Origin of the sequence: Paenibacillus sp. FSL H7-0756, from assembly GCF_038006765.1 — a bacterium.
Taxonomy (GTDB): Bacteria; Bacillota; Bacilli; order Paenibacillales; family Paenibacillaceae; genus Paenibacillus_AQ.
Genome location: NZ_JBBOVT010000001.1, coordinates 3633300 through 3690970, shown reverse-complemented (window position 1 = coordinate 3690970; position 57671 = coordinate 3633300). Strand labels below are relative to the sequence as shown.

Below are 57671 nucleotides of genomic sequence, written 5' to 3'. Positions count from 1 at the left end.
GTGTAGCCGAGAATATGGCGTACTTATGGTCGGCAGGAACGATATATTCTTCCTGGACAGCCCGGGTAATCGCCGCAGCAATCACCTCCGGCGCTTCTTCTCCGATTAGCGTCAGCATCCCGTAATCGAACACACTGCCGGCCGCCGAGCTTAGCATCAGGATATGACGGACCTCCTCAGGCAGATGCTCCAGTTGTCCAACCAGGAAATCGACCACGCTGTCATGAACCGGCAGCGCCTCCAGCCGCTCCAGGCTCCAGCTCCATTCCCCGTTCTGCTTATCGAAATAGATAATCCTGCGCCGGTGAAGATCCTTCAGCATTTCCGTCAGGAAAAAGGAATTCCCCTTGGACCGCTTATATAACCGTCCGGTAATTCCTTCAACGCGTTCCATGCTGCTGTATAGCGTATCTGCCACAAGGCTTTGTACATCTGTCTCTTGCAGCGGCTGAAGATGAATACGTCCAACCTCACGGTTCTTGCCGATCTTGGCCATCGCGGCGAACAAGGGATGACCTTCATGGATCTCATTCTGCCGGAAGGAGCAGATCACAAGCATCCGCTGCAGATGATTATCCAGCACCAGCTTCTCCACCAGCTGCAGGCTGGAATAATCCGCCCACTGGACATCATCCAGGAAGAGGACCAGCGGCCGGTCCGGATGTATCACCCCCTGCACGAACTTGGCAAAGGTCAGGAAGAACCGGTTCGTCTCCTCGGCCGGACTCAGCAGCTCCGGCTCCGGCTGGGCTCCTATCCAGTCGGCCAGCTCAGGAATCAATCCCGTAATCACACCGCCATTCCCGCCAAGCAACCGGGTCAGCGAACGGGTGATCTCACGCTTATACGCCTCATCGGGGCTCTCCAGAAGCTGGCTGACCAGCCTGCGGAAGGCCTGAATGAGCGCACTGTACGGAATGTTCTTATTGTACTGGTCGAACTTCCCTTCCGCGAACAGCCCCTTCTCCCGGCTGATCGTCCGGTGCAGCTCATGGACCAGTGCCGTTTTGCCTGCACCTGCGTCACCGGAGACCAGCATGACCTGTGAACTCCCGCTCACGCTGCTGCGGAAGGCTGACTCCAGGGTGGACAGCTCCTGCTGTCTGCCCACTATCTTTTGCGGAATGCGGAAGGTGTTCAGGAGGTCCTCCGTTCCAATCACGAAATCCTCCTGACCGGCCAGGCATTTCTTCAGATCGGCCTTGATGCCGTGAGCGCTTCGGTACCGGTCCTCCGAAGACTTCTCCATCAGCTTCATAATAACGGCCGATAAGCCCCTGCTAACCTTGCCTCCGGTTGCATGGTAAGGGGAGACGGCTTCTTTCGCAATAATGGAATAGATCTGATCCAGCATCTCGGACGATGGATACGGCATAAGGCCGGTCATCATCTCATACAGGACCACACCCAGTGAATAGTAGTCGCTCCGGTAATCAATATTCCGGTTCATCCGGCCGGTCTGTTCCGGTGAGATGTACGGCAGACTGCCCTCCAGCACGCCGCTGTTCTGGAAATCCCGCCTCTCCTTGGACAGCTTCACTGCAAGGTCGAAATCAATCACCTGGACAATATCCCGTTCCCGGTTCCAGATGATATTCGACGGCTTGATATCCTTATGGATAACGTTCTGCTCATGAATGGAGCCCAGAATATCCGTAACCTTAACCGCCAGCTTCAGCAAGGCCTTCTCCCCCGGCTGTTCTTCCGACAGAATCCGCTTCAGCGAACGTCCGGCTATATCCTCAAGGACCATGACATACAGGCCGTTCTGCTCCTCAAGCCTCAGGGGACGGATAACCCCGTCTGTGCTAGTACTGAGCTCTGTAAGCAGCTTATATTCCTGCTTGAAGCGCATCACCGCTTCAGTGCCGGCATACTCCGATTTTAACACCTTGAGAATGACCGTTTCTGCAGAGGCAGCCTCGGTGCACCGGTACACTGCTTTTATGGGATTATCTGAAATGGTCTCCAGGACCTGATAATGGTCATTAGCAATCATTGTACTCCACCTTTAGCCTTGTTCTCCCGTAATCTCAATATCGGCATCGAATTTAAATACATAGGCAGCGATCAGCCAGATAATCCAGCAGTTTAGCCCAAAGAACAGATAACCGAAATAGCCCAGAACCGGCATCTCGGAGAAAATATGGAATTTGTCCAGATACGGCACCGAGTATTTCCAGTAATTCGGATTGGTAGGGGCATCGTCATGGAACCACTCACTGCCAAAGTTCCAGAACTCCCAGAAGAAGCCGTTGAACACCGTAGCCAGTCCCACCAGAATGACCTTGGACCAGTCTCCGTTCTTCACCGGGGTGAAGGGAGTCCAGTAACCGGCAAGCGCCATCGCTGCGGACAGCATCGGAACCAGCGCAACCCACAGCACCCAGAACAGCAGGTACGGATAATAGCCCATGCCGAAGGCCAGGATCAGCCCGAGAATATAATAGATGATCAGCCACATGCGTGATACGTTCAGCTTAGGCCCATGACTATAACGGTTGCGGAACAGACGGAAGGTCTTGAGGAGTAAGTACCATTCGAAGATGGCCGGAAGAACGGTGGTGTAGGATAAGGAGAACCAGAACACATTGCCGAAGTTAGAGAAGACTTCATTATTAGGATAATACCAATTCTCCAGCACGAAGAAATTCAGGTATTCAAAAGCAAACCAGCTGAAGCAGGACACCACTGCGAGCAGCTGCATTACATGGGGCTTGCGCGAGATGATTGAAGCTCCGTGATTTCTCCGGTAGACCAGCCCGTCCAGAATCAGAATAAAGGACCACCAGAGGGGAACAAACGTGTAATGCTCCAGAGAGATAAACAGCTTAACCCGTGCCCACATCAGGAACCAGCTAAGCGCAAGGACCGGCAGGCTCCACCAGAACCAGACCGGGAAAGGGGTGGCTTGCCCCGCCTTCCTGGGTGCCTCTTCCGTCTTCTTGAAGCCGAACCAGCGGGGGAATACCAGCACCAGTGTGATAACCAGGGCCACGACGCAGGCAAGCGAGAAATAGAGCAGGCTGAATCTGGGGTCTGCTTCAACCTTCTGGGCCGGGAAGTCCCCGTAACCCAGGGGCAGCCCCTTCCATTTTGCCAGACTGCCGAGTAACGGGAGCAGAAAGATCAGTCCGAAGGTAACGATCAAGAATGCTGTCTTTTTCCATGTTTTCATTGCGCAAACCCCCGCGTATGTATGTAGTTGAAAAGTCGAATTTTGTTGATATTCGCTAATATTCGATAACACTCCAGTTTATTCCTGCTGGCCGCACACAAAAAAATGCCCCACCGTCTACTTCTTTGACGTATGGGGCATCTGCGCAAGGCTGCGGGGCCCGCTATCCCTTCAAATCCAGCTTCATGCTCAGTGAACGTATCCCGTGCTCTTCTTCCTCTTCACCAAGCGATACGAATCCCTGGGAGGCATAGAAGCCAATAGAATTCGGAGAAGAGTTCACCGTGATCTGCTTGCTTCCTCCCGCTCTCATCCGGTCAACCGCATGCCACATCAACATCTTGCCGATTCCGGTTCCCTTATACGCATTCTTCACGAACAGCAGAGAGATATGCTGATGATTGCGCAGCTCTATGATTCCTGTAACCTCTTCCCCGCTAAGCGCGATGGAGATCTCGTGATCCTCCTGCATCCGCCTGACAATGGCGGCAAGCTCAATGTACCTGTAGAATTCTATAACACCCTGCGCCGAATAATTGGCGGCAATATGTATATCAAACGCTTCACGGATCAAGGGGGTGATCAGCTTCTCCTCACCCGGCTGCAACTGTCTGATCACTGTCATATGCATTTCTCCTTTAATGTGACTGGCCAGCGACAACTCTATAATAATAGCATAATTCAGGGAAATTTGCCCATTAGTAGTTGAATCCATAAAGTCTGCTTAAATGAATGATATGCCTAACACTACAACCAGTAAACAAGAATAGAGTGATTGTATCTTATATAAAAGGAGGGGTTATATTGTCACAGCCTAATCTGCCCAATATCACGCCAACGATCACTTTATCTCGAGATGACGTGCTCAACCTGTTATTTTCTTCCATTGCAATGGAAGAGTTGGGCTTAGCTCATATTATTAATGCCCAAGGGGAAAACATCCAATTTGCCTTGGGTACACTTCCGGGGATCACACCTGCTACGTTGGGTGAGGTTCTTCAGATAAACAGCAGTGCTCAGTCTATGCTCGATTCCGTATTCCGCACCGAAATGATGTTGGATTCAAAACTCAACTCCGCTTCTGAAATTCCTTCATTAATCGGACCCACAGGAGCCACGGGGGTAACCGGCGCTGCCGGTGCAGTAAGTAGCGTCAATGGATTGACGGGCGATGTTGTGTTGAGTACAGAGGCTGGTGTCTTTCCGATCAGTAACGATGAACCATCAACCCAAGATTTGAACCAATTAATCACTGCTGGGGTGTATAGCTCGGGAGATCCAAATGTAGGAGCGCCGCTTCATGGTCCATTAGGAGTTGACCATCCGCCGTCATGGACGATTTATGTCTCCCAGGTAGGGCCTTATATCCAGCAGTTGTACATTTCCAACCTGGCAATATATTACCGCAGCAGTCCAGACAGTGGCCTGAGTTGGTCAGATTGGCAAGAAATCGGTGCTCGTGGGCCAACCGGAACCACCGGGGACACTGGGGCCACCGGAGCCACTAGTGTCACCGGAGCTACCGGTGCTACCGGCATTACCGGCGCTACCGGTGAGACGGGGGCTACTGGCGTAACCGGGGCTACTGGTTTGACAGGGGCGACTGGCGTAACCGGGGAGACCGGGGTGACGGGGGCGACCGGCCTCACCGGAGCCACTGGCGTTACCGGAGCTACGGGCGTAACTGGCGCGACCGGTGACACTGGGGCTACCGGACTCACTGGGGCGACCGGCGTCACTGGGGAGACCGGGGTAACGGGGGCGACCGGCATTACTGGCGCTACCGGTGTCACTGGGGAGACCGGCGCCACTGGCGTCACCGGCCTCACTGGGGCTACTGGTTTGACAGGGGCTACCGGCCTCACCGGGGAGACCGGAGTGACGGGGGCTACCGGCCTCACCGGAGCCACTGGCGTCACCGGGGCTACTGGCGTCACCGGGGCTACTGGCGTCACCGGAGCTACTGGTTTGACAGGGGCCACTGGCGTCACTGGAGCTACCGGCGTTACGGGGGCTACCGGTGTCACCGGGCCTATTATTGTAACTAACAATGCGATGTTTGAGCCCGCAACGGCTACAGTACCTTCGACCTTAACACCTATTGTATTTCAAGAAATTTTTAATAATGGCAGCGGAATTCAACTTGGCGTGCCCGCAAGCAATATCATGGTGTTCCCAAACAGCTTATATTATGTTTCGTTTACCATAACTATTGCGCTCTCTGATGAAACAAACAATGTAACCAGTTCTGAAATTATAGTTAGATTGAACGGTAATGTGCAGCCTATAACGGTCACCGGACAAAAAAATGGCGGGGCCGGGGCTACTGTGTTTTTCTCTCTGGAAGGAAATGGTTTTCTTCAAACCGGCGCCACTGACAATACCATGACTCTCGAAGCTACTTATTCTCTAAGCGCCGGTACGGGAACTTATGTTACGGATCGGTCCAACCTGAGTATTATCAGGTTCCGTTAAACGAACAGATTCCGCTTTTTGCAGAGGATTAAGGGATGAACAAGGGGGCAAAAGCCCCCTGCCCATTTTGTAGTAAAGGAGGGGATCACTTGTCAAGTCCGAACCTGCCCAATATCACCCCAACGATATCCATATCGCGGGACGATGTGATCAGTCTTTTATTTTCCTCTATTGCCATGGAGGAATTAGGACTGGCGCATATTCTCAATGCTGAAGGAGAGAAGATTCAATTTGCAATCGGCACACTTCCGGGAACCACTCCCGCTACACTTGCCGAGTTAGGTCAGGTCAGTGACAGTACTCAAGCCATATTTAAAAAAATTATCCGCCATGAAATGTTGCTGGACTCCAAGCTGCAGACAGTTGCAGACATTCAACCGGTTGTTGGTCCTGCTGGATCTGTCGGAGCTCCTGGAGCAGAGGGTGGAGCACTTAGTGTCAATGGATTAACCGGAGACGTGGTGCTCGGTGTAACAGCCGGTGTTTTTCCAATCAGCAATGATGAACCATCGACCAACGATCTAAATGAATTTAGGACTGCTGGCGTATACAGCAGCTCGGGAACCCCCGCCGATCCGGCTGGCCCGGTGAATGGTCCTCTAGGAGTCGCACACCCTTCGGTATGGACGATTTACGTGTCACGTGTTGGTGATTATGTACAACAGCTGTATTTTTCCGATTCGGCTTTATACTATCGCAGCAGTCAGGACGGCGGGGTGACTTATCCCGCAGGGTGGATCCCAGTTGGGGTGCAAGGTGCAACCGGGGTGACTGGGCCTGGTGTAACCGGAGCAACAGGCGCCACTGGCAACACAGGAGTGACGGGTGCCATGGGCATGACGGGCGCAACCTTGGGCACAGGTGCCACGGGGATCACCGGCGCCACTGGCGTGACCGGTGCTACCGGCGTGACGGGTGCCACAGGAAACACTGGCGCTACCGGAGTGACCGGCGCGACGGGCGTCACCGGCGAGACCGGGCTTACTGGTGAGATCACAGGCATGACGGGCTTGACGGGTCTGACAGGTGCCACTGGCCTAACTGGCGCGACTGGGGGTACCGGTGAAGTCACGGGCATGACGGGCGCGACCGGGCTTACCGGTGAGGTGACAGGCATGACGGGCTTGACGGGTGTGACGGGTGCTACGGGTGTAACTGGCGCAACCGGGCTTACCGGTGAGGTCACGGGCATGACGGGCGCGACCGGGGTAACTGGCGCAACAGGCGTGACAGGCGCAACAGGTTCAACTGGTGAGGTCACGGGTATGACGGGCTTAACCGGGCTTACCGGCGTGACGGGCGTAACCGGCGCGACAGGCGTAACCGGTGAGACGGGCCCGACGGGCCCCGTGGCCAACAATGCCAATTTTCACCCTTCGGGTCCAGTAACAGCAACGCCTACAAATATTACATTTGTACAAAATTTTATTAATGGCTCAGGTATCTCCCTTGTGAACAGCGGCCAAGGTATTCAATTGCTACCCAATAGCTTCTACTTCGTTTCTTTTAATTTGAGAATTCGGATAAGCAATGGTAGTATCCCCGTTGTTGCTTCTCAAATATTGGTTTACCTCGACGGCGTTCAACAAAATATAAGTACTGGTACGCAGAGAAATGCAGGTGGCGGTGGTTTAGCTGCCTTCACCCAGGAATCCAGCGGTTTAATCCAGACTGGCGCCGGCCCTAATCCAACGTTAACCTTGACGGCTTCTATCACTCTTGCTTCAGGCACAGCCGAGTTTAATCCCCCTACTTGGTCAAACTTGAGCATTTATCAGGTCCTGTAATTCAATCGTAATGAGGCAGGAGCAATAAGAGCAGATGTCCTTAGGAAGCTCTCCTTTTCAAAAGCATCTCAGGATATGTTCGTTCTTCCTCTGGAAGGGCGGCATATCCTTTTTTGGTATGGCCTCGTAACCACAGCATAAACGCAGCATTTTAAAGTTGTAACCTGATTTTTGATGCGCTTACAAGCTGTTCTAGCATCCACCGGCTTCTCCAAGGTGATGATGGCACAGCCTGCCCCGAATATTTGTGAATGCACAGGCGCATGATACAATGGGACCGTAACGTCCTTGCCTTAATTTAACACTAGAGGAGTGACAGATGTGGCAATCAATGTGTATTTGAATTTCAATGGCAATACCCGCAAGGCTGTAGAATATTACGCTGAAGTGTTCGGGACCGAGCCTCCGCATATCATGACCTTCGGCGAGGCTCCGCCCGATCCGTCCCATCCTGTACCGGAAGAAGCCAAACATCTTGTCATGCACGCCAATCTGATGATTGCCGGCAGCCCGGTCATGTTCTCTGATGTATTCCCCGGCATGCCGTTCACGGAAGGGAATAATATCAGCCTAACGGTGAGCGATACCGATGAAGAGAAGATTCGTCTCTGGTTCAACAAGCTGAAAGAAGGCGGAACTGTACACATGGAGCTGCAGGAGACCTTCTGGAGCCAGGCCTACGGGAACCTGAAGGACAAGTTCGGCATTCACTGGCAGCTTAGCCATGATAACGGCCAGAACGCCTGACTCCCTTAGGTAGTTTACTTTTCACAAAAGCAGCTCAGGATATGACGGTTCTTCCCCTGGAAGGACAGCATATCCTTTTTTCTGTGGCCTCATCTCCGCAGCGTAAACGCAACATTTCAAAGTTGTAACCTGATTTTTAATGCGCTTACATCCTGTTCTATGTTTTAATTGTAATAACGTTATGTATTTCATCCTACTGTAAAGGAGACTAACTTATGGAAATATCCTCATTTTTGCTGCCCAAGGATCAGGTTGCATTCATCACCTCCTCGATCTCTATGCGGGAAGCGCTGGATCAGCTGGAGAATCATTATTATTCGGCCATTCCGATTATTGACGATGCCGGGAAATATGTTGGGACCTTGTCGGAGGGCGATCTGCTATGGAAGCTGAAGAATACCGATGGTCTGAGCTTCGCGAATATGAACGAGGTGACCGTTGGCTCCATTCAGCGTCATGTGCATAACGAGAGCGTAGAAATCCACGCGCAGATGGAGGATATGCTGACCCTGGCAGCAGACCAGAACTTCGTCCCGGTAGTGGACGACAGCGGAATCTTCCTCGGCATCATCCGCCGCAAGGATATCATCGAGTATTACACACGGAATATTACCGATTAACTCAGCTGCAGCTGCAGCAAAGGCAGGACTGTCCTCCATGGACGGCCCTGCCTTTGCTGCGTGATGCGGGTCTTTAACCCCTTAATTCTTCTATAGCTCTGTCAAAATAATCGTGCCCTGCGGGGTGACCGCCAGCGTATGCTCATACTGGGCCGACAAACCTCCGTCAATGGTGCGCGCAGTCCACCCGTCTGCATCCACCTTGGTCCGGTAGCTGCCGGTATTGAGCATAGGCTCGATGGTGAACACCATGCCTTCCTTAATCCGCGGGCCTTTGCCGGCCGGGCCGTAATGAGGCACTTCAGGTGCTTCGTGCATCTCGGAACCAATCCCGTGACCAATGAAGTCCCGGACGACGGAATAACCGTTAGATTCGGCATATACCTGAATAGCATGCGCTACGTCGCCTATGCGGTTGCCGGCTACCGCCTGCTCTATGCCTTTGAACAGGGATTCCTTGGTTGTCGCCAGCAGCTTCTCCGCCTGCTCACTAATTGTACCCACCCCGTAGGACCAGGCTGAATCCGCCAGCCAGCCGTTCAGGTTGACTACCATATCAATCGTTACAATATCTCCATCCTTCAGCTCCTCATGCTTCGGGAAGCCATGGCAGATGACATCATTCACAGATGCGCAGGTGGCATACGGATAACCGTGATAGCCTTTTTGCTCTGGGGTTGCTCCCTGGGAGAGGATGAACTTCTCGGCAAACTGGTCGATCTCCCAGGTCGTAATTCCCGGCTTGATCAACCCGGCAATCTGCCGGTGGCATTCCGCCAGGATTTTACCGGCTGCCCGCATTTTCTCAATCTCTTCCATCGATTTCATAATGATCATTCAATTCGCCTCTTCTGTACAGAATCCATTACTCACTATATATAATGGCTCTTAGTTATAATGGTGTATTGCTACTCTATATTATGAAAGAAAACCGCCGAAAATCCAAATAAACAAACAAAATAAACCTGTCTCCCGCAAAAACACCAGAAAACAGGCTCATGATTTGCATTCCCTTGATGGCTAATCTGTACAAGTTATTGTTAACTACGGCATATGCAGACCGCCAGGCATTAGCCGTCAGTCGTGGAAATTGAGACCCGAAGTAACGGCCTTGACATATCCGCTGCGGATCACATAATCGCCGAAGTGTTCACCAGCAGCGCGTTCCTTGGCATAACCATGAATAATCGGCTCTAGAGTGGCCAGAATCTCCTGCTCATCAATGTTCTCCTTGTACAGCTTGTTCAGCCGGTCTCCGGTAAAGCCTGCACCCAGGTACATATTATATCTGCCCGGACCTTTGCCGATAAAAGCAATCTCGCCCAGCGCCGGTCTGGCACAGCCGTTAGGGCAGCCGGTCATACGGATGATAATCTCTTCATTACGCAGCCCGGCTTCATCTATGATAACCTCCAGCTTATCCAGCAGATACGGCAGATAACGCTCCGCTTCCGCCATAGCCAGCCCGCAGGTCGGCAGTGCTACACAGGACATCGCACTTCTGCGCAGTGCAGAATGATGGGCCCCGTCCGTCAGCCCGTACTGCTTGGCAAGCTCTGTAATCTTGCGTTTCTTCGCCTGGGTCACTCCGCCGATGATCAGATTCTGGTTCGGGGTCAGCCGAAAGTCTCCGCTGTGAATTTTGGCAATCTCGCGCAGGCCGGTCATCAGCGGGTAGCCCTCCTGATCCTGAATCCGGCCGCTCTGGATATAGAGCGTCAGGTTCCATTTGCCGTCCATCCCCTTCACCCAGCCATATCGGTCGCCATTATGATCAAAGTGATAGTCGCGCGCCGGCTCCAGCGTCCAGCCCAACCGTTCGTGCAGCTCTCCCTTGAACCACTCCAGCCCGTGCCGGTCGATCGTGTACTTGAAGCGGGCGTTCTTGCGCACCGAACGGTTGCCGTAATCACGCTGGATCGTAACCGTCTTCTCGGCGAGATCAATCATCTGCTCCGGACGGCAGAAGCCGATAATCCGTCCCAATTGGGGATACGTATTCGTATCGCCATGCGTCATTCCCATACCGCCGCCGACTGATACGTTGAAGCCGGCCAGCTTGCCGTCCTCCAGAATGGCGATGAAGCCCAGATCCTGGGAGAATACATCCACATCATTGGACGGAGGCACCGCCAACCCAATCTTGAATTTGCGGGGCAGGTAGACCGGGCCGTAGATCGGCTCAACCACCTTACTGTCCACAACCTTTTCGCCGTCCAGCCAAATCTCATGATACGCACGGGTACGCGGGGCAAGATGATCGCTGATTTTGTTGGCCCACTCTTGAACCTCAGCATGAACCTCCGACTGATACGGGTTCGGGCCGCTCATCACATTACGGTTAACGTCTCCGCAGGCCGCAAGCGTGGTCATCAGGGTATCGTTGATCGTTCTAATCGTCTTCTTGAGGTTCCACTTCAGCACCCCATGCATCTGAAAAGCCTGCCGCGTCGTCAGGCGCAGTGTCCCATTGCCGTACTTGTGAGCCAGTTCATCCATGACCAGCCACTGTGCAGCAGACGCCACACCGCCGGGCGCTACTACCCGCAGCATGAACTGGAAAGCCGGCTCCAGCTTGGAGCGTTCCCGCTCACTTCGCAGATCGCGGTCATCCTGCATGTAGCTGCCGTGGAATTTCAGCAGCCGGTTGTCATCCTCCGGCAGCCCTCCTGTAATCGGATTGCTGAGGGTCTCGACAAGCGCTCCGCGCAGATAATTGCTCTCCAGCTTAATATGTTCAACATCACTCGGCGGACCGCCAATCGGCTTCACCACTGGTTCATTGTTTGCCATTGCTGATTCTCTCCTCTTCCGCTTAAGTCCCGCTTAATAGACATCCCGCTGATAACGCTGCTCCTGTTGAAGCTTCTCCAGATAGGCGGCAGCCGCTTCCGGGCTTAGTCCGCCTTCCTCCTGGATCACTGTAAGCAGTGCAGAATGCACATCGTGGGCCATATGCTTCTCATCGCCGCATACGTAGACATGCGCCCCTTCCTGCAGCCAGCGGTACAGCTCCTTGCTCTGCTCCAGAATACGGTGCTGTACATACACTTTCTCCTCAGTGTCGCGTGAGAAGGCCACATCCAGCCTGCTGAGGACACCGTCTTTCAGCATCCGCTGCCAATCCGTCTGGTAGAGGAAGTCTGTAACGAAATGACGGTCTCCATAGAACAGCCAGCTTGGACCCTCAGCGCCCTGCTCCTCGCGCTCCTCCAGGAAGGAACGGAACGGGGCAACGCCTGTGCCCGGACCGATCATAATTACCGGTACACTGGAATCAGCGGGCAGCTTGAAGTTCGGATTGTTCTGGATATATACCGGCAGGGTGGCACCCGGCTGTACACGCTCAGCACAGTGTACCGAGCAAACGCCATAACGCTCACGGCCATGTGACTCATACCGTACAGCCCGCACCGTGAAGTGTACTTCGTCCGGGTTGGCATTATAGCTGCTGGCAATGGAATACAACCGGGCCGGAAGCTTGCGCAGGATGGTCACGAAGATGCCGGCCGGAGCATTCCAGGGTCCAAAGTCTTGAATAAGATCCAGCAGATCACGGCCCTGTATATACTCCTTCAGCTCCTGCTGCCGCCCGGGGGTCAGAAGTTCCTTAAGGGCAGGTGCGGAGGTAAGCCCAGCAGCTTGTTCCAGGAGGGGCTTGGTCAGCACCGTAATTTCGTAATGCCGCAGCAACGCCTCCTGTAGCGTGCCTTCTTCCCCCTTCTTATTCAGCGGAACACGTTCATCCGCATCCCAGCCCATAGCGGCAATGATCTCTTCTACCAGCTGCGGGTGGTTCTCGGGATAGACGCCAAGCGAATCCCCCGGCTCAAAGGTAATATTCGATCCGGCAAGCGACAGCTCCAGATGGCGGGTCTCACGGTCTGAGCCACGGCCGTTCAGATTCAGATTCTCCAGTACTTCGGCATGGAAAGGATGATTTCGGGAATATTCGGATTCCAGCGACTCTGCGCTCTCAGCAGCCTGAACCGCTGCATCCGCAATTCCTGAAGCATTCTGTGCGCCGTTAAGTGCGCTGATGACCTGACCGAACCACTCGGCCACCGGTTCATCGTAATCGAGGTCGCAATCTACACGCGGGCTTAACCGCTGTGCACCCAGCTCCTCCAGCTTCTGATCGAAGTCTTTGCCCGTCTGGCAAAAGAATTCATAGGAGGTATCGCCTAACGCGAGTACTGAGAAGCGCAAGCCTGGAAGCTGCGGTGCTCTTTTGCTGTAGAGGAATTCATGGAAGGCACGGGCATTATCCGGCGGTTCCCCCTCGCCATGGGTGCTGACCAGCAGCAGCAGGTTCTCTGTCTTCTTCAGTCCATTCGGCTTGAAGCTGTTCATTGCCGACACTGTGACCTTAAATCCCTGCTCCTCCAGCTTGCGGGAGAGGCTCACCGCGAGCCGCTGGCAGTTGCCGGTCTGGGAGCCGAACAATACCGTCACTTCACGCGAGGCTTGCTGCGGAGCGGCTGTTGCCGACTCTGCTATTACTGCTGGAGCAGCGGATACTGCTTGGATGCTTGATCCCTGATTGCCCTGCAGCGACACGGCAGATAAATACCCGCTCAACCATACCTGCTGCGAAGGGGTCAGCGTGGGCAGCAGCTGGTTCAGCAGCTCTGCCTGGTTCTCATTAAAAGGACTGTTCGTAACTTGTAGTTGCAACAATATCGACCTCTCCTTAGCATGCAATCTTCTTTCCTCTTAATATCATGAACTCAGGCTAACACAATACCGGCAAACGATCAACGAATCTTATAACAGCCATCTTGTTCTTAAAAAGGTAAATAGTTGCATAAAATGCACAAAACCCGGCTAAATCACAGTAAAACGCTCTGATTTAGCCGGGTTCATTACTAATTATGATAAGTTGCATTAGATAAAATGATAGAACGGAGTGCTATGGAGCTGGAATTTATAACGGTCTGCGGGCTGCTGGTTGCCGGAAATGGTCTACAAGCAGGTACACCAGGATCAGAAGGCCTCCGGCATTGATCGCCAGATCGGCCAGATTCATAATCCCGCCCCTGTCCCCGAAGACCAGGAAATCTGTCACCTGGTGATAGAGTACCCGGTCGATGGCATTACCGATGGCCCCGCCTACCAGGAAACCGCTGGCGGCTTCGAGCAAAGGTCCGCGGATTTTGCCCTGGCGCCGGTAATAGAAGATGGCTGCTACAAAAATCACGGCAACAATCGCAAAATACTTGCCAAACCCCTGAAATGAGCTAAAGGCAGCGCCGCTGTTCTCATAGTATTCAAACCGCAAATGCGGCGTCCAGGAAGGAAGGATCTCCCCAAGCTCCATATGGGTACGCACTATCCATTTCGTTGCCTGATCAAGCATCAGCACGAGGACAGCTATCAGATAAAAAAGCATCGGCAGTTCCCCTATCTTCTCTAGTTGTTCAACTCACAGGATCAGTCTACCACATTTATCTGGATACTTACAAAAATATAGCCGGACCATCCCATCAGGGACAGTCCGGCCGTTATTGGTTAGATGATTCCGTATCATACAGCTGCTGCGGGATATGCCGGGTTCCAAACCCTGCTTACCATAGGTATGGTTAACAGTCGTTGACTTTGCTTACCAGGCATACGCTTCCGGTGCCGGCTTGCCCGGTCCAGGGAAGATCTCGTCCAGCTTCTTCAGCGTGGACTCATCCAGCGTGATCTCGGTCACCCGCAGGGAGTCCGCGAACTGCTCCATCGTACGCGGCCCGATAATTGGTGCGGTCACAGCCGGATTCGCCAGTACCCAGGCCAGAGCGACCTGATCTTCATGCTCACCCAGCTCTTTGCAGAGCGCGGAGAACTGCTCCAGCTGGCTGCGGTGCTGCTCCAGCTTGGCTGAACGGGCGCTGCGCACCCCGGTCTTGGCGAGTGCATTGCGGCCCAACAGGCCTCCGGCCAGCGGACTCCATGGAATGACACCCAGGCCCAGCTCCTGTGAGGCCGGCAGCACTTCCAGCTCCGGCGTCCGTTCCAGCAGGTTGTAGAGATGCTGTTCAGAGACAAGGCCGAGGAAATGGCGCTCCTTCGCCTTTGCCTGGGCAGCAGCAATATGCCAGCCCGCGAAGTTGCTGGAGCCGATATAGTCGGCTTTACCTTGAGACACGAGGATCTCGAATGCTCCCCACAGCTCGTCCCACGATACGTTCCGGTCGATATGATGCATCTGATATAGTTCAATATGATCGGTCTGCAGGCGCCGCAGCGAGCCTTCGAAATGCCGTCTGATCTTGTAGGCAGACAAGCCTGAGCCGGAATTGGGACCGTCCTGCTCGTCGAACATGTCATTGTAGACCTTGGTGGCCAGCACTACCTTCTCGCGCCGTCCGCCACCCTGCTGAAACCAGCGGCCGATAATTTCCTCTGTCCAGCCCCGCCGGTCCTGGCCGCCGTACACATTCGCCGTATCGAAGAAATTAATTCCCGCATCGAGGGCCGCATCCATAATTCTGAAGGCTTCCTTCTCCTCCGTCTCCGGTCCGAAATTCATCGTCCCCAGACACAACTGGCTGACCTTTAACCCCGATTTACCCAAATAACTGTACTTCATCGCAATTCCTCCCTTTCACTCCTGCTAGATTGGCTGCTTCATATTCACTATAAACCTTAGAGTCCACTCTAAAGCAAGTTTTCCTGGGATACGAACAAGTTCACGCTATGTAAATTGTACTTGTAAGTTTTTCGTACCGGGATGAGTGACTCCAAAGAATGTTTGGCCCTCCAGCCGCTGTTGTCCCCAGATTTCTTAATTTAAACCCCTATCTGCGGTAGAAATCCGGTGACTGCTTATGCTTCCGAAGCTAGCTTTCCTACGGAAAGCTTTCAGGCGGACGCTAACGCTCCTACAGTTCCAAAATTCTCTTCCGTCACGTTTTCCCTCTCTGTCCATTCCCCAAGTTCATTTTACATAACGCCACATAACGCCTAAATAAAATTCTACTTCTCACCGGCATATTGCTTATGTTCGGGTTTTTCGTTACTACTTAGTTCACTTCAAAACAGGGTTATCAGAAAAAGCAAGAGATAGAGAGGAGAGGAAAGGACTTGAAGTTGTTGTTTAATGTATGTGGATACTACGCTCCGTAATCGGGCAAACCAAAGCGCAACGCCTTCTGTTCGAAAGGAACGTAGACTTTCTGCTTCACCTTGACCATTCGGACATCACTATCGGCTTGGTTATTATCAATCGGAATGTGGGGATACCAAAGAAACGAGAGGATCGCCTTTTGTGAACTAAAAAAACGTTCTCCCAGGTTGAGAGGACACTGCAAAACTAGCCTTTCTTAGAAAAGAAATATATTCATCAAAATGACTACAAGGAACTTTCAAGGAAATTCTCATAAAAAAACAATAGGGAGCGAGGATTAACTACCCTCAGCTACAACAACGGACAGGTTTCTATGTTATTGAGGTTTGCGGGGTAATTTTACACTCGATCTGGTTAGGTGAGGTATCCTCATTCCAGCAACAATCAATTACGGAGACCCTGTATGCCGTTGTTACCTATAATAGAAACAATCAGGAAGTAGTTCAACAATTATTGTATATTACGAAGTACCTCTTCTCAATATCAGGATCAATTTGAACAAATGAAACACATAATTAAATCCAAAGTTTAAAGTGTTATACGTGTAAAATGTCATAGCATCCTAAAATTTTAACGATGAACTATTCTCCTAAAGTAAGTAATCAGTAAATAAACTTAATTAGCTAAAAATGAGGGGATGTCCCATAAGCCATGAAATGGCTGGGCCCCCCTTGTTTTGGAGCTGGATGGACGTTTGTGCTCGGTGAGGACGCTCCGCGAACGAAACGTTGTTACAATCGCTGTGCTCTCCAGATTTTTTTCATTCCCCTTAGCGGTGAAAATCCGAAGACCAAGGCGACCGCTATCGCTTTTCCACAATCATTCCGTTCTCTCCCCTGTTTAAGCGGGAAATGGACACAATATTTATAAAAACACAAAAAAAGAAACCCCTCTTTTGGTAAAATGGAGTTACCACACAACCATTTCAAAGGAGAGGTTTCTTTTGTACATTCAATATACCATGGACCAACTTTGCTTGCCAATGGATCTCGAAGAAGATATTCCAGAATATCACCTCGTTTGTGTCGTGAATGCCGCTGTCAATCGGCTGGACAACGCCATCTTTGACGCGGCCTACCCCGGTGGCGGCCGTGACAGCTACCACCCCAAAATGCTGACCAAAGTCATCATTTACGCCTACACCCAGCGAATTTATTCTTCTCGTCAAATCGCCAAATCCGTCCGGGAGAACATCCTCTTCATGTGGCTCGCCGGACGGCTGCGGCCAGACTTTCGTACTTTGAATCGTTTCCGTTCCCAGCGGATGAAGACCATTCTCGAAACTGTATTTACCGCCGTGCTCCAATTTCTGGCTGACGAAAAATACGTTTCACTGGAGCAGTACTTTGTGGACGGAACCAAAATGGAGGCGAACTCCAACCGCTATACGTTTGTGTGGGGCAAAGCGGTCAGCAAACACAAAGCCAAACTACAGGAAAAGGTGCAAGCCCTGTTCGCTGACATTGAAACGGCAGAAGAGCAGAAAGAACAGCAGAATCAAGGAAAAGATCTTGTTGAACTCGGTTCAGGTTCTGAAGTGAGCAGTAAGAAACTCGAACAAGCCGTGCAAAAGCTTGAAGCTGAGCTTGCCCTAAAACCGAAAGACAAGCCCCTAAAAAAGGCAGTACGGAAGTTACGCAAAGATTTGCTTCCCCGACTGCTGAAGTACGAACAGTACCAAAAGCTGTTTGGTGACCGAAATAGCTTCAGTAAAACAGATTCAGACGCGACCTTTATGCGAATGAAAGAAGACCACATGCGAAATGGCTAGCTAAAACCGGGCTACAATGTACAGATTGGGACCGAAAACCAGTTTATTTTAGCCTACAGTCTACATCAAAAACCGACCGACACGCGCTGTTTACAGCCGCACATGGAAAAAGCACAGATCCTTGGGAAACTTCCAAAGACCGTCATCGCGGATGCTGGCTACGGCAGCGAAGAAAACTACGCCTACCTAGAAAAGAAAGAGATTCAGGCGGTAGTGAAATACGGCAGCTACCACAAGGAAAAGAGCAAAGCCTGGAAAGCGAATGCCGGAAAGATTGAGAACTGGGCGTACGACGAAACCGAGGATCGCTGGACATGCCCGGCAGGACAAACGCTGTATTTCCGTAAAGAGAGCAAGGAAATCTTAGAGAGCGGATACGAAATTCGGAAGCTTCATTACCGAAGTGAAAACTGCGAAGGATGTCCGCTAAAAGAAAGCTGCACGAAGGCAAGCGGAAATCGGAAAGTTGTGGTGAGTTTGGAACGCTTTCGGTACCAAAATCAGGCTCGGGAAATACTGCGAAGCGAGGAAGGATACCTCTTAGCCGTTCACCGAATGACAGAGCCGGAAAGCGTATTTGGACAACTGAAGAATAACCGGGGCTTCCGGCGTTTTCTGCTTCGCGGTATCGAAAAAGTGACGCTCGAGGTCGGTTGGCTTTCACTTGCCCATGATGTATTAAAACAAGCTGCAAATGACCAAAAACGCAGAGCAGCGATTCTCCAATAACGGGAAAATCGCTGCTTTTTGAGTTTTAAGCTTTTGAAGATAAAGGCCTGGCTCAGCTAGGTTACTTTTGGGACAGCCTCTTCGTATTATTAGGTCAACCAGAGATTACTGGTTGGCCTTTTTTAATAACCGTTTTACGATGGAGGCAGCCGGGAGAACGTGACAGCCTCTGGGGATAAACCCCGTACTAAAAACAGTTCTCCCACCGCCCCCTTCTACCATGTTTGAGCTGGTTGAGGCCCTGACCTCGTATCACAAGCGAAGCTGTGGAGTAGGAACCATTGTGGGAATACCGGCGAATTCGAATGAGGAGGAGAAGATGAAACCTGTTATTGGCATGGATGTAGCCAAAGGAAAATCTGTTGCCCAAGCATTTGTTAAGCGGAACTATCCTTTTGGACGAGTCCAAGAAATTCTTCATACCCCTAAAGGGTTTGAAAAGCTAAAACAACTCTTGGAGGAATTAGAGCAGAAGACGACCCACAAGCCAGCCGTTATTTTAGAACCCACCGGACATTATCATCGTATCCTGGTGTTCTATTTGCAACAGGCTGGATATGAAGTCATTCTCGTCAATCCGTTGCAGGCACAGAGAGCAAGAAGAACTGGTTTGCGTAAAGTCAAAACGGACGCATCAGATGCCTGGCATTTAGGGGAGCTGTACTATCAGGAAGAAAACTGGTCTACCTATCCTGGACGGAAAGAAGCGTTGGTGGACTTACAGTTCTTAACCCGAGAGCATGAGTTTATCACAAGCTTGTACGTTCAAGCCAAACTGAACATGCGTACACTTGTAGATCAGATCTTTCCGAGTTACGAGGGTGTGTTTAAAGACTTATATTCCAAAACCTCCTTGAACTTGCTAGAAGCTTGTCTCACTTCAGAAGGGGTGAAGGCTCAGACTCCAGAAGCTTGGATGGGCATGGTGAAAGCGGCTACCCAGGCTTCACGCTCTGAAACTTGGATGAACCGCAAGGTAGAAGCACTACAGAACGCAATCGCGGATAATCCCGTGCAGCGCGTTCCTTATGGTCTGGAGATGGCGCTGCGAAGCCTGCTGGCTCTTGTTCGTGAATTTCAAAAGCAACTTACAGAACTCGAAAAAGTGATCCTTGAACTGTCACAAACTCTGAACGAAGTTCAGCTTCTGGAATCCATCCCTGGGGTCGGAACAAAGTTAGCCACGGCCATTGTTTCGGAAATCGGGGATGCTTCACAGTTTCGCCATCCCAAACAACTGGTGGCCTACGCCGGAATCGATCCAAGCGTCTTCAGTTCAGGGAAGTTTGTGGCTACGCAGAACAAGATCACGAAACGGGGTTCCAAGCGACTACGACGAGCGATGTATTTGGCGGTAACATGCGGATTACGACGAGGAATAAACCCTGGTCTCAGGGAGTATTACGACAGAAAAAAGAGTGAAGGAAAGCCCCACAAAGTAGCCGTGATCGCTTGCGCCAACAAGTTACTCCATCACGTGTACGCTATGCTTAAGAAAGGGCAACCCTACACTCTTTAATTGATTTCATCCATAAACTTCCATTTCGTGGAGGTTTATTTGATATGCTTTTTTACAGTATATCAAATGTACACGTTCTTCAAAAGCTCGACTTGACATACCATTAGCTGGTTTTAAACAGTAAAGTTTAACTTGGGAAATTAATATTTATTGAAGCATCATCTGCTGTTGTACTCCAGGTTACTTTTGCTCCAAGCGATTCAGATATAAATCTCAAATTCACATAAAAAATACTACTGGTTGGTTCTAGTGAAGGTGCTTGATTTAATTTTATCAATTTCCCATTTAAATAAGCGTCATATGAATTATCAGTCAATTTAATTGTAGTATCATCTTTTGTTGCAGTAACAGTTTTGCTACTATTATCCCACTTCACTGTCATTCCATATGCTTCGAAGATTGGACGCATAGGGACAAGCGTAGTACCAAGAGAAGTTACATTAGCATAAATATCCATTTTTTCGTTATTTATAAAAACACTCGGATGTTCTCGCGAAGCAAATACACTGCTTACCCCTGATACTAATAAAATAACCGTCGTAGATAATAATATTTTTTTCATTTTTCTCATAATGTGCCTCCAATTTAAAAATAATAGACAATGATCATCTTAATCCATTGCCTATTATTATAGTTGTTAAATATTGCTAGAGTCAATAAATACTACTATTTACAACAATTTGAACGGAAGAACTACTTGTTATATTAACATTTGATTGATCATTCTGAGGAGTTGTGATTGCCCCGCTTGGAAGTGGGGAACCATTAAATTGCAAACTTGAAAAAGTTGTTTGATTTTTCCCTGTATCATCATTACTAACAACAGTTGATAATAGTTTCCATCTGCTAATTGAAGGAATATTGTAACTACCGCTGGACTCTAATATGGTGATAAGATTTGTGTCCTGAAGACTGTATCCACCATATGTGGGTGAAATAGCCCATCCATCAACCTTCATTCTTGCTTTGCCATTATAATTATACCACCAGTAGATCAGTGGGCTTGTTCCAGGTTTATATCCATTCTTGTTCTGTACTTCACCATAACCCGCTGCAAACGAAGTACCATATTGATCCCAACCAGTATCAACATTAGGTATGGTTGCACGCAACTTCTTTTTCAAAATAATTACTGGCTTCCAACCATAGGAAGTTGAGCTTGGTCCTAAGTTATTATAAAGTTCAAGACCCATATCCGCTGCCCAAGAGCCGATACCATTCGCATTGGTAGAGGAATATTCAAACCCTCCATAGTTAAAAGCAACATGCGTCGGTCGGTCTAAACTTACAACACTTGAGTTAGCTTCTGGAAGACTCATAAGCCCCATAAGATAACTTCCAGCAGAACCAGTAGTTGTTACGTTAACCCTTCCTCCCACTCCATCTGTAATAAATCCTGTACTTGTAGCAGCGGTTTTAAAAGTGTTTTCTTCAGAATTGGAAATTAATAAATCTTCCACATTCGTTTCTGCTTTATCTACAACAATAAGTTGCGGCTCTTCATTAGCCGCCTCTTCATAAAAATACGTATATTGATCATCAAATGTAATGTAATCATAGGTTTTTTGATCAGAGGATCTTGCGAAACTAACTCCAGCACCTCTTTCTTCTGCAATTGCATCCTGTGCAACATCTAAAATACCCGCTAATTTGTCGACTGAAACCTCCTGAGTTTCTTGATGAACGACATTTACATCCGGCAACCCCAAATCTACTGGTGTTGAAGTATCCTCGGCAAATACCGAGGTTGGGATTGCTGTAAGACTTAAAATCAGAAGAGACATTAGCAACTTTTTCCTTCGATTCATAAAATTACCTCCTCGTTGGAATGAGATAATTCTATCATTCGTTATTTTCTAAATATAGTAAATTTATCATTGTTATTATTTTACAGCAAGCATATAATGAGATACTTTCTTACTCTAATATCGTTTAGGAAAGGGGGAGTCTTTAAAGTCATTCAGGCACTGTTCGTTTCCTTCCCGTCGTTTCGTTCTCCCGTGGTAAGGGTCACTGCCTTAATGATTCGCTCTTCACTCATCGCGATATGGGTCTTGTACGCAGAAAATGTGGAATTTGCGCTTTTGTGGCCCGCTTTGGCATCAGGATCGGTAGAAGTCTGCATATGTTTAACATCGTCCACAACGGTTTCATTCAGCAAATTAAAGGGTTCTTTCACCTTGGGGAGTCCTGTGAAACGTCCGTCCTTCTCAATCACCCCAATAAGATCTTGGAAGTATAGAATTTCATCTTCCAGTGCATTCGTAACGGGAGGTGTCCGCAGATTCGGAGGCTTGCGAAGCCCGTCACTGGATGGGGGTTTAATGCCGTTATGACTTTGCTGTCCGAGTTGTCGTTCCAACTAATGTACTCGTTTTTTCAGCATAAGAATCTCTTCGCTTGTGTGTCTACAAGTTTTTGAAGGTGTTGATTCTGTTCGGTTAAGGCCCGATTTTGGTCGAGGAGCATTTGGATGAAGCTTGAAATTTCAGGATCACCCTTACTTATCTGATGGACTTACTGTAGGCTAACATCCATACCTCATTCACCTCCCGAGTTTTGTCTTTTTTCTATCGACAGAGCGACCTAAGTAGTAACGGTTTTTCCGATACATTTGGCCCCTTTCCCACCAGAGAACCCCCAAATATATAAAAAACAAGCCCCCCGAAAGAGACTTGTTCCGCTATAACTTTAATCAATCCTATTATTGCACTACCCATGTACTCACTGAGCACTCACTATACGCTCACTCTAGCTCTCACTCAGCACTTACTCAGCACCCACTCTAACTCTCACCAAGCGCCGCTCCATGCCCGGCCTCACCGTTATCCGGGAACAGCACCTCGCCTGTCTTCAGCTGAATATCTACAATCTCCTGGAGCGTACCCGACAGCTCGCCTGGCGGATAGGGCTTGGTCAGATATTTCTGCACGTTATCCATCATGCTCTTATCGTCCTTATCCAGCGCCGAGGAGATTACAATCGGCACTTTCTCGGTCCGGGGATCGTCCTTGAGCATGCGGATCAGATCCCAGCCGTCAAGCTCATCGCCCAGCATCAGATCCACAACGATCGCTACGAAGGGCGTTTTGACGGCCTGGTCAAAAGCTTTTTGCGGATGATAGTGATGGGTGACCCGGAAGCCCTTGCCCTTCAGCTCCTCCGAGAGCAGCAGCGACAGGCTGTAATCATCCTCCACAATCATCACATCCGGCTTCTGCTCCTTGCCAGCGCCCCATCTAAGCGACGGCTCCTCCTCAAGGTGGCCGGTCTCGGCCTGCATCACCGGAAGACGGAACCATACCGTCGAACCTTCGCCTTCAACCGATTCAATCCCGATTGTTCCCTTCAGCTTCTCAATAATTTCCTTGCAGATCGCCAGGCCGAGCCCCGTACCGCCAATCCGCTTAGATGCACTATTGTCCACTCTGCGGAATTTCTGGAACAGCTGCCCGATCTGATTCTTCGGAATCCCGAGTCCATGGTCCTGAATCCGTACCATAATGCTGCCCGGTTCGTTATGAAGCATGACCTTCACTTCACTGGCACCCGGCGAGAACTTGATCGCATTGCTCAGCAGGTTGGTCAGCACCTGGATAATTTTATCCTTGTCTACCTCAACCCCGGGATTCAGCGCCTCATCCTCCAGCAGAATATGGTGGGTACCGCTCAGCTTGTACTGATCTATGACACTCAGGACGGTCTCGCTAAGGTTGACCTTTTCCACATTGTACAACTGTGTGCCGGACTCCATCCGCTGCAGGTCCAGGAAGTCGTTAATCAGGTCCGTCAGACGCTTGGCTTCCTTATGAATCGTCTCCAGATATTTCAGCTGCTTCTCCGGCTTCATCGTTTTGGACAGCAGCAGCTCCGTGAAGCCCAGTACACTCGACAGCGGCGTCCGCAGCTCATGGCTGACGGTGCTGACCAGCTCCGACTTCATCAGATCCAGCTCATACTCGCGGGTGATATCCCGGTGAACGAACAGCGTCCCCACCCGGACCTCCCGGCGGAAGACCGGTATGGCATAGGCATCCACATGCTTCATGTCTTCCTTACCGATGGAGTACTTCATCGCACTGGAGTCAACGTTATGCTCGGACATCGCTTTCAGGTAAAAGCGACCCAGCTCCTCCGATTCATTCACCCGGCGGGTGAAATGCTCCATCCAGCGCTCCTTGGGAATCAGCATGCCTTCCGTCCAGTCCTCATAGCTGAACAATTGGCTCAGCGCCTTGTTGATATGCTGAATGACGCCCTCCGTGTTGACGAATTGGATGCCTTCATTGACGTTGTTCACAATATCCCGGTTCAGCTCACGGCCATTCTCGATCTCCTCGTACATGAACAGCCGTTCAATGGCCAGGGCGACCCGGTTCATTATCCCCTGAATTTCACTGGTCTCTTCCTCTGTGAACGGATGCCCGATGCGGGTTCCGCAGAAGACCGCCAGAATCTCATCCTCCGCATTCACTACAGTCGTATAGTAATCGTAACAATACACCTCATTGGCGGAAATCCCCTGCTCTCTGACTGAGCCTACCCGCTTCACCACATACGACTTTTCCACGCTCAGGCGGTACAGAATCTCCTTGCTGCCCTCACCGATGTACCGCTCCACATTCTCCGGCGGAACCCCTTTGACCACCGCTATCTTATCCTTGACCAGCAGGAAAAGACTGGAGTCGAACGAGAACAGGCGGTTCATGAATTTGTTGAACTTGTCGGCGAATTCATGCTTGTCGAGCGTATAGGTAATTTCATGATTCAGCTGATTGTTAAGCTCCAGCATCATGGACGTCTGCTCCGTGCTTTTCAGCGTCTCCGCCAGCTCCTGCTGCACATTCTTCATTGAAGTAATATTATTGGCAATCAGGATATACTGGTAAATCTGGCCTTCATCGTTCAAGTAAGGCATGATTGTCAGCTGCAGCCAGAGCGGCGAACCTTCCTTCGCCGTAAGCTCTGCCTCCCCGCTCCACACGCCGCCGGTCGACAGCTTGCGGACCATTTGCTCTACCTGTGGTTCTGAAATATTATGCAGCTCAAACAGCCGGTAAGTGTATCCGATAATCTCGGAGCTCTTGTATCCCGTGTAGACGCTCAGATTATCGTTCACGTAGGTGAACACGCCTTTGTTCGACAGAATGCCGACGGCAGAGGTCTGATTCAGCGCCTTCATCATGCTCTCGATCTCACTGAGCGACCGCTCCAGCCTGAACTGCTGATCCTGAAGCTCGTCCTGCTGGGCATGCAGCTCTTCATTCTGCATCATCAGCTCTTCCTCTTTGTCCTGGATGCTATGGGCCATATTCAGGAAGGCGTCATAGAGCCGCCCGATCTCATCCTGCTTATGCAGCTTACCGAGCAGAACTGCATCCCCGGCAGCCAGCGAATTCGTTGCTTCCTCCAGCTTCACAATCGGATCGATGATAATTTTGAGCATCCGCCAGATCAGCAGGGTGAAGAACAGCAGCAGCAAGGTACTAAGCAGAAAAGCAATGAAGGTGAACGTATCCGCCTGCCTGATGGAGCGGGAGTTCAGCTCATTCAGCAGCGCATCCGAATTGGTTTCGAATTGCTTGGTATAGCCCAGGTATTCGTTCACAGCCTTGGTGCTGCCGCTCTGGGACAAGCTCCGGATTCCCACATAATCATTATTTTTCACCAGCCGCATCACTTCGGGCAAGGTCTGGCTTTTGTACTGTTCAAAGAACACCTTAAGGTCATCTCTGTACCGGATTTCTTCGGCTGACAGCTTCAGGGAAGAGTACTGCTCCAGAATACCGTCAAGCCTCTTAACCGCAGCGTTCAGCAGCGCAAGCTCATTGTCACTCTGGGTAGCCACATAACCTCTCGCCCGGAAAAAGACCTCGCTGAGCGTCACCGCCAGCTCGTTGATCGTTGCCGTCTTATGTTGCAGCACTTCACGCTTGTGATCCAGCTGTTCCTGCTGGACATTGATATAGAAGACCAGACCGATTCCTCCGGCCATGATGGCAACGAACAGGAGAAGAAGAATCCGGTAATATTTCGTTTTGATGCTCCGGTCAGCAAGCTTAAGATTTCTCACTCAGAATGTCCTCCACGAGCTGCAGCAGCTCCATCGGGCTGAACGGCTTCGGCATAAAATACCGGGCTCCCGCCTCTCTAGCCCGGTTACGGTCCATCTCCTGTGCCTTGGCGGTCAGCATCATAATCGGCGTCCGGTTCTTCAGCTCCCCGTCCAGCTCGTTCAACACTTCAATGCCGGTCATTACGGGCATCATGTAATCCAGAATCACCAGATCGTATGGTTCTGCCGCCAGCCTGGCGAGCGCCTCGCCCCCATTCTCAGCGGTATGGGTCTCCACATTATCAAGATCCTCCAGCGTATCCTCAATCAGCATGCGCAGAACCTCTTCATCATCTACAATCAATACCTTTTGCACCATAGCTCACTCTCACCTTTCAGTCATCCCTGCTTGGGATGCATTGCATTTAGAACAGAAACCGGTGGGCCAGACGCTCAATCCGGGTCAGCAGCTCCGGCAGATGGAACGGCTTAATGACATAATCATCCGCTCCCATCTGCAGCGCATGGATAATATCCCGCTGGTTATTGCGCCCGGTCAGCATAATCACGAGAATGTTCAGTTCAGGATAGCTGCTGCGGATCTTCTCCAATACCTCCAGCCCGTCAAGCCCCGGCATGACGCCGTCCAGCAGAATAATATACTTCTCTTCAGGAGCATACCAGTCCGACTCCAATAGAAGCGCGCCGTCCGCATAACTCGCAACCTTCACTCTGGCGTTCGTCCCAGGCTGCCAGGCAGCGAAATGGGTCGTCACAATTCTGCGGATCAGCGGATCATCGTCCACAATAATGACATTCAGCAGCGTCTCACGCTGGCTCAACAGCAGATCCTGGCTGTACAGGGTACTCTGGTTCCGGCCGTTATGCTTGCTGGCATATAGCGCCAGATCGGCTTCCTCAACTAATGTATCGGCATCCGGCACCTCTTCGGTGACCCCGGTCACCCCGCAGGAGAAGGTAACATGGAAGCTCTCGCGTTTGGCCTGAAATTCCCGGGCCGCAAAGGCCGCCTGAATCCGCTCCATCACCAGCAGCGCCTGCTCCGCAGGCGTATTGGGCATGAACAAGGCGAACTCCTCTCCGCCATAGCGGCAGAAGGTGTCCTCCGTACGGATCGACTGCTTCACCAGCTCCGAGAAGCTCTGCAATACCTCGTCCCCCATTAGATGCCCGTACGTATCGTTCACCTGCTTGAACAGATCCAGATCCAAGAGCGCGAGAGAGAAGGTCCGCCCGGTCCGCCTGAAATCGGAGATTAGCTGCTTCATCGTCTGGTTGAAGTACTTGCGGTTGAACGCCCCGGTCAGCTCGTCGACAATGATGGATTCCTGCCACTCCTTTTTCAGCTCGAAGCGGTTCTTGATCAGGACCAGGAACAAATCAATGTCCACCGGCTTCTGGATATAATCCATAACCCCCAGCGAATAGGCATACTTCTGAACTTCAATGGAATGCTCGCCGCTGATAATAATGATCGGAATCCGCTCTTTCTTGGCTTTGCCGATAATCTGCTTCAGCACATCAATCCCGCTGCGGTCCGGCAGCAGAATATCAAGGAGAATTAAATCAGGCTTGGTCTCATAAAAAAGCTTCAGTCCGCGTCCGGCCGACAGCGCAATGCTGACATAATAGGACTTACGCTCCAGCGATTCCCGCAAAAAAGCGACCAGCTCGACATCATCGTCGATGATCAGAATCTCGTACTGCTGGTGGACATTGCCGTGGGACAATGCAATACCCGGAGTCAGCGGGGGCACCGCGCCCTTACTGTCCGGCTCCCCGAACAGCTCCAGCAGCGGGTAGATATAATCGCCCCACTCGGCTTCCGTCCAGCTTCTATAGTTATCATCCGAGAAATAGAGCAGCGCATTGCCGGAGAAAGCCTCCACGGCATCGAGACCCACAGTGCCTGAGGTGCCCTTCAGATTATGCAGGAAACGGTAAATATCCTTTTCCTCGACTGCTGACTGTTCCGACCATTTCTGCAGAGTTTCTCTCGTGCGCTCTTCCACCAGCTCTTTATATTTTCTCGTTGTCATAATAGCTCCTTCAGTCCAGCTTATCCTACAAAACTCCAATAAATCATATTTCACATCAAGTGTCAATGTTATTATAACCTCAGGAAAATGCAAGCTCAAATCTCTGATCAGCCCGACACAAAAGCTTTGGTTGATAACCTATCCTTGATTTGACATAATAATTAAAATCGTTCATTCCGTTAATGCGGCAATGAGCGAAGATTATAGATTATGGATAACGGGAGGCTTTTCAATTGAAGGGGATTATTACTGTACTCGGGAAAGACAAGGTAGGCATTATCGCCAAAGTATGTACATACCTCGCAGAGCACAATCTGAACATTCTGGACATCTCCCAGACGATTGTGCAGGATTATTTCAACATGATGATGATCGTGGACATCTCTGCCCCCAGCAAGTCGTTCGAGGCGATTGTGGAGGAGCTTCAGCAGGTAGGGGAAGACATCGGTGTGGAAATCAAGCTGCAGCATGAGGATATCTTCAATATTATGCACCGGATTTAACCGGCGAGGAGAGGAGTGAGCACTAGTGATCTCGATTGTAGAAGTTCAGGAGACGAATAAAATGATCCGGGAAATGAACCTGGATGTCCGCACCATTACGATGGGTATCAGCCTGATGGACTGCGCCCATACCGACATGAAGGTGTTCAACCAGAAGGTGTACGACAAAATTACCCGCTCCGCTGAGAAGCTCGTGAAGACCGGGGAGGATCTGGAGCGCCAATTCGGAGTACCGATTGTCAACAAACGGATCTCTGTAACGCCGATTTCGATTGCTGCCGGCGCTGTACATACCGATACCTACGTGCCTGTCGCCCAGATTCTGGACAAGGCCGCCAAGGAGGTAGGCGTCAACTTCATCGGCGGGTATTCCGCGCTGGTGCAGAAGGGCTGCACCAAGGGCGACCGGATTCTGATTGACAGTATCCCGGAAGCGCTGGCGGTAACCGAGAGAGTCTGCTCCTCCGTCAACGTCGGCTCCTCGCGAAGCGGCATCAATATGGACGCCGTGAAGCTGATGGGCGACATCATTCTCCAGACGGCTGAGCGCACGAAGGACCGCGATTCCATCGGCTGTGCCAAGCTGGTCGTATTCTGTAATGCGGTCGAGGATAACCCGTTCATGGCCGGCGCCTTCCACGGGGTGGGCGAACGGGAGTGTGTGATTAACGTGGGCGTAAGCGGCCCGGGTGTGATCAAGCGGGCGCTGGAAGAGGTGAAGGGACAGGACTTCGAGACCCTGTGCGAGACGATCAAGCGCACAGCCTTCAAGGTCACCCGTGTCGGCCAGCTGGTCGCCCAGGAAGCCTCCAAGCGCCTGAACGTGCCCTTTGGCATCATCGACCTGTCGCTGGCCCCTACGCCCGAGATCGGCGATTCTATCGCAGAGATTTTCCAAGTCATGGGCTTGGAGGAAGCCGGTGCTCCCGGCACCACTGCTGCACTGGCCATCCTTAATGATAATGTCAAAAAAGGCGGAGTCATGGCCTCCTCCTATGTCGGCGGCTTAAGCGGCGCCTTCATCCCGGTTAGTGAAGACCATGGCATGATCCAGGCGGTCCAGCGCGGGGCGCTGACTCTGGAGAAGCTCGAAGCCATGACTTGTGTCTGCTCGGTAGGCCTTGACATGATTGCCATTCCCGGCAGCACCAGCAAGGAGACCCTCGCAGGCATCATTGCCGATGAAGCCGCCATCGGTATGGTCAACAACAAGACCACAGCGGTCCGCGTCATTCCGGTCATCGGCAAGGACGTCGGTGAGATGGTCGAATTCGGCGGCTTGCTCGGATACGCTCCAGTCATGGCCGTCAATCCGTTCAGTTGTGCGGGCTTCGTCAACCGCGGCGGACGGATTCCCGCGCCAATCCATAGCTTCAAGAACTAAGTGGGCGTGCAGGCTTAATTGCATTCTGTACATCTAAACCTTCTGATTTACTATCCCTGAATTTCGCTGGGAGCTGAAGACTTACATCGCGGATGATGTGATTTGTATTATTCTTCATATCACCCCTAACAACTAATAAGACACGTTGCCTTCCCGCTTAGGGAGAGTAACGTGTCTTATTAGTTGTTGCAGGACATCAGTGCTGCTGCGGCGGCTCAGGAGGTACGGTAATATGGGACAGCTTCGCAGGGTCCATCAGAAGATACAGATTCTGAATCCGTTCCCCGCTGGAATCCGTGCTCAGGCAGAGCACGCACTTCACGACTCCCTGATCGGTGAAGATCAGACCCGGTTCGCCGTTCAGCAGCCCGAAGGAATGCCTCCACTCCCGCAAATAGTGCATAACCCGCTTCGAGGTCAGCAGTGCAGTAACTCCCCGGCGGCCGGTCATCGGCCGGAGAATCGTATGCACTTCGCGGCCCCCGCCGTCGGCAACCAGGACCGGATGCTCGCCCAGCAGCTCCAGCATACCGCTCACATCATAAGAGGTGAACGCGGCAGTGAAGCGCACCAGCAGATTCTCGGTGACGGCTCCATATCGGAGCGAGGGTAACCGGGAAGCCGGCTCTGCCATCAGGATACGCTTGGCCCGGCTGAAGATCTGACGGCAGTTGCTGCCCGATTTGCCTACCATTCCGGCAATGGCTTCATAGTCGTATTCGAAGGCTTCCCGCAGTACGAATACCGCACGCTCCGTGGGAGACAGACGCTCCAGCAGCACCAGAAAAGCATACGACAGATTATCCTTGCGTTCTGCCACCGCTTCCGGGCCATCGTATCCCTCGCTTACCGGCTCAGGCAGCCACTCCCCGATATATGTCTCTCTGCGGCTGCGTGCCGAGTTCAGCATATTGAGGCAGCGGTTGGTCATGCCTTTGGCGACATAAGCTTTGATATTCTGAATGCTGCTCCGGTCCCGGTGCTGCAGCTCGGCGAACAGATCCTGCACCGCATCCTCCGCATCGGCAACCACGCCTAGCATCCGGTACGCAATGGAAAAGGCATAGCTTTTATAATTCTGGTACAGCTCCTCCATACCCGGATTCTCAGCTGCAGGTGTCTCGGCCTGTGCCGTTATTTTACCCCTGTCCACTTCACGCAGCTCTCCTTCCTTACATTCCTGTCCTTATCCTTAGCTGAAGCAGCCCGGGAACATCCCGGTCGTAATGGCAATCCGGTTCCAGCTGTTGATCGTATTGACCGCCATAATCCAGTCTACCAGTTCCTCTTCGCTAAAATGCGTAAGCATCTTATTGTACAGCTCCAGCGGAACGCCCGCTTCGCTGATCAGCGTGACCTGCTCGGCAAATTCCAGCAGCACACGTTCCTTCGCACTGAACAACGGCGCTTCGCGCCACACACTCAGCAGCAGAATATGATCGGCATAGTCGCCCAGCTTCATCAGATCCTTGCCATGCATATCCAGACAGAACGCACAGCCGTTGATCTGGGAGACCCGTATTTTAACCAGTTCATACAGCACTTTATCCTTGCTGCGGCTTCCTGCATGCTGCTCCAGCGCCATCATTGCCCGGAACGCCGGGCTGTTAACCTCACGATAATTCATTCGTAGACTCAAGTTAAGTCGCCTCCATTATGGTTGTATTGCTCTACATAACTGTAGACAAGATGGAGCCGGATGTTGTGACATAACATCCCTACAAAGTGAAGCTTTAGCTCGATGATGAATCAGGTACTTTGCGGGGACCCCAAAACTCTGATTTTTTCAAAAAAAGCAGAACAGCGAAATTCCGCAGCCCTGCTCTTGTGTACACTCTATATGCTCAGGCTCTTAGCCCTTCTCGAAGAGAATAGCCGCCAGCCGGTAAGCAGCGCCGATAACAGGCAGATCCCGGACGAAGTCAGGAAGACTACATGCATCCCCGAGAGGAACAGCTCCGGACGTCCTTCCACCAGCCCGGTTACCCGGTAGCCGGCCTTGCTGCTCATTACATTGAACAGGATCGAAGTCGCTACGGTAATGCCGACGACCATCCCCACATTACGGACCAGCGAATTCACGCTGCCTGCCGAGCCTAGCTGTGTTCGCGGCACCGTGGACATAATCAGCGAATTGTTCGGTGAGCCGAACATCCCGCTGCCGATACCGAGCATGGCGATCCAGACGCCGACCAGCATCACCGGACTGCCTTCATGCAGCCGGGCCAGCCCGAACTGGGCAATCACCATCACGATCAGCCCTGCAAAGGTGAGCAGCTCCGAACCGATCTTGTCAGACAACGCCCCGCTGAGCGGAGCGACAATCACCATACAGATCGGGTAGAGCATGAGCAGAAAGCCTGCGTCAAAGGGGGACATGTTCAGCATATTCTGCGCATAGAACGGTGCGATAATATTGAAGCAGAAGTTCGATACGAACACCAGAAAGGCGCAGAATATACTCAGTGAGAACAAGGGATTCTTGAACAGGCCCAGTTGAAGCAACGGCCCGGCGCTGCGCAGCTCCACGATCAGGAAGACGATGAAGGTAATAAACGCAGCAGTGAGGGCGGCAAGAATCCGCGTATCCCCGTAACCAAGCTGCTGGCCGAGCAGAAGTCCGGCGAACAGAGAAACAATGAAGACAGCAAACAGCAGGCTGCCGGGGACATCAATCGCTGACTTGATGCGTACCAGATCTTTCGGGAGCACCTTCCAGCCCAGCGCAATCGCCAGCATTCCAATCGGCACATTCACCCAGAAAATATATTCCCAGCCCATCGACGATACGATAATTCCGCCGAGACTGGGCCCCGCTATACTGCCGAGGGACACGAAGGTTCCGATCAAGCCAAGAGCCTTGCCGCGTTCCGTTGACGGGAAAATATCCGTAACAATACCCTGGCTGTTCGCCATGGTCATCGAAGCACCGACCGCCTGCACGACACGCGAAGCGATGAGCAGCGGCAGGCTGTGGCTTAATCCGCAGAGCAGAGAGCCGATAGTGAAGACGACCATGCCCAGCTTGAACATCTTGATTTTGCCGGCAATGTCACCCAGCTTCCCGAAGAACAGAATCACTGAACAGATTGCCATCAGATATCCGGTTGTCACCCACTCTACCTGGGCTACCGGCAGCCCCAGCTCCTTCACCAGCACCGGCAGCGCAATATTCACAATACTTCCATCCAGTGTAGACATAAAAGTAAACAAATTAAGAACGATCAGAATCAGCCAGCGCTTCTTCTGTATCCCGGCATCCTCCTGATAGGTCGCCTCTAAGCTGCTCATCCGCTAACACCCTCTTGTATCCAATGTAATCTAGTTGCATGCGCAACAAACTAATCCTTCACAGTGTACTGCAAATTAGTTGCGTGCGCAACAAAATTACGGTAAGATCTGAGGCAGACGGCATTCCTAAGGCAGGCTGCCGTTATAATCCTCAGCGAGGTGTCCATTGTGACTTCAAATAGAGAACCCATCGGGAAGCTGATCTCCCATCTTCACCGTCAGAACCAAAAAATACTGGCCAAGGAGCTGCTTCCCTACGGCATCGGCAGCGGCGGCCAGCATAGCTTTTTAAAGCTGGTGCTGAGTCATCCGGGGATCACCCAGGATCAGATGACCAGCCGGATTAAATGTGACAAAGCGACAACCACCCGCTCCGTCAAGCTGTTGGAGGCTTCGGGATACATCGAACGCCGGACGGACCCGAACGACCGCCGCTCCTTCCTGCTGTATCCAACTCCCCAAGCGCTCGACTTCGCCCCTGTCTTCCAGACGCTGCTGGACGATTTCAACCGCGAGCTGTCCATGGATCTCACCGGGAGTGAGCTGGATACGCTGATAGATCTGCTCCACAAGGTCACCCGCAACTCAGACCGGCTGAACGGGCAGGGTTGAGTGCATCGAATGGGGATACCCGATGGCCTCGTATGACAGGTGACGGCACCCTATAAATCATTAAGTGGTCGACAACATCCAACTGTCCTTGCTGTCCCCGGGTTCAGCTGCGAAGCGTGCATCTTGCAGCCAGCCCTCTGCGCGGTATTCACTCGGCAGCTTGCCGACATGCTCCCGGAACAGCTTGCTGAAATAACGCTCATCCCCGAAGCCGGACCGGCAGGCAATTTCACACACCGGGACAGGGGTCTCCAGCAGCAGCGCTTTCGCCAGCTCCAGGCGCATGCGCCGCAGGCACTCCCCGAACGTCTCACCCGCAAAGCGGGCGAAGCACCGGCTGAAATAGCCGCGGCTCATATGGATAGCTGCGGCAACATCGCCCTGATTGATTTTATCGCCGGCATGGCTCCTCATATAACGCACAGCGGTGATCAGGCAGAGCATCACCTCTTGGCTCAGCCCCAGCTCAATCATCCGGCGCTGGACATGCCCCGTGAACTGATGCAGCCAGACCAGCCAATGCCGCCAGTGCCGGTTGCACTCTGCCGCCAGCGCGAGCTGCTGCGCTTCCTCCGCCGTAAGCAGCAGGCCGCTCCAGTTCCGCAGCAGCTCCCGGCCAAAATCCCCCACCGCCTCAGGGTCCGGCTGCTGCATCGCAACCCCGCTGTGGAACAGGTCCCAATCTCTGCGCTCCAGCGTCCAGCGGAGATTCTGCGCCTGCAGCAGCGCGGAAGGGACACCCGCCTCCGGCCGTTGCCGCACGGCCAGCGCCTGCAGTTCACCATAGTGCAGACTCGGGACCGCCTGGCCGCCCGCAGCATAGAACAGCGCCTGCCGGGCCGACTGTTCCAGCACCGCAGCGATTGTCTTCAGCGGCTGACCACGCACCCCCTCCAGCAGCGCCGCTGTCCAGCTTGTCCCAAGCACTGCTCCCAGCTCTCCTGCGATCCGCGCTGCATCCACAGGATACGGCAGCGGAGACAACCACATCCCCCGCACAGCAAGTAGTGTGGAATTTCTCACCAGAGACAGCGCATACAGCTGCTCTTCCTTCAGTTCCGGCGTAAGCGGCACAAAGAGCAGCGCCTTGTCCTCAGCGATCACCCTCTGCTCTGCCTTTGCAGCAGTGCTTTTGTTCCCGTCTTCCCACCTGATCCGCTCCACCAGTCTGCGGATGATCACATCGGCATTCTCCGGCTCCAGCAGCGTCTTGACAATGTAATCTACCGCTCCCAGCCGCAGCGCCTCCTGCACCTCATCGAATTCATGATGGCAGGTCAGCACTACGCAGCGGACCGCGGGATACCGCAGCCTCACTTCCCGGATCAGCTCGAACCCGGTCATCCCCGGCATTGACAGATCCACGAACAGCAGATCCGTCTCCTGCTCGCGCAGCAGCTCCAGTGCCGCCTGCCCGTCTCTGGCCTCTCCGGTAATCACCACCCCGAAGGACGGCCAATCCAGCAGTGAGATGAAACCTTTGCGCACCAGACGCTCATCATCTACGACAACAGCCTTAATCATCGAAATCCTCCTTGCTTTTGATAGGAATAATGATTGATACTGGATTCCGCCTTTCTCACTGCTCTACGTGGAAGCGTTTCAATATATAGATACAATACCATATTTTGTTTATTCTGAAAATAAAAAGGCCGCACTTAAGGCTTGAACCCGATGCTGGGCCGTCCCTGCGGTGAACATTTGGACTTCCGGCCGCTGTTGTCCCCGGATCACATGATTTATACAACATAAAAAGAGCTGCTCACAGGCAGAATATCCGCCGTATAAACAACTCCACTTCTGCTATTAGATACTAGTAGTGCATCGGATTTAAAATGGTGGAGCAGACGCAATTCCCCTTCGAATTACATCTTTTTTTCAAGCGGGCCTTGTTCATCAGGGGCGTTTAGTTTAGCGTAACGGACTGTGGTACTCTTCTTTGGGAAGAAAGTCGCCAATTGGGCGAGTTACGGACTCCACAACCCTTATCCTTTGCACTTCGGCTCCGAAACGTCTCATAAAGAGACTGTAAGGTCGCCTGAGTCCGTTACGCTGCAAAAAGTGGCGTTTTCACGGGGATAAGATCTCCCCGGTCCCTTAGATTTTGGGTGGATAGGGTTTAACAAGCTTATCCATCCATCGCCAGAATCCAACCTGACATATACCTGTCCAGTTCGCATGATATGCTGAATGCAGCACAATCCTATGAACTGAGGTGACCCAAATGAAATTTGAATGGAGAAAACAAGACAAGGCCCTATATCTGCCCCCCGCCGAACCCGGGCTGATTCAGGTACCCGCCTTCCCTTATTTCACCCTGCGGGGTGAAGGTAATCCGAACGATAGCGCATTCGCAGAAGCGGTCGCTGTGCTGTATTCCTTGTCCTATGCAGTCAAGATGCTGCCGAGAAAAGGCTCCGCACCCGAAAACTACTACGACTACACCGTCTTCCCGCTGGAAGGGGTATGGGATCTCAGCGAAGCCGGACGCCGCTTAGCCGTTCTTGATAAGAACGAGCTGGTATACACCTTAATGATCCGCCAGCCGGATTTTCTGACCCCTCTGCTTGCCGCAGAAGTGCTGGAGCAGGTCAAGCGCAGCAAGCCGCACCCGCTGCTGGACAAGGCTGTCTTCGCCCGCTGCGAAGACGGCCTCAGCGTACAAATGCTGCATATCGGCCCCTATGATGATGAGCCGCACAGCTTTGCAAGAATGGAGCAGTTTTGCATCGCTCAAGGACTGCTGCGGGAGTCTCTCCTGCACCGCGAAATCTATATCTCGGATGCCCGGCGTGCCCGCCCGGAGAAGCTGCGGACCGTGCTGCGGTTCAAGGCCGCCCGGCAGGATTAACGCTACATTTTCACTGTGTGCCGTACGATTGAGCTCTTATGAACCTCCAGCAGCTCCCGGTACTCCACCGTATCAATCTCACAGCCGGGCCCGATCACAACGCTTCCGCCCCGCACGGTCTGCGCCTGCGTATGCTGAAGCTCAATCTGATCCCCTTCGATCAGGCGGGCCGTGAAGCTCATCTTCTTCCCTGGTCTGAGCAACGCGCCGGAACGGCTGCGCTTGATCGAGATCCCTCCGCCGCCGACCGTATCCGCTCTACAAGGGCCGAATAAGGTCAGGTCGAGCTTCTCCGCATTCAACAGGCCGCTGACCTCCAGGATTCCGGTAAGCTGCACCTGCTCTGCTTCACAATCGCCCGTAACTATAATCCCGCCGGTCAGCCTGATATCCTCAATCCGCAGCCCGCCGCCTGCCTTAAGCTCTCCTTGTCCGCGCAGGCTGGCTGAGTCTACCCGTCCCTTGACCTCACACTCACCGGTGATTCTGATATCCTGCGCCCGAAGATTCCCCTTGATGGCAACCTCTCCGGTCTGCGCCAGCTTATAGCAATCTACATCCCCGCCAAAGGTACACTCTCCCGTCACCTTCACATCCTTAAAAACTCCGCCGACAGAGCTCGACGTCCCGAGTATCTTCAGGTCATGACGTTCTACCGCTTCATTCACCGATCTTCTCCTCCTTTCCCACCTGGGCACCGGGATGTACAGTCAGTCCCGCTCTATACTCCACCCGGCCAATCGAGCAGCCCTGCCCGATAATGACCGTACCGCCTCTAACTACATCTGCATTCGTGTATTCCAGATCTAGCGTATCGCCCTCGATGAGCTTGGCCCGCAGCCCGATTTTGAGCTTGGGAATCATCCCGCCTAGCAGTTTGCCCCAAGCAGCGTTGCCTTTTTTACGGATCACCAGGCTCTCTACGCCAATCTCCCCTGCTTCCGAGTGACCCTGTAGCCCGAACTCAATCCGGCCCGCACTAAGCAGGCCACCCACTGTGAATACCCCTTCACCGGTCAGCTCCTCCAGCTCACAATCGCCCTTCAGCTTCAGCATCCCGTCCATTACACAGCGCTCTCCCCGCAGACTGCCTTCACCGTTCACTACTCCATTCAGCTTCATTTCACCAACCTGCAGATTGCCCTTCAGATTGAGAGTTCCGTTCATCTCCAGCTCATCGGCTGTGAGGTCGCCCTTCTGCTTCATCACGCCGTCGCAACTATAGGTATGTGCGTGGAGCGCTCCGTTAATTTTACTGACGCCGTTGATATTCACGCTGTGATATCTGCCTCCGGCAGCCGTATTGACCCCATCCATCACCAGATCCGGCAGTTCATTCTTCTCCATGGTTCAGCCTCCTGTGGTGTACTGTTCCTTACTCTTGACTGTTGCCTTCACTTAAGCGCCCATTCAGATGTTCCGCCAGATCGGCAGAGCGAAGCCTGCTCACCAGCCGTACCCCCTCATCGAAGGCCAGCCCCGCATCCGGCAGCGCCATAATGAAGAAGCTAACCCCCATTTTCCGCACAAAAAACAGCTCCCACCCCTTCTCCCCATACCCCGGCGCATGACTCTCCAGCGTCTGATAGAGCCGGTCTGCTTCCTCCCAGCTGAGCTCCCCCTTGCTGAGCAGCCAATCGGCCGCAAATACATTCAGAATCTGCTCGAAGGTCAGCGGTAGATCCTCAGCCTCCGGTTTTCCGAACCGCTCCAGACTGCTTACCGAAACAATGTTACGTTCTTTTAACTGGGATAAGGTTAACCTTATTCTGTACGGGGATGCCGGCTCTGACAGCTTATCTGCCAATTCATCCAGAGAGAGATCATCCTTCTTCTGTAAAATATGCTGCACCCGCCCCAAAATCCGCTCCCGCGGAAAAAAGGTCTCCTGTCCCGTGAAGGTAGATTTGCGGATGAACCACTCTTCAGGAATCAGCTGCTTCCGCTTCCAGCGGTATAACTGCCCGTAAGAGATTCCTGTCTCATCGAGCAGCTCCTTTTTGGAGATTAAATCCTCTTCCATATCACCACTCCTCGCACTCATCGTAACATAACACTGTTACGTTGTAAACTGACAAGCATCCTGAAACTCCCCCTCCTGTTCAACAGCGGCTTCTCCTCTCCACTCATGCACAAGTGGAAACGGCATAGCCGTCCTTTTAAAGGACGGTACCGTTTCAGCAAGAAATAGAAGGATAAGTTATCGTGTGAAACCTATAACTTCTTATATTTTCAAAAAACAGAGCAGATTCCAGCCCTTCCCCGGCTTCGGATCTGCCCTCTATACTCCATTCTATGAACGCACAACGCCCTTCTGCCGGGCTTCACGCAGCCATTTCGGGTACTCGTTAAACAGCCGGTCATACAGGTCCTCATCGCTAACCTCGTCCAGATCATCCAGCGCGAAGAAGTCGGCATTATCCACATAACGGCCCTGCAGATCGTCCAGCTCACGGAGTACGCCATAATCCGCATTCCCCAGCCCTACAAATTGCCAGAAGATATTATGCTTTGAGCTCTGGATCAGCAGCTTCGATATTTTGGGCGTCTCATAGATGCCCCCGTCGCTGAAGAACACCACATAGACCGGCAGATCGCCCGGCTCCTCCTTCGTATACTTCTTGATCAGATCCGCCATAACCACCGGCTCGTTGTTCCCGATGCCCAGTCCCCCGAACATCTTCGGTCCCGGATAGGTCCGCTTCACATAATCCTCATAGCCGTGTTCATTCACGCTTGGCATTCTTTTGCTCTTAGTGGCGAAGAACCAGACATCCAGCATCCCGTCATCATCCATCTTAGCCGCCACAGCCAGCACCCGTTCAAAAGCCCGCTGCACGACTCCCTTCGCATATAATTGCGCCATAGAGCCAGAGGCATCGAACACCACGGCCACCCTTGCCTTCTCCTGTTCGAGATTCTTCTTGCGCAGTGAAATTCCTACCTGCTGCTTCAGAAGGTCAATCTTCGTCAAATTCAGTGCCGGCCGGGGAGCCTCCTCCTGGACTGTATCCCTAGGCGGTCCGCTGTAGGTAGCCGCTGCTTCGGTATGGCCTGACACCGATTGAGCCTGTGCTCCGCTGCCGTTCTCCGGCGCTTCGTCTTCCACCTCGACCCCATGCGCTTCCGCCAGCGGCTTCAGTCCGCCATGGAAGCCCCGTCCGACCGCGCGCAGCTTGAAGCCCCCGCCATGGCGGTACAGCTCTGCCAGCACGAGCGAGGTCTCGGCGTTGCCTTCCACAATCTCATACACCAGCTCCGTATCCTTCCCTGCCGCGCTGATTCTGCAGCCTCTGACATCGGCGAAGGTTCCGGGGCCGTCCAGCGTAGCCGCGAAGACACACTTATCGATGCCCGAGGCGCTAAGCGCACGCAAATCTATAGCGAACTCCCCGCTGTATTTATCAATAGAATTGAATACGACCGTGTGCTTGGGGTCAGCCGGCTGATTATAAAAGATAAAGAAATCATCGGATGGTACCTTCCCGTTCTCGCCCACCATGAAGCAGCTGATATCCAGAATAGCCGGAGAACTGCTGCAGGATATCTTCACGGTTGCCTGGGTGGAAGCCTCGTCCAGCTTCGCATTGGAGCCGCTTACCAGCTTAATTATATTAGGATTCATGAATGCACTCTCCTACTCTCTCATATGTAAGTCCACGATGTTCGGGATTCCCGCTTCTGCAAAAAGGAGCAGACCATTCCCTGCTAAGGATATGTCTGCTCCTGGGTGATCAAAGACTATGACTCTCCATACAGCCGTTATCTCAGGCTATCTGCGGAGTGCTCTGCTTATAACGATTCGATGGCTGCAGCCAGAAAAGTCTTATTCTTCAGACTTCTCAGCTTCGGCTGCTTCCTCGGCTGGTGCGGCAGCAGCTTCATCAGCCGGCTCTTCCATCACGAGCGGAGGCGAGATCCGTACAATCAGCGTATCTTCAGGGGTAAGAATCTCCCAGCCTTCATGCTTCGGCAGGTCGGATACCAGCAATTGATCACCGATCTCCAGGCCGCTGATATCTACATCAAAGGTAGCTTCCAGCTTATCCGGCAGAGTGCGGATGTCCAGCTCGTACAGCTCAATCTGCTGCACGCCGCCGCTCTTGACGCCGGCAGGGTCGCCGGTGAAGTTGAAGGCCACCTTGGTATCCAGTTCCGCCTTCATATCAATCTGCTGCAAATCTACATGAAGCAATGTACGGGATAACGGCTGGCGCTGCACTTCCTGAATAACCGCATTCTTCGAGCCGGAGCCCGGGAATTCCACCTTCAGGATGGCACGCGGGTTTTTGCCGAGAATATCATTAAGGGTTTTGGCATCTGCTGAGAAGGACTGGGTATCTGAACCTGCACCGTATACTACAACCGGTACAAAACCTTTACTGCGCTGGGAAGAATTCGATCCGGATCTTTCAGTCAAGCGTACTGTGGTATTCATGATATTTCCTCCTAATAGTTTTTTGAGCGATACGCCCTTCGTTCGTAAAGCCGGGTAAGACGCCCGGGGCGGCGTACGCCAAGTAGTGTCAGCATAGCTGCATTAAAAAACAAGACCAATTAGCTCTTATGTCTAATCAGTCTCTTATTAACCATATTTGCCTGCTATGGAATCAGTATAGCACCGGGAAATAAACAAGTCAAAATAGGGTAATTTTCAAGCGAGATCCATATTTATAAATAATTACGCTAAATAACCTGCTGTAAACGAACTCCGGTACCTCTCTTCCCCTTTCTCGCTTTTTGCCGCACAGGGTAGTAAAATAAAGGCACTATACCGGAATGGAGTGAGGTTATAAGATGGATAAAATCGCAAAGGGAAAAGGACGTTTCTATATCGCTGGTGACGGAAAAGACCTGGCCGAGATTACATACAGAACCGAAGAGAACACAGGGAATCTGGTGATTGACCATACCTTTGTTTCCGAAGATCTGCGCGGCCAGGGCGCGGGAGAGAAGCTTGTTCGGGCGGTCGTTGACCTGGCCCGTGAGCAGAGTGTCAAGATTGTACCGGTGTGCCCGTATGCGGCCCATCAATTCGAGAAGCACACGGAATACAAGGATGTGCTCAAATAGGAGGAAGATCGTTTGACGAATACAGATACACTGAAACAGATTGAAGAGCTGCAGCAGCGCTGCGAGCAATATGAAGGAATCTCGCTGAAGCTGAACTGGGACATGCTGCGTCATCCGGGAGAAGCCGGCGGTGCGGAGTGGGTGTTATCCTACGAAGGGGAGCTGCTGACCGGATTCATCGGCTTGTACGGCATCGGCGGTGATATGGAGGTATGCGGCATGGTCCGGCCGGGCTACCGCCGCCGGGGGATCTTCAGCTCCCTCTGGGAGCAGGCTCAGGCCGTCATCCGCCGGGGGAAGACGAAGTCACTGCTGCTGAACACCCCTGCAGCTTCGGCTTCAGGGAATGCCTATCTGAAGACCTTGCCGGTTGCCTTCAGCCATTCTGAGTTTCAGATGAAATGGGATGGCGCAGGGAGCAAGGTTAGAGCCTCAGAGGCCAGCTCAGCCTCCGGCAATGTGCTGCTCCGGCCTGCACGCCCTGAGGAGACGCCTCTGCTCATCGCCTTCGACTGCGACGGGTTCCAGATGACCGAAGAGGACGCCGCTGAAATGTATGAGCTGCACGAACAGGAAGGCTCACAGGAGCATATCATCATTGAGCTAAGCGGCCAGCCCGCCGGGAAAATGCGCCTGTGGTCGGAGAACAACGAAACCTGGATCTACGGATTTACGGTGGACAAGAAGCTGCGCGGTCTCGGCATCGGCCGGAGTGCCCTCCAGCAGACTATCGAGCGGGAGCAGCGGAATTATAACGGAGTAAATCTGGAGGTGGCGCTGGATAACCCGAATGCGCTGAAGCTCTATGAGAGCTGCGGATTCGTCGTGCTTAACCAGCAGGATTATTACACCTATCCTTTGAACAGCTAGCCTGGACGAGTATTTTAAGAGGCACCATTGGGGCCAAGCGGCTGCGTGTAGGCTGAATGTATGCTGTTTTTCACATACATTCGGCCCACACACCTGCGCACCAACATAATGTATACTGTTTTTCACATACATTCGGCCCAGACGTCCGCGCACCAGCGCAATGTATGCTGTTTTTCGCATACATTCGGCCCATACGCCTGCGCACCAGCACAATGTATGCTGTTTTTCACATACAATTTCTAAACAATCAAAAAGCATCCCCTCATGGTCAAATGACTCTGAAGGAGATGCTTTCTTTATCTTGTCACACTCTTCGTCTGCTTTTACATCAGTCCGTAGCCCCGCACCTGGGCTTCATCACGGTCACTGCGGCGGTTGCTGCATTTCACGCATCCTGCTGCCTGCTCTTCCCGCTCCAGGAAGACAGACAGCAGGCGCACATAATCCAGCGACTCCTGCAGCGGCATGTCTGCCCCATCGAACAGCTGCCTGCGGCCATCCAGCAGCGAGTAGATGGCGATCGTCTCCGCCGGCTTCCCGTAAGCCTTATGGCAGAACAGATTCGCCATATGCAGAAATCCGGTAATGACCTGCTGATCGGCGTGTACCATGAATTTCTGGATATTCAGACTGCGCTCCGTAAGCTCCGAATTCCAGGCCAGCTGAAAAATCACCGCCAGCTCAATCTCAAGCTCCCGGACAGGAACATGCCACTGCTCGAAGCGCATCACCGGAATCTCCCGGGCGAAACTGCCCGCGACAATCCGCATCAGCTCATCGGCCACCGCCTGCTTCACATCCCAGTAATGCATCAGCGAAGGAAAAGCGTTGCCCTTCGGCGGCCAGCGGCGCTCCAGCAGAAACTGGACCGGCGTCTCCCGGCGCACCTCGGGCCGGAGACCGTAGAAGTCATTAAGCGTATGTCCGACTGCATATTGAACCTGCTGTCTCCAGCGGGGAAGTCCGGTAGCGGGAGCTCCGCTGCCGTCCGCCTCGGCCCCGCCCAGCATGATGTGCTCCATGCGGTAATCATTCAGGCGTCTATACCGGCCTGCTTCCGCATCCGGCTTCGTTCCTGTGAAGTCTCCTGCCGCTGCGCCCATCCTTAAGAGACCGCCGCGCAGGTCTCGATGAACTGGCGTCCGTAGGTGCGGCATGCCTCTTTCTCCGCTGCATTCGGACCGTATTCAATCTTCAGGCTGGGCTGCACAATCTCGGCCCCGCGCTCCTTCAGCTTCTCTTCAATCTGATCCACCGCACCGCAGTAGATCTCATACCCGGTGTCTCCGCTTCCGAAGGCCGCCGCCTTACAGGCGCTGAGATCCAGCTCATCCAGCTCTTCATAGAAATCCAGGAATTCATCCGGCAGTTCGCCGTCTCCCCAGGTGTACGCACCCAGCAGTACAGCCTCATAAGCTTTTATCTCATCCGCATTGCAGTCGGTGACCGGTTTCAGAACCGCCTCTCCGCCTGCCGCGCGTATTCCTTCCACGATCAGTTCAGCGATTTCCTCCGTATTGCCAGTCAAGCTGGCATATGCCACTAGCACTTTAGCCATGACTTTAATCCTCCCAGGGTACAAATGTAATGTATTATCGACCGCACTCGCTTACTTCATGCTGTATTACCCTCATTCTATTTGATAATGATTATCATTGTCAATATAAAAGTCCACCTGCTCCTTGCCTGGACACACTTGCCTGGATAACACAAGCAGCGCCAGTCCAGGACATAACTTCTGCCCGGAACTGACGCCGCTCAATAATACTATTGTTAATATTCTGTGTGGAACGATTAATATCCGCCTTCAAGCAACGTAATACCATTGCCGTCGGGATCACGGAAATTCATTTCTTTACCGCCGTACTCCATGGTTGCCGGGGGATGGCAATCCAGTCCTTTCGCCTTCAGCTGCTCATATGTTTCGTCGAGACTGCCGCAGGAGAACACCAGATTAACAGTGCCTGTCGTCAGATTCTCCCATTTGGCTGCGTTCCAGATAATGATGCCGGGCTGGCTGCGTTCGAAAGCAATTTTGGCACCGTCAGACTCTCCATAGCCCTCGAATGGAACCGGAATGCCCAGTACCTCTGAGTAGAATGCCGCCAGCGCCGCCGGATCTTTGCTGTACAGATTAATGCCGTCAAATGTTGTGATCATAATGATATCCTTCCCTTCATTGCCTGTGATGTGATCGGGCTGCTGTCAGCCGTTCTATGCTCATTGTACTTCTGCATGAATAGCTTGTATTGCAAAAAAACGACATCAGCGCCGGGCATGGCTCAACGCATCCATCGGAGTTCTGCCCGCGAATTTCTTGAAGTTGTTGATCAAATGCGACTGATGGCTATACCCGTAGGTGAACACAATATCCTGCATTACTCCCTTGGTCTGCGGAGAACGGTAAAGGTCCCGCCAGACATTCTGGAAGCGGATTAAATCGGCTACCTTTTTGGGCGGAAGACCGATATGCTGCCGGAACAGCCGTTCAAGCTGGCGGCTGCTTAGGCCCGAGCTGCTCTCCAGCGCCCCTGCCGTCATGATTCCGCGTGATGTAAGCAGCCTGTGGACCGCATTCATCATCCCGTCACTGGTGCGGTTTCCCCGTTCCAATCTCCGCAGAAGGAAGTCTTCAGCAGCAGCGATGCGCTCATTCATTGTACGGATATGCTGGAGCCTGTCTCCCAGCTCCTTACGGAAGGTCCGGAAATAATGCTCTACCGGAACATGCACATTCAGTACCTCTGTCAGCGGCTCGTCTGCGAACAGATGAACGGCCCAAAAATGAAACCGGATGGCGAACCGCTGCGTAGGCACAGGCTGTGCTGCTTGTCCTGTCTCGAACGGACTGTCATTAATCCCGCAAAATATACCACCGGACTCCCCTGTCCGCTCATCCCATTCCCATATAATATCCATACAGCTGTCAGGTATGATGGTCTCCGTCCGCTGCGGCGGCGGGGGCTGTGCTCCTGATCCCCAGAAGCAGCGGATATACGGCTGAAGCAGCCTGCCCGGCAGATACTCGCCGCCCCCGGCCGGATTGGCTGTAATCGGATGATACAGCGCTGAAAGATTATACATCTGAGTGCAGTCTCCTTCCTTTGCTGTAACCTTGTATTCAGATCATACACAATCCCTGTACGAAGCGCCAGAACGCCTGCTTTTCGATGGACCAAGCACTCTGCTTACCGAATGATTATGTTTCAAACGGATCTGCCCTGCGTTTCCTGGTAATATTATACGCCTGCTGCTTGTTGGCTACACTGGGAATAGTCGCAGCTTTGCAACCATTTTGTTTGTAGCTGCGGGCTTAAATGTTGTACAATGAAGGCTAAATGACTTTTTGAAGGATGGATTAATAATGTATATAGCCAGTGATTGGAAAGACTATGAAGTGATCGATACCGGGGGCGGAGAGAAGCTCGAACGCTGGGGCGATATTATCCTGCGCCGGCCGGACCCGCAGATCATCTGGCCGCTGGCCAGCGAGAGTGCCAAGTGGCGGGATGTACACGGGCATTATCACCGCAGCTCAGCCGGAGGCGGGCAGTGGGAGATGAAGAAGACGATACCGGAGGACTGGAAAATCAGTTACGGCAAGCTGAAGTTTCACCTCCGCCCGACGAACTTCAAGCACACCGGGCTGTTCCCGGAGCAGGCGGCCAACTGGCGCTGGATGATGGACAAGATCGCTGCGGCTAACCGGCCGATCTCCGTCCTCAACCTGTTCGCATATACCGGCGGAGCCACTGTTGCGGCAGCAAGCGCCGGAGCCTCCGTCGTGCATGTCGATGCGGCCAAAGGGATGGTCCAATGGGCCAAGGAGAATGTTGCGCTGTCCGGTCTTGCCGACAAGCCGCTCCGCTTCATTACCGATGATGTATTCAAATTCGTCCAGCGCGAACAGCGCCGCGGCAGCAAATATGATGCCATTATTATGGACCCGCCGTCCTATGGAAGAGGGCCGGGCGGTGAAATGTGGAAGCTCGAATCCAGTCTCTATCCGTTCCTGGAGAGCTGCATGGAGATTATGAGCGACCGTCCGTTATTCATGCTGATTAACTCCTACACGACCGGCATCTCGCCAACCGTACTGCGCAACATGCTGTCGATGACCATGGGCAAGCGCTATGGCGGCAAGCTGAATTCCGGTGAGATCGGCTTGCCGATTACAGCCTCCGGCATGAATTTGCCTTGCGGGATTCTTGGCCGCTGGGAGGCGTAAGCCATGACCGGAGTGAATAACGGCGCAGCAGGAGCATCCGGCAGCAGCCCCTCCCGGTTCGAAATTTTATATGAGGACAACCATCTGCTCGGCATTGTGAAGCCTGTGAATATTCCCGTTCAGGAGGATGCTACAGGCGACCCGGATCTGCTGACCCTGCTGAAGGAAGATGTGAAGGAACGCTACGCGAAGCCGGGCAACGTCTTCATGGGACTGGTTCACCGGCTGGACCGGCCTGTAGGCGGTGCGATGATCTTCGCTAAGACCTCGAAGGCAGCCTCCCGGCTGTCCGAGAGTGTCCGCACCCATGCCTTCCAGAAGGTCTATCTGACGGTGGTGCATGGTCAGCTTCCGGGCTCAGAAGCCCGGCTGGAGCATACTCTGCTGAAGGACCCTAAAAGCAATACCGTCCAGACCGTCCGGGAGGGAACGCCGGGCGGCAAGCAAGCTATCCTTGATTATACTGTGATTGGCACCGCAGAAGGCTATTCGCTGGTGAGGATTGACCTGCTGACCGGCCGCTCCCACCAGATCCGCGTTCAGCTCAGCGACATTGGCTGTCCGCTCTATGGAGATCAGAAGTACGGTGCGGCCGTTAATAGACCGGGACAGCAGATTGCCTTATGGTCTGCACTCACCCGGTTCCCGCATCCGGTGACCAAAGAGGAAGTCGAGCTGCTCTCCCTGCCTCCCCGTTCCTATCCCTGGAATCTATGGACTCCGCAAATTCAAAAGCAGGCTCTCCTTTAACGGACAGCCTGCTTTTTTGCGTTATCCTATATAAATTCTCAGTTGGTGCTTATACGGACTGTACCGAAGCTGCGTCATCCACTGCCGGGGCAACCGCCATCTTCCCCATGAGGTAGAGCAGCAGCTGCTGGTTATGGGAGGAAATGGGGTCCAGCGCTTCAGCAAAAAAGTCACTGCGGACCTTCAGACCGCGCAGCGTCTCCCGCTGGCCTGTCTCGGTAATACTCACCCAGACAATTCTGCGGTCCGAGGCATCACGTTCACGGACAATCAGATTATGCTTCTCCATCCGGTCAAGCAGCATCGTCACGGCCGCCGGGCTGGTCGCCAGATGAGGGGCCAAATCAGAAGGCTTCATCGCATCACGCTCCTGCAGCAATTCCAGTACGGTTAGCTGGGCATCAGTCAGTGTAGGGGCAAGCTTGCTGTCCATATGTAGCTTATAGTCCTTTAATATCTTATGCCAGATTTTACTGAATTCAGTGGAGTGCACACTTATTCCTTCCTTTCCTGCGGATCTCTATCCGGTATATTTACTTTTTCGCCAGAAAAATTCCAAATCCTTCAAGGCAGAAAAATAAAATCTGATCTGAACCTGTTCCAGACTCCCACCTGCGTAAGAAAACCGATGAATTCCTCCGCTTACAGCCATGTCCGGCCTGCTTGGTAAAGATATTTAGTATTTAGGGAAAAAAGGTGGCGGCAAACTAAGAGAGCGTCAGGGGAACCGGTTATTTTCACATCTTCTAGGTATGAAGTGGAAACGGCTTTGCCGTCCTTTTAAAGGACGGTAGCTCATTCTTCCCATTAACAAGCAGAATCATGCTCTGCAACGCATCCTATTTGGAAAACCCTGAGATAGCCTCATCAGGCTGGAAACTTCCATCTTGGCCATTCGCTCATTTGCGGCTCCGCCCAATGGCCGCTAATATCGTTCACAGCAGAGGCTGTCCCGTTCACAGCCGCAGTTTTAACCACTCGCGTAGGTGCATCTGCTTCTGTAGATGTAACTGTATCCATAGGCGCACCTGCTTGCCCCAGACAATCTATGAGATTTTTCCCATAGACAGATTCATATCTTTTATATACGAGTCTATAGGAAGGCAATAAAAGAATATTGAAAGTATCCGACTGCGAACACCCAAAAACCACAGCAGCAAGGCTTCGCGGTTTTTGGGTGCATGAATTAAATAATTTGGGTGATTGCCGGACTGGGAGTCTCTTATATTGCCAAAAAGACACCTATTCTGCTGATTGCGGACTGAGTGGCCGTTATTGGGTCTGGAGGAGCCGAAAACAAGAGCAAATAAGTTAGTTAAGAGCACCTCAGTCCGCCGAGCGTGCAGAATAGCCTAAACGTCTGAAATAACGGCCTCCCAGTCCGCATGGATTGCTGTAGCAATGTTGCATTATTTGCACAAAATTCGGTGTTTAGGGCAAGTTAGCGCTGAATTTGTTGCATTTGTTGCAGGTTTTCACCATAGACCGCTTCTGTGGGGCAGGATTGTTGCACTTCTTGCAGGATTTCTCTATAAATGTCACTGGCTGTGGAGCATGGAGCCCATCCCTCAGCGCAGCAGCCCCCAGTTCCTAAGAAACTAAAAACGCGGGCAGCCCGTTACTCCTGAGCTGCCCGCGCCATTCCATGCGGTATTATATTTTTACCTGACGGCCTGAAAAAGAATTGCGATCTCGTCCTTCTTCTCAACGGCAACCAGCTGCTTGCCTGTAGAACGGCGCTCAGCAATCGGTGCCGACTCGGAAGAGAAGGAATGTACCGCACCGCTCTGGGTGATGGCGGTCAGCTCCAGCGGCTCCTTGCAATAGAATGCGCCAGCCAGCCTGCTGCCGTTCGGGCGGACACGCTTGCCTTCCTTGAACTCGAAGGTTGGCATCCCTTTGCCTCCCCGGCTCTGGGAAGGATAATCCACCAGCAGAGAGCGCTTGGCATAACCGATGTCGGATATAGCCAGAATCTCGCCTTCATCCTCACTGACCCAGAAGCAGGAGACGACCTCATCTCCTTCACGGAGCTGAATTCCCCTTACACCTGTGGCTACCCGGCCCATAGGATTCACTTCATTCTCACGGAAACGGATGCTCATCCCCTCACGTGTAATCAGCACGATGTCCTTGTCACCCCTGCTCTGCGCCACTGTAATGATCTCATCACCTTCAGCCACCTTACAGGCGGCAACGGCTCCAGAACGGCTTGTAGAGTACTCCTTGAGCTCGGTACGCTTCACCTGGCCCTTGCGGGTGATGAAGACCAGACTGGCCAGCGGGTCCTCCAGATTGGTGACCGGCAGCACACTGACGACACTGTCTCCCTTATTCAGTCCGATGACGTTGACGATGGCCGTCCCCGGCTCTTTCCATTTGAACTCTGGAATCTGATGCACGGGAAGCAGGAAGTATTGGCCCTTGCGGGTGAAGACGAGCAGGCTCTCCCGGGTATTCAGATCCAGCAGCTTGACGATATGATCGCCATCCTTAACCCCTGAAGAGTGGCGCTCCCCGCCCGAGCGGGTGAAGGACAGCATGCCGGTCCGCTTGATATAGCCGTCCGCAGAGAGTGCAACCAGTACATCCTCCGCATTGACCAGAACCTCCATGTTGACCTTAAGCTCCTCCACCTCGCCCTGAATCAGGGAACGGCGGTCCATCCCGTATTTATCACGAATCTCCAGCAGCTCCTTGCGGATGACTGCGATCAGCTTCTTGTCGCTGTCCAGAATCCCCTGGAGCACAGCAATCCGGGCCAGCATCTCATCCAGCTCCTTCTGAAGGGAGTGAATCTCCAGATTAGTGAGCCGGTAGAGCTGCAAGGTAAGGATGGAATCCGCCTGCCGTTCGCTGAAGCCGAACATCCAGACCAGATTATTCTGGGCATCCTGACGGTTCTTCGAAGCCTTGATGGCGGCGATCACTTCATCCAGAATGTTCAGCGCCTTGACCAGTCCCTCCAGGACATGGGCACGGTCCTCCGCCCGTTCCAGGTCGAACCGGGTACGATGGGTGACCACTTCACGCTGGTGGGCAATGTAAGCTTCAAGGATCGCTTTAAGCCCGAGCTGCTGCGGAGCCTTATTAACAATGGCAACCATGTTGAAGTTGTAGGTGACTTGCAGGTCGGTTTTTTTGAGCAGGTAGGCTAAGACGCCTTGTGCATCTGCCTCCTTCTTCAGCTCCACCACGATGCGCAGGCCCTCACGGCCGCTCTCATCGCGGACCTCGGCGATCCCTTCAATTTTTTTCTCCAGACGGATGTTCTCCATGGAGGTTACCAGACGTGATTTCACGATCTGGAAAGGCACCTCGGTAATCACGATCTGCTGCTTCCCGCCGCGCAGGTTCTCAATCTCCGTCTTGGAACGCAGATAGATACGGCCTTTACCGCTGCGGTAAGCATCCATAATGCCGTCTCCGCCCATAATGGTTCCACCGGTCGGGAAATCCGGCCCCTTGATGAAGGTCATAATATCCTCGAGGGCAATGTCCGGCTTCTGCATAACAGCGATACAGGCATCGATTACTTCCCGCAGGTTATGCGGCGGTATCTCTGTGGCGAATCCGGCCGAGATCCCGCTCGTCCCGTTCACCAGCAGGTTCGGATAACGGGAGGGAACCACCACCGGCTCCTTGGCCGTATTATCGAAGTTGTCCTTGAACAGAACGGTGCGCTTCTCAATATCGCGCATCATCTCCATGGCAATCGGAGACAGACGTGCTTCTGTATAACGCATTGCCGCTGCCGGGTCATCATCCATGGAACCCCAGTTGCCATGTCCGTCGACCAGTACATGCCCCATCTTCCACGGCTGTGCCATCCGCACCATCCCGTCGTAGATCGAAGAGTCCCCGTGAGGATGGTAGTTCCCCATAACATCACCGACGGTTTTAGCTGACTTGCGGTATGGCTTATCCGGCGTATTGCCAGAATCGTACATGGCATACAGAATCCGGCGCTGCACGGGCTTCAGCCCGTCGCGTACATCGGGGATCGCCCGGTCCTGAATGATATATTTGGAATACCGGCCAAACCGGTCACCGACGACCTCTTCCAGAAAAGCCGGCAAAAACTGCTCTGATAAACTGCTCATATCCTCTTCACCTTCTGTTCCTCATTCTGTCCGCTTTTTTAAAGATTGATGATCTGACCGCTGCACGCCTGAACTTCTCAATTCATTTGAACAAAATCGTAATCCGTATAGAAGGGATGACCGTAACTGCGGTGAGTTTTGGACTTTCGGCCGCTGTTGTCTCCAGATTTCTTGATTTCAAACCGCTGATCGCGGTAGAAATCCGGAGACAAAGGCGGTCGCTATCGCTCCTGCAGTTCCAAAATCCCCTCCGTTACTTCCCCTTCTATAATTTCACAATTTCAGTTCCAAACCCATTGAGAAAACCGCCGCTATCGCGTAAACCGATCATCAAAAAATTAAAAACGCGGAAGGTATCGTCACTTCCCACTACTCTCTTACTCCTACTCCACGATCTCCGTGAAGTCGACGTTCTCGACAATCCAGCGCTTACGCGGATCGACTTTATCACCCATCAGCGTGGAGACGCGGCGTTCCGCCTTGGCGGCATCCTCGATCTGCACCTGAAGCAGCGTACGCGAATCGGGATTCATCGTAGTCTCCCACAGCTGGTCCGGGTTCATCTCACCCAGTCCCTTGTACCGCTGCAGCTCGAAATTCTTCCCGAATTCCTTCAGATAATTCTGCAATTCCTCATCGCTCCAGGCATAACGGACCGTCTCCAGCTTGCCCGATTTGCGTGTCAGCTTATACAGCGGCGGCTGGGCGATATAGACCTTGCCGGCATCGATTAGAGGCTTCATGTAGCGGTAGAAGAAGGTCAGCAGCAGCACCTGAATATGTGCTCCGTCCGTATCGGCATCGGTCATAATGATGATTTTGGAATAATTGCTGTCCTCTACGGCAAAATCAGGCCCGATTCCCGCACCGATTGCCGAAATGATCGCCTTGTATTCGTCATTCTTCAGGATATCCAGCAGCTTGGCCTTCTCGGGGTTCATCGGCTTGCCCTTCAGCGGCAGAATGGCCTGAATCTTGGAATCCCGGCCCTGCTTCGCGGAGCCTCCGGCCGAATCGCCCTCTACGATGAAGATCTCGGTACGTGTAACGTCCTTGGACTGTGCAGGCGACAGCTTGCCGCCCAGGTTCGAGCTCTCACTGCGCTTCTTGCCGCTGCGGATCTCATCCCGGGCTTTGCGGGCCGCTTCACGGGCCTTGGAGGCCTGAATCGACTTCTTCAGCAGACTCTGTGCGACTTGAGGGTTCTCTTCCAGGAACCGCGCCATCCGCTCGGAGACAATGAAGTCCACCGCACTGCGGGCAGATGCGCTTCCGAGCTGATCCTTCGTCTGTCCGACAAATTCCACATCCGACATCTTGATGCTAATGACCGCCATCATGCCCTCGCGCAGATCGTTTCCTTCCAGATTCTTGTCCTTCTCCTTAAGCAGCTGCGTCCGGCGGGCATAATCATTGAGCACACGGGTATAGGCCGTCTTAAAGCCTGTCTCGTGTGTTCCCCCGCTGCGGGTAGGAATGGAGTTGACAAAAGAAGCGATCGTCTCCGTATACCCCGCATTATACTGCAGCGCGATTTCCACCTCGATCTCGTCCTTCTCGGAGCTGAAATGGATCACATCGTGCAGGACGTCCTTGCCTTCGTTCAGGAATTGCACGAACTGGCTGGCGCCGCCTTCGTAGAAGAATTCGTCCTGACGCCCGCTGCGCTCATCGCTCAGGACGATCCGCAGGCCGGAGTTCAGGAAGGCAATCTCCTGTACCCGTTCAGCCAGCGTATCATAACTCAGCGCAATGCCTGCGGAGAAGACGCGAATATCCGGCTTGAAGGTAATCTTCGAACCGGTTTTATTCGTATTTCCCAGTATCTCAAGACCGGTTACAGGCTCACCGACATGCTCTTTGCCGTTCTTGTCGACCCAGTATTCAAAGCGCTGGCGGTGAATTTTGCCTTCCCGGTAGATCTCTACTTCCAGCCACTCGGACAACGCATTGGTTACCGAAGCCCCGACACCGTGCAGTCCGCCTGATTTCTTGTAGCCGGAACCGCCGAATTTACCGCCCGCGTGCAGAATGGTGAATACCACCTGCGGTGTTGGGACGCCTGTCTTGTGCATTCCGGTTGGTATTCCGCGTCCGTTGTCAATCACGGTCACCGATCCGTCTTTGCGGAGGGTGATATCAATTTTCGAGCAAAACTTCGCCAAATGCTCATCTACGGCATTATCCACTATTTCCCATACTAAATGGTGCAGACCCGAGGAACTCGTACTGCCAATATACATGCCGGGCCGTTTGCGGACCGCAACCAGACCTTCGAGCACCTGAATGTCGTCAGCATCGTATCCAGTCCGGCCTGCTTCGCCGTTCTTAGAGACTTTTGCAAACATATCGATCTGTTCGAGCATTCATGCTCCTCCTTCACTTGTCTTCCTGTCTCTCTAAAATTCTCTCTAAAATGCAAACAAACGTTTTCGTTCACTTTGTACATTCTAATTCAAAATATCCCGTTTCGTAAAGACGGCGAATGAAATGATTACGGCCGCAAGCCCCCAAATGCCCAGAACCGCCATCGAAAAGCCCAGTGTCATGCCCTCAATCGGCGCAGGAGTGCCCGCTAAATAAGTCGTCAGCTCCATGTTGACCATAAATAAATATTTGGCCGCCGTCCAGGCTGAAGCCATATTCGTCAGGATCGTTCCGGCAATCAGTGCCGCCATCATCACGACAATGCTCGCAGCCGTACTCCGGACCAGCACCGACACCATGAAGGCCAGCAGGGCCACTACGATGCTGACATACCAGATCAGCCCGCCCTGCATCAGCAGATACTTCCACTGCTCCACCGCATGAACCTTCGACATATCCACAGTGTCGCCGCTGAGCTGGAAGCCTGTGAAGACGGGAACATTGAACCCCTTATAGCCAAAAGCCAGCCCCGAGACCAGATAGCTGATCACGAATACCGACAGCACAATCAGCGAGACGAACATCAGCAGCGCTGCCATTTTGCTGAACAGCACCTTCCAGCGCCGGACCGGGCGGGTCAGCAGCATCTTGATCGTTCCTGTCGTCCGCTCACCGGAGACCAGGTCGGAAGCAACCGCCATGATCAGCAGCGGAATGAACAGGGAGACGGAATTATTGACAAACTCCCGGGTGAACGTTACTCCGCTCGGCTCCTTCGGATTCACATCATGATCCAGATAATACTGCAATTGCTGGAGAAAAATCCGCCGGTACGACTTCCATTCCTCCGGAATCCGGTCGCTGCCGAGCGAGTTCTGATTGTCGGTAATCTGCTGCTGGATCTCCAGCCTCCAGTCAGAGTTAAATTTGTCACGGCTGCGCTCCGCTATGCGCATTTGCGCATAGGTAAACATTGGCACCAGCACAAGCAGGATAAGCAGGATGATATAGAATCGCTTCTTTTTAATTATCTTCAGGCACTCATTTCGGATGAGCGGCAGCAGGTTAATCAATGGCTTCACCTTCCGTTAGCTTCAAGAATAGCTGTTCCAGTGTAGGGTTAATTTTATGCACAGCCCGGACTTCCACCTCTTGTGCAACCAGAACGGCAACAATCTCCGGGATCAGCTCCTCATCCATTGCCGTAACCAGGGAATTCACACCCATGCCTGCGATGACCGAGTCATCCAGGGTAACCTCGTCCAGATGAAGCAGCGCGATATCCGGCCGCCCGGCCATGATGTCTCTTGCCCGCTGAAGCGGCTCCAGCTCCCACAGGACATACGGTGAGTTACGGGCAACCAATTCGTCTACAGCACCTACAGCGAGTACGCGCCCTTTGCTGATAATGGCTACCCGGTCGCACAGCAGCTGAATTTCGCTCAGCAGATGACTGGACACAAAGACCGCCAGCCCTTCGTCTGCCAGCTTACGGATGAATTCACGCAGCTCCTTGATCCCTTTGGGGTCCAGGCCGTTGGTAGGCTCATCAAGAATTAGCAGCCGGGGTCGGCCGAGCAGAGCTTGGGCAATACCGAGCCGCTGGCGCATCCCGAGCGAATACGTGCTGACTTTATCTTGAATGCGCTGATCGAGCCGCACGATTTCAACAACCTCGGTAATCCGCTGCGCGTCTACTCCGGGCTGCATGCGGGCAAAGTGCTGCAGGTTCTCCCAACCGGTCAGATACGTGTAGACCTCGGGATTCTCGACGATGGAACCGACGTATTGCAGCGCTTTTTCCGGATTCCGGTTCACATTGTAGCCGCAGACAGTAATCGTCCCTTCGCTCGGGCGGATCAAGTCCACCAGCATGCGGATAGTTGTGGTTTTGCCGGCTCCGTTCGGACCCAGAAAGCCGAAGATCTCGCCTTTTTTCACATCAAACGTGACATCATCTATAATCCATTTGCGGCCGATTTTTTTGCGGACTCCCCGGGCGGACAGGACAACTTCTTCCCCCGGTGCCTCATGAATAGTTCTCGCCATCTTATACAGCTCCTTGCCACAGTCATTTCTGTTCCAAAAATCCTCTGATCAACGAACGGCTTGTACAATCCGCTCGCTCATCCGCTGATAACCGTCCCCGTTCGGGTGAAAATGATCGTTCGACAGATATTTCGCCAAATGGCGGTCAAACAGATCAAAGGTCGGGACCAGCGTCATGTTCTGATGTCTGTTGATCATATCCATCGCCGCATTATTCCACGCCGTTACCGCCTGATTACCCGGAATTAGCAGCCCCTCGATATCTCCGAAGGGATTATAAAGACCGATGTAATAGACCTGAGCCTGCGGATTCACTTCTGCAACGGTATCCAGTATGCTGCCCAGCCGTTTAGCGGCCCCTGGCAGAGCAGAGAGGAGCGATTCCGGAGTCAGATCGCCGGCAGATGCGGTTGGAACCGGCGCCGTGCCTTCTACCTTGTTATTCGCAGGGGCTTCTGTGCTCTGAGGTGCCGCTTGCTCCGAAGGCTTCACAGTGGCGGCTGCTTGTCCGCTGCTCCCGCCTGTGCCCATAATATCCGAGCCCCGGAACAGATCGTTCCCGCCGATGGAGATCAGGATCACATTCGCCTGACGCAGCGCGTACTGCACGCCTTCCTCCTGAAGCTTGCTCTGCAAGGCAGCTGTGGTCAGGCCGTTAATGCCCATATTGCCCAGCAGCTCTGCCTTTCCCCCATTGGCCGACAAGGCATCCACGGTCCGCTTAACAAAGCCCTGCCCGGAGTTGTCGCCAGTCCCTTTGGCCAGAGAATCGCCAAGCGCCAGGATCTTGTATTCGTCACTTGCCGCGGCTGTCGGTGCCGCCGTCTCCTGCGGAAGGGAGGAGAGGAATTGCTCCCCCTTCGGGTTCATGATATCGCCCACTGCATACACAAATCCTGTAATCAAAAGTAAAGTTGCCAGGATGGACACCAGGCTCACTGTCCTCCAGGTCCATTTGGAATCCTTCAATGCTATCCCTCCATCTGCCGTACTCTTCTGCTTAGTCCATTATTCACAGCATTATTAACTATGTAGATAAACATAATTCTTCTTTGGAGAATTTGCAAACGAAGGAGTGAGTTTAGGTGGCGGCGCGGCTGCGGTGATTTTGGACTTACGGCCGCTGTTGTCTTTGGATTTCCTGATTCAAACCGCTCCTCGCGGTAGAAATCCAAAGACAAAGGCGGACGCATTCGCTCCTACAGTTCCAAAATCCCCTCCGCCGCTTCACCTAAACGGTGAAAGCAGTAGGGCGGCACGATAGCGCTGCGCTGATCGTGCAAGACCGCGTACTGCGTGCGGCACGATGGCGCTACGCTGATCGTGCAAGAGCAATATTACTTTTAGCCACTTGGGCTGAACTTCATTGGCAGCATAAGATTCATCCTTTGTGCTAAACCATAAAAACGCCCCCCGGCAATGCCGGAGGGCGGAGTTAAAGTTACTTTAAGTTAAAATACTTGACTTATTTACCGATGAATTCCTGGACCCAGTAGTTATTATCGAAGCCAACACCAATATAGTTGAAATTCGCG

47 protein-coding genes and 3 pseudogenes (2 of these 50 cut by a window edge) are annotated in these 57671 nt (G+C 52.6%); 14 read left to right on the top strand and 36 right to left on the bottom strand.

Going from position 1 to position 57671, the window contains the following annotated elements; translation table 11 throughout:
- The 3 genes from NST04_RS16140 to NST04_RS16130 form a co-directional block, all read right to left on the bottom strand.
- A protein-coding gene (locus tag NST04_RS16140) for a diguanylate cyclase (protein ID WP_341185057.1) crosses the window boundary here: on the bottom strand, positions 1-1999 show its start. Its footprint begins 3425 nt before the window's first position; the window shows 1999 of its 5424 coding nt (coding positions 1-1999); its start codon is at positions 1997-1999; the stop codon falls past the left edge of the window.
- Between the two features lie 12 nt (positions 2000-2011).
- Positions 2012-3178, bottom strand: coding sequence for a small-conductance mechanosensitive channel (locus tag NST04_RS16135; RefSeq protein WP_341185056.1), 1167 nt, complete (start codon positions 3176-3178; stop codon positions 2012-2014).
- Between the two features lie 163 nt (positions 3179-3341).
- Positions 3342-3803 carry a GNAT family N-acetyltransferase gene (locus tag NST04_RS16130; protein WP_341185055.1) on the bottom strand — a complete coding sequence of 154 codons (462 nt, stop codon included), beginning with the start codon at positions 3801-3803 and terminating at the stop codon, positions 3342-3344.
- 179 nt (positions 3804-3982) lie between these two features.
- On the opposite strand from NST04_RS16130, the pseudogene NST04_RS16125 reads away from it, so the two are divergent.
- From NST04_RS16125 to NST04_RS16110, 4 genes and pseudogenes are all read left to right on the top strand, one after another.
- Positions 3983-5212 (top strand): annotated as a pseudogene (locus tag NST04_RS16125) (collagen-like protein); the annotation flags it as partial.
- 530 nt (positions 5213-5742) lie between these two features.
- Positions 5743-7440: a collagen-like protein gene (locus tag NST04_RS16120; RefSeq protein ID WP_341185053.1), complete on the top strand. Its 1698-nt coding sequence runs from the start codon at positions 5743-5745 to the stop codon at positions 7438-7440.
- A gap of 321 nt (positions 7441-7761) precedes the next feature.
- Positions 7762-8187, top strand: coding sequence for a VOC family protein (locus NST04_RS16115; protein WP_341185052.1), 426 nt, complete (start codon positions 7762-7764; stop codon positions 8185-8187).
- A gap of 215 nt (positions 8188-8402) precedes the next feature.
- Positions 8403-8807, top strand: a complete 405-nt coding sequence (locus tag NST04_RS16110; protein ID WP_036700824.1) for a CBS domain-containing protein — start codon at positions 8403-8405, stop codon at positions 8805-8807.
- A gap of 90 nt (positions 8808-8897) precedes the next feature.
- Here the strand turns inward: NST04_RS16110 and map are convergent, their stop codons facing one another.
- The 6 genes from map to NST04_RS34025 all read right to left on the bottom strand — a co-directional run bounded on the left by map (position 8898) and on the right by NST04_RS34025 (position 16105).
- Positions 8898-9644, bottom strand: coding sequence for a type I methionyl aminopeptidase (gene map / locus NST04_RS16105; RefSeq protein WP_036733023.1), 747 nt, complete (start codon positions 9642-9644; stop codon positions 8898-8900).
- A 240-nt stretch (positions 9645-9884) separates the two neighbouring features.
- On the bottom strand, positions 9885-11600 hold the full coding sequence (gene cysI / locus NST04_RS16100) for an assimilatory sulfite reductase (NADPH) hemoprotein subunit (RefSeq protein WP_341185051.1): 1716 nt from the start codon (positions 11598-11600) through the stop codon (positions 9885-9887).
- A 33-nt stretch (positions 11601-11633) separates the two neighbouring features.
- Positions 11634-13484: an assimilatory sulfite reductase (NADPH) flavoprotein subunit gene (locus NST04_RS16095; RefSeq protein WP_341185263.1), complete on the bottom strand. Its 1851-nt coding sequence runs from the start codon at positions 13482-13484 to the stop codon at positions 11634-11636.
- A 250-nt stretch (positions 13485-13734) separates the two neighbouring features.
- On the bottom strand, positions 13735-14199 hold the full coding sequence (gene lspA / locus NST04_RS16090; RefSeq protein WP_341185050.1) for a signal peptidase II: 465 nt from the start codon (positions 14197-14199) through the stop codon (positions 13735-13737).
- 210 nt (positions 14200-14409) lie between these two features.
- Positions 14410-15384 (bottom strand): aldo/keto reductase, encoded by a 975-nt coding sequence (locus NST04_RS16085; RefSeq protein ID WP_341185049.1) that lies wholly within the window; start codon positions 15382-15384, stop codon positions 14410-14412.
- Positions 15385-15907: 523 nt separating this feature from the next.
- Positions 15908-16105: an IS66 family transposase gene (locus tag NST04_RS34025; protein WP_445667785.1), complete on the bottom strand. Its 198-nt coding sequence runs from the start codon at positions 16103-16105 to the stop codon at positions 15908-15910.
- 759 nt (positions 16106-16864) lie between these two features.
- On the opposite strand from NST04_RS34025, the pseudogene NST04_RS34020 reads away from it, so the two are divergent.
- Together NST04_RS34020 and NST04_RS16070 are read left to right on the top strand one after the other, a co-directional pair.
- Positions 16865-18421, top strand: a pseudogene (locus NST04_RS34020) (IS1182 family transposase).
- Positions 18422-18740: 319 nt separating this feature from the next.
- Positions 18741-19940 carry an IS110 family transposase gene (locus NST04_RS16070; RefSeq protein WP_076155703.1) on the top strand — a complete coding sequence of 400 codons (1200 nt, stop codon included), beginning with the start codon at positions 18741-18743 and terminating at the stop codon, positions 19938-19940.
- A gap of 127 nt (positions 19941-20067) precedes the next feature.
- On the opposite strand, the gene NST04_RS16065 is transcribed toward NST04_RS16070, so the two are convergent.
- The 6 genes and pseudogenes from NST04_RS16065 to NST04_RS16040 form a co-directional block, all read right to left on the bottom strand.
- On the bottom strand, positions 20068-20511 hold the full coding sequence (locus tag NST04_RS16065) for a copper amine oxidase N-terminal domain-containing protein (protein WP_341139854.1): 444 nt from the start codon (positions 20509-20511) through the stop codon (positions 20068-20070).
- Between the two features lie 82 nt (positions 20512-20593).
- Complete coding sequence (locus tag NST04_RS16060) at positions 20594-21748, bottom strand: YrpD family protein (RefSeq protein WP_341185047.1); 1155 nt, start codon at positions 21746-21748, stop codon at positions 20594-20596.
- 167 nt (positions 21749-21915) lie between these two features.
- Positions 21916-22212 (bottom strand): annotated as a pseudogene (locus NST04_RS16055) (IS5/IS1182 family transposase); the annotation flags it as partial.
- Positions 22213-22725: 513 nt separating this feature from the next.
- A complete protein-coding gene (locus tag NST04_RS16050) occupies positions 22726-26013 on the bottom strand; it encodes an ATP-binding protein (protein WP_341185046.1) in 3288 nt (1095 codons plus the stop codon).
- Positions 26000-26371, bottom strand: coding sequence for a response regulator (locus NST04_RS16045; RefSeq protein ID WP_341185262.1), 372 nt, complete (start codon positions 26369-26371; stop codon positions 26000-26002). The genes NST04_RS16050 and NST04_RS16045 overlap by 14 nt, the downstream gene beginning before the upstream one ends.
- A gap of 49 nt (positions 26372-26420) precedes the next feature.
- On the bottom strand, positions 26421-28055 hold the full coding sequence (locus tag NST04_RS16040; protein WP_341185045.1) for a GGDEF domain-containing response regulator: 1635 nt from the start codon (positions 28053-28055) through the stop codon (positions 26421-26423).
- A gap of 233 nt (positions 28056-28288) precedes the next feature.
- On the opposite strand from NST04_RS16040, the gene NST04_RS16035 reads away from it, so the two are divergent.
- Together NST04_RS16035 and NST04_RS16030 are read left to right on the top strand one after the other, a co-directional pair.
- Positions 28289-28558, top strand: a complete 270-nt coding sequence (locus NST04_RS16035; RefSeq protein WP_341185044.1) for an ACT domain-containing protein — start codon at positions 28289-28291, stop codon at positions 28556-28558.
- Positions 28559-28583: 25 nt separating this feature from the next.
- Positions 28584-29942 carry a PFL family protein gene (locus tag NST04_RS16030; protein WP_036700806.1) on the top strand — a complete coding sequence of 453 codons (1359 nt, stop codon included), beginning with the start codon at positions 28584-28586 and terminating at the stop codon, positions 29940-29942.
- Between the two features lie 196 nt (positions 29943-30138).
- Here the strand turns inward: NST04_RS16030 and NST04_RS16025 are convergent, their stop codons facing one another.
- The 3 genes from NST04_RS16025 to NST04_RS16015 form a co-directional block, all read right to left on the bottom strand.
- On the bottom strand, positions 30139-31038 hold the full coding sequence (locus NST04_RS16025; RefSeq protein ID WP_341185261.1) for a sigma-70 family RNA polymerase sigma factor: 900 nt from the start codon (positions 31036-31038) through the stop codon (positions 30139-30141).
- Between the two features lie 96 nt (positions 31039-31134).
- A complete protein-coding gene (locus NST04_RS16020; protein WP_341185043.1) occupies positions 31135-31581 on the bottom strand; it encodes a carboxymuconolactone decarboxylase family protein in 447 nt (148 codons plus the stop codon).
- Between the two features lie 197 nt (positions 31582-31778).
- Entirely contained in the window at positions 31779-33233 is a 1455-nt protein-coding gene (locus NST04_RS16015) for an MFS transporter (RefSeq protein WP_341185042.1), read from the bottom strand.
- 168 nt (positions 33234-33401) lie between these two features.
- Between NST04_RS16015 and NST04_RS16010 the strand changes: the two genes are divergently transcribed.
- Entirely contained in the window at positions 33402-33845 is a 444-nt protein-coding gene (locus NST04_RS16010) for a MarR family winged helix-turn-helix transcriptional regulator (RefSeq protein WP_341185041.1), read from the top strand.
- A 60-nt stretch (positions 33846-33905) separates the two neighbouring features.
- Here the strand turns inward: NST04_RS16010 and NST04_RS16005 are convergent, their stop codons facing one another.
- Entirely contained in the window at positions 33906-35369 is a 1464-nt protein-coding gene (locus NST04_RS16005) for a response regulator transcription factor (RefSeq protein ID WP_341185040.1), read from the bottom strand.
- Positions 35370-36069: 700 nt separating this feature from the next.
- Between NST04_RS16005 and NST04_RS16000 the strand changes: the two genes are divergently transcribed.
- The gene (locus NST04_RS16000; protein WP_341185039.1) at positions 36070-36696 is read left to right on the top strand and encodes a GyrI-like domain-containing protein; all 627 of its coding nucleotides are present in this window, start codon (positions 36070-36072) and stop codon (positions 36694-36696) included.
- Between the two features lie 2 nt (positions 36697-36698).
- Here NST04_RS16000 and NST04_RS15995 read toward each other — a convergent pair whose 3' ends face one another.
- The 5 genes from NST04_RS15995 to NST04_RS15975 form a co-directional block, all read right to left on the bottom strand.
- Entirely contained in the window at positions 36699-37364 is a 666-nt protein-coding gene (locus NST04_RS15995) for a hypothetical protein (protein WP_341185038.1), read from the bottom strand.
- Complete coding sequence (locus NST04_RS15990; protein ID WP_341185037.1) at positions 37357-38043, bottom strand: hypothetical protein; 687 nt, start codon at positions 38041-38043, stop codon at positions 37357-37359. The genes NST04_RS15995 and NST04_RS15990 overlap by 8 nt, the downstream gene beginning before the upstream one ends.
- Before the next feature lie 28 nt (positions 38044-38071).
- Entirely contained in the window at positions 38072-38719 is a 648-nt protein-coding gene (locus NST04_RS15985; protein ID WP_341185036.1) for a DUF4004 family protein, read from the bottom strand.
- Positions 38720-38989: 270 nt separating this feature from the next.
- Entirely contained in the window at positions 38990-40321 is a 1332-nt protein-coding gene (locus NST04_RS15980; protein WP_341185035.1) for a vWA domain-containing protein, read from the bottom strand.
- Between the two features lie 201 nt (positions 40322-40522).
- Entirely contained in the window at positions 40523-41134 is a 612-nt protein-coding gene (locus NST04_RS15975) for a 50S ribosomal protein L25 (RefSeq protein ID WP_341185034.1), read from the bottom strand.
- Between the two features lie 359 nt (positions 41135-41493).
- Between NST04_RS15975 and NST04_RS15970 the strand changes: the two genes are divergently transcribed.
- On the top strand, positions 41494-41769 hold the full coding sequence (locus tag NST04_RS15970) for a GNAT family N-acetyltransferase (RefSeq protein WP_341185033.1): 276 nt from the start codon (positions 41494-41496) through the stop codon (positions 41767-41769).
- 12 nt (positions 41770-41781) lie between these two features.
- Complete coding sequence (locus NST04_RS15965; RefSeq protein WP_341185032.1) at positions 41782-42639, top strand: GNAT family N-acetyltransferase; 858 nt, start codon at positions 41782-41784, stop codon at positions 42637-42639.
- Positions 42640-42962: 323 nt separating this feature from the next.
- Here the strand turns inward: NST04_RS15965 and NST04_RS15960 are convergent, their stop codons facing one another.
- The 4 genes from NST04_RS15960 to NST04_RS15945 all read right to left on the bottom strand — a co-directional run bounded on the left by NST04_RS15960 (position 42963) and on the right by NST04_RS15945 (position 45723).
- The gene (locus tag NST04_RS15960; protein ID WP_341185031.1) at positions 42963-43796 is read right to left on the bottom strand and encodes a hypothetical protein; all 834 of its coding nucleotides are present in this window, start codon (positions 43794-43796) and stop codon (positions 42963-42965) included.
- Positions 43745-44197 carry a flavodoxin gene (locus NST04_RS15955; RefSeq protein WP_341185030.1) on the bottom strand — a complete coding sequence of 151 codons (453 nt, stop codon included), beginning with the start codon at positions 44195-44197 and terminating at the stop codon, positions 43745-43747. The genes NST04_RS15960 and NST04_RS15955 overlap by 52 nt, the downstream gene beginning before the upstream one ends.
- Positions 44198-44433: 236 nt before the next feature.
- A complete protein-coding gene (locus tag NST04_RS15950) occupies positions 44434-44799 on the bottom strand; it encodes a VOC family protein (protein ID WP_341185029.1) in 366 nt (121 codons plus the stop codon).
- A gap of 105 nt (positions 44800-44904) precedes the next feature.
- On the bottom strand, positions 44905-45723 hold the full coding sequence (locus tag NST04_RS15945) for a helix-turn-helix domain-containing protein (RefSeq protein ID WP_341185028.1): 819 nt from the start codon (positions 45721-45723) through the stop codon (positions 44905-44907).
- Between the two features lie 280 nt (positions 45724-46003).
- Here NST04_RS15945 and NST04_RS15940 point away from each other — a divergent pair, with 280 nt between their 5' ends.
- Together NST04_RS15940 and NST04_RS15935 are read left to right on the top strand one after the other, a co-directional pair.
- Positions 46004-46867, top strand: coding sequence for a class I SAM-dependent methyltransferase (locus NST04_RS15940; RefSeq protein ID WP_209869861.1), 864 nt, complete (start codon positions 46004-46006; stop codon positions 46865-46867).
- Between the two features lie 3 nt (positions 46868-46870).
- Positions 46871-47617 carry an RluA family pseudouridine synthase gene (locus NST04_RS15935; RefSeq protein WP_341185027.1) on the top strand — a complete coding sequence of 249 codons (747 nt, stop codon included), beginning with the start codon at positions 46871-46873 and terminating at the stop codon, positions 47615-47617.
- Positions 47618-47666: 49 nt separating this feature from the next.
- Here the strand turns inward: NST04_RS15935 and NST04_RS15930 are convergent, their stop codons facing one another.
- From NST04_RS15930 to NST04_RS15895, 8 genes are all read right to left on the bottom strand, one after another.
- Positions 47667-48110 carry a MarR family winged helix-turn-helix transcriptional regulator gene (locus tag NST04_RS15930; RefSeq protein ID WP_036732955.1) on the bottom strand — a complete coding sequence of 148 codons (444 nt, stop codon included), beginning with the start codon at positions 48108-48110 and terminating at the stop codon, positions 47667-47669.
- A gap of 374 nt (positions 48111-48484) precedes the next feature.
- Positions 48485-48637, bottom strand: a complete 153-nt coding sequence (locus NST04_RS15925; protein ID WP_341185026.1) for a hypothetical protein — start codon at positions 48635-48637, stop codon at positions 48485-48487.
- Positions 48638-49278: 641 nt separating this feature from the next.
- Positions 49279-51720, bottom strand: a complete 2442-nt coding sequence (gyrA, locus tag NST04_RS15920) for a DNA gyrase subunit A (RefSeq protein WP_341185025.1) — start codon at positions 51718-51720, stop codon at positions 49279-49281.
- 383 nt (positions 51721-52103) lie between these two features.
- On the bottom strand, positions 52104-54086 hold the full coding sequence (gene parE / locus NST04_RS15915; RefSeq protein WP_341185024.1) for a DNA topoisomerase IV subunit B: 1983 nt from the start codon (positions 54084-54086) through the stop codon (positions 52104-52106).
- Between the two features lie 84 nt (positions 54087-54170).
- Entirely contained in the window at positions 54171-55160 is a 990-nt protein-coding gene (locus tag NST04_RS15910; protein WP_341185260.1) for an ABC transporter permease, read from the bottom strand.
- Positions 55153-56136 (bottom strand): ABC transporter ATP-binding protein, encoded by a 984-nt coding sequence (locus NST04_RS15905; RefSeq protein ID WP_341185023.1) that lies wholly within the window; start codon positions 56134-56136, stop codon positions 55153-55155. Before NST04_RS15905 ends, NST04_RS15910 begins: the two co-directional genes overlap by 8 nt.
- A 48-nt stretch (positions 56137-56184) precedes the next feature.
- Positions 56185-57105 (bottom strand): GDSL-type esterase/lipase family protein, encoded by a 921-nt coding sequence (locus NST04_RS15900; RefSeq protein WP_341185022.1) that lies wholly within the window; start codon positions 57103-57105, stop codon positions 56185-56187.
- Between the two features lie 496 nt (positions 57106-57601).
- A protein-coding gene (locus tag NST04_RS15895; RefSeq protein ID WP_341185021.1) for a CAP domain-containing protein crosses the window boundary here: on the bottom strand, positions 57602-57671 show its 3' portion. The gene runs 704 nt beyond the window's last position; the window shows 70 of its 774 coding nt (coding positions 705-774); its start codon lies off the right edge, out of view — the gene reads right to left on this strand; its stop codon occupies positions 57602-57604.

Bases quoted from the DNA above. Each gene is read 5' to 3' on its own strand.
- NST04_RS16135 (WP_341185056.1), bottom strand. From the start codon at position 3,178: ATGAAAACATGGAAAAAGACAGCATTCTTGATCGTTACCTTCGGACTG.
- NST04_RS16130 (WP_341185055.1), bottom strand. From the start codon at position 3,803: ATGACAGTGATCAGACAGTTGCAGCCGGGTGAGGAGAAGCTGATCACC.
- NST04_RS16110 (WP_036700824.1), top strand. From the start codon at position 8,403: ATGGAAATATCCTCATTTTTGCTGCCCAAGGATCAGGTTGCATTCATC.
- map (WP_036733023.1), bottom strand. From the start codon at position 9,644: ATGATCATTATGAAATCGATGGAAGAGATTGAGAAAATGCGGGCAGCC.
- cysI (WP_341185051.1), bottom strand. From the start codon at position 11,600: ATGGCAAACAATGAACCAGTGGTGAAGCCGATTGGCGGTCCGCCGAGT.
- lspA (WP_341185050.1), bottom strand. From the start codon at position 14,199: ATGCTTTTTTATCTGATAGCTGTCCTCGTGCTGATGCTTGATCAGGCA.
- NST04_RS16085 (WP_341185049.1), bottom strand. From the start codon at position 15,384: ATGAAGTACAGTTATTTGGGTAAATCGGGGTTAAAGGTCAGCCAGTTG.
- NST04_RS16070 (WP_076155703.1), top strand. From the start codon at position 18,741: ATGAAACCTGTTATTGGCATGGATGTAGCCAAAGGAAAATCTGTTGCC.
- NST04_RS16065 (WP_341139854.1), bottom strand. From the start codon at position 20,511: ATGAGAAAAATGAAAAAAATATTATTATCTACGACGGTTATTTTATTA.
- NST04_RS16060 (WP_341185047.1), bottom strand. From the start codon at position 21,748: ATGAATCGAAGGAAAAAGTTGCTAATGTCTCTTCTGATTTTAAGTCTT.
- NST04_RS16040 (WP_341185045.1), bottom strand. From the start codon at position 28,055: ATGACAACGAGAAAATATAAAGAGCTGGTGGAAGAGCGCACGAGAGAA.
- NST04_RS16025 (WP_341185261.1), bottom strand. From the start codon at position 31,038: ATGGAGGAGCTGTACCAGAATTATAAAAGCTATGCCTTTTCCATTGCG.
- NST04_RS16015 (WP_341185042.1), bottom strand. From the start codon at position 33,233: ATGAGCAGCTTAGAGGCGACCTATCAGGAGGATGCCGGGATACAGAAG.
- NST04_RS16005 (WP_341185040.1), bottom strand. From the start codon at position 35,369: ATGATTAAGGCTGTTGTCGTAGATGATGAGCGTCTGGTGCGCAAAGGT.
- NST04_RS16000 (WP_341185039.1), top strand. From the start codon at position 36,070: ATGAAATTTGAATGGAGAAAACAAGACAAGGCCCTATATCTGCCCCCC.
- NST04_RS15990 (WP_341185037.1), bottom strand. From the start codon at position 38,043: ATGGAGAAGAATGAACTGCCGGATCTGGTGATGGATGGGGTCAATACG.
- NST04_RS15985 (WP_341185036.1), bottom strand. From the start codon at position 38,719: ATGGAAGAGGATTTAATCTCCAAAAAGGAGCTGCTCGATGAGACAGGA.
- NST04_RS15980 (WP_341185035.1), bottom strand. From the start codon at position 40,321: ATGAATCCTAATATAATTAAGCTGGTAAGCGGCTCCAATGCGAAGCTG.
- NST04_RS15975 (WP_341185034.1), bottom strand. From the start codon at position 41,134: ATGAATACCACAGTACGCTTGACTGAAAGATCCGGATCGAATTCTTCC.
- NST04_RS15970 (WP_341185033.1), top strand. From the start codon at position 41,494: ATGGATAAAATCGCAAAGGGAAAAGGACGTTTCTATATCGCTGGTGAC.
- NST04_RS15960 (WP_341185031.1), bottom strand. From the start codon at position 43,796: ATGCCGCACCTACGGACGCCAGTTCATCGAGACCTGCGCGGCGGTCTC.
- NST04_RS15955 (WP_341185030.1), bottom strand. From the start codon at position 44,197: ATGGCTAAAGTGCTAGTGGCATATGCCAGCTTGACTGGCAATACGGAG.
- NST04_RS15950 (WP_341185029.1), bottom strand. From the start codon at position 44,799: ATGATCACAACATTTGACGGCATTAATCTGTACAGCAAAGATCCGGCG.
- NST04_RS15945 (WP_341185028.1), bottom strand. From the start codon at position 45,723: ATGTATAATCTTTCAGCGCTGTATCATCCGATTACAGCCAATCCGGCC.
- NST04_RS15940 (WP_209869861.1), top strand. From the start codon at position 46,004: ATGTATATAGCCAGTGATTGGAAAGACTATGAAGTGATCGATACCGGG.
- NST04_RS15935 (WP_341185027.1), top strand. From the start codon at position 46,871: ATGACCGGAGTGAATAACGGCGCAGCAGGAGCATCCGGCAGCAGCCCC.
- NST04_RS15925 (WP_341185026.1), bottom strand. From the start codon at position 48,637: ATGGATACAGTTACATCTACAGAAGCAGATGCACCTACGCGAGTGGTT.
- gyrA (WP_341185025.1), bottom strand. From the start codon at position 51,720: ATGAGCAGTTTATCAGAGCAGTTTTTGCCGGCTTTTCTGGAAGAGGTC.
- parE (WP_341185024.1), bottom strand. From the start codon at position 54,086: ATGCTCGAACAGATCGATATGTTTGCAAAAGTCTCTAAGAACGGCGAA.
- NST04_RS15905 (WP_341185023.1), bottom strand. From the start codon at position 56,136: ATGGCGAGAACTATTCATGAGGCACCGGGGGAAGAAGTTGTCCTGTCC.